This is a genomic window from Parageobacillus caldoxylosilyticus NBRC 107762, assembly GCF_000632715.1.
Taxonomy (GTDB): Bacteria; Bacillota; Bacilli; order Bacillales; family Anoxybacillaceae; genus Saccharococcus; species Saccharococcus caldoxylosilyticus.
This window is the reverse complement of record NZ_BAWO01000055.1, coordinates 1-43,920: the sequence shown is the minus strand read 5'-3', so window position 1 is coordinate 43,920 and position 43,920 is coordinate 1. Positions and strand designations below refer to the sequence as shown.

Sequence of the window (43,920 nt, the reverse complement as noted above, 5' to 3'; positions counted from 1 at the left end):
TAATAGAAAGAGGGTGTAATATTAGTGAAACGGCGGTTGCTGAAAAACGCAGTTATCTATGCGGAAACAGGGAAAATCGAGCAAGGGTATGTGCTGACAGAAGGGGACAAAATTGTAGAAGTAGGCCCGATGTCATCATGCCCGGCTTCGAGTGAAGCGGAGGTGGTGGAGCTCGACCCAAGCTTCTCCGTTGTGCCGGGATTTATTGATGTCCATATCCATGGCGCATCTGGAGCTGATGTAATGGATGCGACAGACGAAGCGTTGCGCACAATGGCAAAAACATTGCCAAAGGAAGGAACAACAAGTTTTTTAGCGACGACGATGACCGCACCTATTGAGCAGATTGAACGTGCTTTACAAAATGTTGCGCAATATATAGATAGAAGCAATCCATCTGGGGAAGCAGAGGTACTTGGCATTCATTTAGAAGGTCCATTTATTTCCCCAAAACGTGCAGGGGCGCAACATCCAAAAAATATCATCGAACCGAATATCGAACTATTTCAAAATTGGCAGAACATCGCAAATGGACATATTCGCCTTGTCACGCTGGCGCCGGAAGAAAAGAATGGCTTGGCGCTCACCGCTTACTTAAAAGAACATGGTGTTGTCGCCTCAATCGGCCATTCTGATGCGGTGTACAAACAAGTAAAAGCAGCGATTGACGCAGGGGTAAAGCATGCGACTCACCTATTTAACGGCATGCGCGGCATTCACCACCGTGAGCCGGGAGTTGCCGGGGCGGTGCTGATGCACGAGGAAGTAATATGTGAACTAATCGCTGATGGCGTTCATGTGGCGCCGGAGATGATTCGCTTCGCTTATCAGAATAAAGGAAGCACTGGGCTCATATTAATTACAGACGCAATGCGCGCCAAATGTCTTGGAGCGGGAACATATGAGCTCGGCGGACAGGAAGTGACGGTGCAAGGGGAAAAGGCGACATTGCGTGACGGCACGTTGGCGGGAAGCATTTTAAAATTAGGAGATGCGGTGAAAAATGCGATGGTGTATACCGGCTGCACTTTAGAAGATATCATCCGCATGACGAGCTGGAATCCAGCAAAGCAATTAGGCGTCTTAGACAGAAAAGGAAGCATCCGCGCCGGCAAAGATGCTGATCTCGTCGTATTAAATGAGCAGCATGATGTCGTAATGACGATATGCCGTGGTAAACTTGCCTATTCCAAATAAAAAGAGGGGGTCGGACGATGAAACTGATCGAAGCAGCCAACTATGAGGAGATGAGTCAAAAAGCGGCTGAAATCATCATTGCCCAAGTAAAGGAAAAACCCGATGCCGTTCTTGGCCTTGCCACGGGATCGACAATGCTCGGCACATATAAACAATTAGTCGAGGATCATCGCCAAAATGGAACATCTTATCGAAACGTTCGCACGGTTAATTTAGATGAATATATTGGTTTGTCGCCCGATCATCCGAACAGCTATCGTTACTATATGAATCAACATTTATTTTCCCATATCGATATTCCGCTTTCGCAAACCTATCTTCCAAATGGGGTGAGCGATGATGTGGAAGCGGAATGTCAGCGCTACGAACAGCTCATTGAAAACTTGGGAGGAATTGATTTACAGCTATTAGGAATTGGAAGAAACGGGCATATCGGTTTTAACGAACCGGGGACATCGTTTTCGACACCAACACATGTCGTCGAGCTGGCGCCATCAACACGGCAAGCGAACGCCCGCTTTTTCCCATCCTTAGAAGATGTACCTCACCAGGCGATTACGATGGGCATTGCAACGATTTTAAAAAGCCGGCATATATTGCTATTAGCGGCCGGAACGGCGAAGGCGCCAATTATGGCGAAGTTGTTCGAAGGAACCGTGACTATAGATATGCCGGCATCGGTGCTTCACACCCACCCGAACGTTACGGTGATTGCCGATCAAGAAGCATTGTCGCTTGTGCCAGATGAAAAACGAAAGGTGCATGCAAAATGATTAACAAAAGCTCGCCACTTCCGATCTATTACCAGTTGGAACAAGGAATTAAAGAAATGATCGAAAAAGGGCAGCTCAAGCCGGGGGAAATGATTCCATCCGAGCGCGAGCTGGCAGAAACCTACGACATTAGCCGAATGACCGTCCGCCAAGCGATCAATAACTTAGTGAATGATGGATATTTAGTAAGAAAACGGGGCAAAGGAACGTTTGTCGCCGCGATGAAAATCGAACAGCCGCTGAAAGGGTTGACGAGCTTTTCCGAAGATATGCGCGCACGCGGCATGGAACCGGGAACAACCGTGTTGGCTTTCAACATTGTTCCTGCCAGCACGTCGTTAGCACAGCTGCTCGATGTTCGCGAAGGAGCGAACCTTTACGAAATTCGCCGCATCCGTCTTGCTGATCAGCTGCCAATGGCGCTCGAAACATTATATATTCCATGTATGCTCGTTCCACATTTAACCCGCGAAATTGTGAGTGGTTCCGTTTATGATTTTATTGAAAAAGAATTGGGGTTAACCATTCAATCGGGCGTGCAAGTAATTGAGGCTTCTGTCGCCCGCAAGATGGAGGCGGAGCTGTTGCAAGTGAAAGAAGGAGCGCCGGTGCTTCTTATGCAGCGCAGAAGTTATTTAAATAACGGCCGGCCGCTAGAAGTCGTCAAATCGGTTTACCGCGGTGACCGCTACAAATTGACGATTGAGATGGAACGTTCAAAATAAAAGAGGGGGAATTTCAATGTTGGGATTTTTACAGAGGCTTGGAAAAGCGTTTATGCTTCCGGTTGCCGTCCTGCCGGCAGCGGGGTTATTGCTTCGTTTAGGACAGCCGGATTTATTCAATATTCCGTTTATCGCCGCGACGGGGGATGCTGTTTTTTCGAACTTGCCTCTCATTTTTGCGATCGGGGTTGCCGTTGGCTTTGCCAGAGACGGAAACGGCGCGGCGGCGCTGGCCGGGGCGATCGGCTACTTTGTGTTGACAAAAGGGGCCACTGCCATTGATAAAGATATTAACATGTCCGTACTAGGCGGAATCATTTCCGGGGTGATTGCCGGACTGCTGTATAACCGCTACCATAATATTAAGTTACCGGATTGGCTTGGGTTTTTTGGGGGCAAGCGGTTCGTCCCGATTGTGACCTCGTTTGTCATGCTTATATTGGCACTTGTCTTTGGATATGTATGGCCGCCGATTCAGGACGGCATTAACGCGATCGGCAAATGGATCGTCGGTGCCGGAGCGCTTGGGGTAGGCGTTTTCGGCTTCTTGAATCGATTGCTTATTCCAGTTGGCTTGCATCACGTCTTAAATAGCTTCGTATGGTTTGTGTTTGGCGAGTACAATGGAAAAACAGGGGATTTATGGCGGTTCTTCGCGGGGGATCCAGATGCCGGAATTTTCATGGCGGGATTTTTCCCGATTATGATGTTTGGTCTTCCAGCCGCAGCATTCGCAATGATTGCCGCAGCAAAAAAAGAGCGGCGCAAAGAAGTATCCGGTGCGCTCATCAGCGTGGCGCTGACTGCCTTTTTAACGGGAATTACCGAACCGATTGAGTTTTTGTTTATGTTTTTATCGCCATTGCTTTATGTCGTTCACGCTGTATTAACAGGTCTTTCGTTGGCGATCGCGACGATGCTGGGCGTCCACCACGGATTTACGTTTTCTGCCGGTGCGATTGACTTTTTCTTAAACTATGGAATTGCGCAAAAACCGTATCTATTAATCGTGCAAGGAATTATCTATGCCGTTGTTTATTTCGTTGTGTTCTATTTCTTGATTGTCAAATTAGATTTAAAAACGCCTGGCCGTGAAGAAATCGAAGGCGAATTTACGGAAAGCGACGCAGCGACATGGGGCGGCTACAAAGATGTCGCGGTGAAGTATATGGAAGCGCTGGGCGGTAAAGATAACCTCATCCAGATCGACAACTGTGTGACCCGCCTGCGCTTAAAAGTAAAAGACATGTCGAAAGTCAATGAGGACGAACTGAAACGTTTAGGAGCAAAAGGCGTCATCCGCCTCAATCAAACGGATGTGCAGGTCGTTGTCGGCACGGATGTCGAGTTTGTCGCCAGCGAGCTGAAAAAGCTATAACCGAGAGGAAAGCGTTCCAGCTCTTTTCGTTAGCGGAGGAGGGCTGGAATGTCTATTTTTATAGATATATATAGATCAAGGAGGAGTTTGCTAATGAAGCGGTTGCTAGACTGCAGCGCCTCGGATTTTTGCCGTATGAACGGAAAAGAGCTGAAACAATCGATTCAGGCAGCGGAAGGAAGAACGATCGTCGCGGAAGTAATCGGCTCCGTTGCCCCGCTTTATCCGGCGGTGACGAATGCGGAATTGGCCGCGGCGTTTAGCGCGGATTTAATTCTATTGAACATGTTTGATGTGTTCCAGCCGCTGGTAAACGGGTTGGATACGAAGGAGCCGCATCAAATGGTGAAGCGTCTGAAGCAGTTAACGGGGCGTCCAATTGGCGTCAATTTGGAGCCTGTTGACCCGAACGCGAAGCAGCTAGAGAGTCTTGCTTCTCTTCCAAAAGGAAGGATGGCAACAGAAGAATCACTGCAAGAAGCAAAACGTCTAGGTTTTGATTTTATCTGCCTAACCGGAAATCCGAAAACAGGCGTGACAAACGATGAAATTATCCGCGCGATCGAAACAGCCCGTGCTGTTTTTGGCGAAGACGGTCTCATTATCGCCGGGAAAATGCACGCAGCTGGCGTGGCCGGCGAAACAGGAAGCGGCATTATATCGGAAGACGTGGTGCTGCGATTCGTTCAAGCGGGGGCCGATGTTGTCCTTATGCCGGCGCCGGGCACCGTGCCTGGTGTAACGCTCGAAAAAATAGCGCGCCTCGTCCGCGCTGCCCATGAACATGGGGCGTTGGCGATGCTGACGATCGGCACAAGCCAGGAAGGGGCTGACGAGGATACAATCCGCCAAATCGCGCTCGCAAGCAAAATGGCCGGCGCTGATCTGTACCATATCGGCGACGCTGGCTACCACGGTATCGCCATTCCGGAAAACATTATGACGTATTCGATTGCCATCCGCGGCAAGCGTCATACATATATTCGTATGGCGAGATCGCCGCTGCGATAAAGAGATAATGTGAAAGCCTCACTGTGTAAATGAAGAAGGAGCGTTATTCCTTCTTCTTTTTTTCTAAACAGATTGTTCCTTCTCGCTAGAAAATTGATTCCTAAAAGTGAACATATCTACGTATTGCGTAAGCGAGAAGTAGTTAGAAGGATTAGAACAGGATCGATACGATATTGCTTACGGAATCCCTTGGGAAGACTTCCGATGATAAAGCCATCGAGCGGAAGGAGGCCCCCTTCTTCTATGCAGAAGCTTCTTCGATGGAGATGGCAAGAAACTCCCGCCTCTAATAGAATGAAGGTGGGAGAGGTTTATTTTCTACCATTCCTCTGTACTCAGGATAGCCCATATAAACATAAATTGGTTCATTATTTTGCAACCGCTTTGCCACAAACGGAACAAGATGGAGTGTTGGCAAACAACATTCTCATTATTATTTCCAAAATAGCTATAATTTCCTTTTTATTGAATATGTCGAAATATTTGATATTTTATATAAAATGGTGTACGTTGTTATCAAACCATTGTGCAGCGAAAAGGGAGGAAAGGAGGAAGGGGATGATTACCGAAGAATGGTTTCGTATTTTGATTTTTGTTAGTGTATTATTGCCACTTACCTCTCTTATCATGCTCTCATTGTTGAGTGTGGGAGAAAAAGAAATCGACTATTTGCAGTTGGAAAATGCGCGTGTGCGCCTCGAGAAAGAGTTGCAGCAAAGTAAGTACATGCAACTGCATCAGCAAATTCAGCCGCATTTTTTATTTAACACGCTAAATGCGTTTATTTCATTGGCTAGGTTAGGAAAAAATGAAGAAATGGTCAAAGGGATGGAACATTTGTCACTATTTTTGCGATATAGCTATCAATCGAAAGAAGCGCTTATCCCCGTAAAAGAAGAATTAGCCTATACGAAAAACTACTTAGCGATACAGAAACTACGGTTTGGTCGGAAATTAACAGCATTGGTGCGTGTCGATAAAGAGGCGGAAAGAGCACTAATTCCTCCATATACATTGCAAACGTTGGTAGAAAATGCGTTTAAACATGGACTAGAGAAGAAAATAGGAGAAAAATATATAGAAATTACATTATCCCGCGAGGGAAATTGGCTTTATTTGCGGGTTTGCGACAATGGAAACGAGGGACAAGCTGTATCTGTAGAGAAAGGTGGGATAGGATTGGACAATCTAAGGAAGCGGTTCAATCTTCTATTTGATATGCCAACAAGAATATCATTGCAAAAAAATAAGCGCGACTTGACAGAGGCGCTTATCGTTTGGCCTTACGTGCCAGGTGAAGAAAGATGAAAGTACTGGTCGTCGATGATGAATATTTGGAGCTGGAACAGTTAACGTATTTAGTGAAACGGAAGTATCCATATTGGGAAGTGTATGCCGCTGAAGATGCAGCGCAGGCAAAAAAATTAGCTGCGGTGCATCCATTTAAACTGGCATTCATTGATATTCATCTTCCAGGACAATCCGGGCTAGATTTGGTCCATACGTTAAAACAGCTCCATCCAATGATGACGTTTATTATTATTACTGCTTATCAAGATTTCGAATACGCAAAGCGGGCCATTCAGTTAGAAGTGTTGGATTATTTAGTCAAGCCGCTTATTGAGAGTGAACTAGATAGCGCCCTGCAAAAATTTATTCAAAAACACCCAGAGGCGTTAGTAAAATCCTCGATCATCCAGGAAGCAATCGAGTATATTCACGCAAATTATGGACAAAAAATTAGTTTATACGATATAGCAGAAGCAATTCATGTCAATCCAGCTTATTTAAGCAAACGGTTTACGGAAGAAACAGGAATGCATTTCAAAGACTATGTCATCCATTACCGGATTGAAAAGGCGAAAGAGCTACTTATCAAAAGGCAGGATTGGTCAGTGGCACGGATAGCGGAAGAAACTGGGTTTGCCAGCCAGCATCATTTTAGTAACTCCTTTCGAAAATACGTGGGCATGACACCAACCCAATACAAGGAGAAGTATGTATGATAGATTGGTACTCTCTTTTATTTCTCGCCTTTTGTTTATTGCTTACCGTGATCCATTATATCGGGGAACATTCGTCTGAATCTGTTTTGCATTTTTATCCAGAAAAGATAGGACTAAGCAAAGGGACGAATTTTCTGCTGATTCGTTTTGTTACAGGTGAGGTGTTGTTGTTTTCTTGTTACGCTTCTGTACAGTATGGGGCAGTTTCGGGATTTGTTATCGGAGCTGCCGGTGTTTTCTCGATCTACTGGCTGAAAAAGATAATGATGTATGTTACCATCAAGAAAAATCCACAAGAGTCAATGATGCATATATTTGCCGATCTGATGACTTCTCGTGCGTTTTCGTTTATGTATATATGGATTGTCCTTTTTTATGTGAACCGGCTCGTACTAGCTACAGCGCTATCTTCATTTCTCTTTAGGCATGTATTCCATCTCCCTAATTACGCGTTATTCCTTTTGCTATTATACGTTTATGTTTTTGCTGTTCTTGCCGGTACACGGGGAATTCAGAAGATCGGCACCATTCAATTATATTTGATTTATATAGCCGTTTGCATCGTTCCACTGTCCTATTATTTAGCGAGCGGAATTATGAAGAATTACTCTGTTCTTGTAGACAAGTTTCCTTCTTTCCTGCAGGCCAACTCAACTCAGTTGGTTTCACTGTTTTTCGCCGTACTAGAAGTGATGATGGGGCAGCTTATTGTAGATGAATATATGTGGCGCATTGGTTTAGCTATGAAAAAGGAACGGATGAATATGATCTTTCATGTAGCCGCTTTTTGTTGGATGGCAGTTCCGCTTGCGGTCACCGCGTTGTTTATTCCTTTTGCAGTCCAGCTAGGCGAAGGAAGAAGTATAGCAGGAATGCTTCATAATCTGTTTAAAGCCCCTTCCGCTTTTTTTGTATTTTGCCTGACAGTTGCTTTTCTCGCCTCTTTCTCCTCCAGTATTGCCATATCCCTGCAGTCTCTCCTTCGGCTAATGGAGATGCAGGCTGTTTCATGGTTTAATAGGAAAGTCTTGGATCAAAGCAAATATTGTATCGGTTTTTGTATCGTTATCATTGTTTTTTGGGTGCATCATTGTTTTTCTATGAAGCAGGTGATGCTCTTTTTTGTCATGCTTGCCTCTTCTTTTTATGGATTGCTTGCCTTGTTTTATTTACAAAGAAAGGTAAGACTGGCAATGTTAATCCCAATTGTCGTTTTCTTTTTTATCAATTGGCAATGGATGATGTCGCGTGGGGAAGTGATGATTGTTGTAACCAACGGAATGGAATGTTTTTTCAGTTTGTTTATTTATCGTATAATTCAAAACATAAAGAAATTATAAAAATTAGTGAAGAAAATGCAAAAGGACGCGGATCAACCCCTTTATAATAAGAAATAACAAATGGAAAAGGGGGAAGGAGATATGACGCTCATTCCATGTGAAACATCGATTTATGCGTTTAGTAAACATCACCAGCCTGTCAAAAAGGTGAAATCCGGAGGAACAGTGGTGATTGAAACGTATGATTGCTTTCAAAATCAAATTGCTTCCAACCATACGCCGTTTGACTCCATTGACTGGAACCATATTAATCCGGCGACAGGGCCAATTTATATTGAAGGAGCAGAGCCGGGAGATATTTTATCCGTCAAAATTGAAGCAATTCATTTAAAAGGACAAGGAGTAATGGCGGTTGGGCCGGGACTCGGCGTATTGGGCGAACGGATTCCACAGTTTGAAGCGAAAATCATCCCGATTCAAGGGAATAAAGCGATTTTTAACGAAAAAATTGCCATTCCATTAAATCCGATGATCGGCGTTATTGGAGTTGCCCCTAGCGGTGAGGATGTTTCCTGCGGAACACCAGGACCGCATGGCGGCAATATGGATACAAAGCTCATTACAACAGGAGCTACCGTATATTTTCCTGTTTTTGTCGAAGGTGCCCTTTTTGCGTTAGGGGATTTGCATGCAGCGATGGGGGACGGAGAAATCGGTGTGTCCGGCATCGAAATTCCAGGGGAAGTGACAGTTACGTTTCACGTTATTAAAGGTCATTCCTTAAAACACCCTCTTTTGCAAAACGAGGAAGGCATCGCGACGATCGTATCTGCCAAAACATTAGATGAAGCAGTGAAGCAGTCGGTGGAAGAGATGGTGGATTTGCTTCTTCCCCATACCGATTTAACATTAAATCATTTAACAATGCTGATGAGCGCGGTTGGACAGACGCAAATCAGCCAGGTGGTAGATCCGCTGGTTACGGCCCGATTCTTCGTGCCACGCTGGGTGCTCGAGGCATATCAAATTGAATTATTCCAATTGTAAAGGGGTGAAGGGCAATGGCACAGATGGAAGCAAAGCAGACGGGGCAGATAACTATTGAACAGCTTGGATATAAGCAGGAATTAAAGCGTTCATTAAGCTTTTTGGATTTGCTTATTTATGGACTTGTATTTATGGTGCCAATTGCTCCTTTTGGTATTTATGGATATGTAGCGGAAGGCTCCAAAGGCATGGTTGCCCTTGCCTACCTTATCGGAATGATAGGAATGATTTTTACAGCACTTAGTTATGCGCGCATGTCCGAAGCGTTCCCCATTGCCGGATCCGTCTACTCCTATGCACAGCGAGGGATTAACGAGCATGTAGGTTTTATTGCCGGCTGGGTGATATTATTAGACTATATTTTTGTTCCAGCCTTGCTATATCTCGTCAGTGCGGCGGCTTTGGCTGATATTGTTCCGCAAATTCCAATCTATGTATGGTTAGTGCTGTTCATTGGGATTAATACGGTGATCAATATTCTTGGCATTGAAATAACGGCGAGAGCGAATAAGATCATCGTCATTTTAGAGTTAATCGTTTTGGCGATTTTTGTGGTAACTGGCATTATTGCCGTCGCGAAAGGGGTAAACGGAGCGCAGTTCAGTTTTAAGCCGTTATACGACCCGCATCATTTTAGCATGGGAATGGTAATGGGGGCCGTTTCGATCGCCGTGTTAAGTTTTCTTGGCTTTGACGCCATTTCGACGCTGGCCGAGGAAACGAAAGGCGGAAAAAAATCGATTGGCAAGGCTATTGTATTTTCTTTATTAACGGTAGGGGTGCTTTTCATCATTCAAACGTGGGTAGCCGCTCTCATTTGGCCCGACTATACAACGTTTAAAAATGCGGATGTTGCTTTTTACCAAATTGCTGAAATCGCCGGCGGTTCATGGCTGAAGTGGACAACGATTTTGGCGACGGCATTTTCATGGGGGATTGCCAATGCGCTCGTAGCACAAGCTGCTATTTCGCGAATCCTGTATAGCATGGGAAGGGACAGAAAACTGCCAAAAATATTGTCAAAAGTACACCCAGAATTTCAAACGCCATATGTCAGTACCATTATTGTCGCTGTCATTTCCCTGATTGTCACTACCGTTTTTGCCTCGCAAATTGATAAGCTTGCTTCGCTTGTCAACTTTGGGGCATTAACAGCATTTCTGTTCTTGCACGTTTCCGTGATCAACTATTTTCTGCGCAAACAAGGAAGCAAAGATTATTTGAACCACCTTCTTTTTCCGCTTATCGGTCTAGTGATTATTGGCTATGTATGGTATAGCCTTGATCCGTTAAGCAAAAAACTTGGATTGATTTGGCTCGCTATTGGCCTTGTATATTTGCTCTTCTTAAAATTCACAAACAAAGACTCTAGTTTCGGAGATGAACTGCAATAACGTGATAAAATCCAACGTGTTTTCCGAGCGCGTTGGATTTTATTTTTGCCTAAAGATTCGGGAATGGAAACCCATATGATATAATAAACATAAATAGGTACCTTTAAAGAGAGGGGCTGTATGATGTTTGGAAAAGTCGCCGCTGATGTGCTTGGATTAAGTGATATCGGCTCGGTCATTAAGCCGGAAAACTACGATAAAGTTGATGCCGATGATTACGTAATGCATGAAGATGGGGAAAAGATTTATTTCTTAATTAAATCGAAATCAGATGAGTATTGTTTTACGAATAAAGCGCTTATTCATTTGGATGGCACGAGCGCAACCAGCAAGAAACGCGTATTGCGCCGCTATGATTATTACAAGCATCCGATTTCCGACGTGTCGCTCGAAACAGCGGGAACCGTTGATCTAGACGTGGAGATTAAATTTAAAATCGGTGCCCATGTCTATTCGATTGACGTTCATAAAAAGTATTTAGAAGAACTAAAAGATTTATATAAATCGCTGCTCGCCATCGCCGAGCTTTGTCATGAAAACGAAACGAAGCTGGAGTACGCGCACAAAAGTTTGGAATTGACCGCGAATGTATTCGGGCGCGTAAAAAGTGACACAAATAATTTCTTGGCTGATTTCAAAGCAGTGAATGAACTCGCGTTTCAATGGCTCGTTGACGCGAAGACAAAATATACGGTAAAAGACTTCGGTTTTGTGTTTGAACGCTATATTAATCATTGAATGGTTCCTTTGTCCCCCGCCATCGGGGGATTTTTACATACCTTGAATTCCATGAAACTTTCATTTTTTTATTGCCAAAGTTTTTCTTATCCTTTAATATTATAACTGTCAATTGTTCGACAATTTTATACATTCGCAGCAAGGTGCCAATGGAGCGATTCGCTCCGCACGGCTTAATAGGGAATCTGGTGAAAGTCCAGAACTGTCCCCGCAACTGTAAATGCGGACGAAATGAAATCGCCACTGTACGGTACGATGGCATGCGCCGTTTGCCGTATGGGAAGGTTCAGAGTAGGATGAAGCATGAGTCAGTAGACCTGCCTTGCCTGCTTATGCGTTTCCTAATCTTCGGGGGGTGAGAGTAGGAAACGGCAACGGTGGCTGCCTTTATGCATACATATTGCCGTTTCTTGCTCATTCCCATTCGGAATGAGTTTTTTTATTTCTGTAAAAAGGGGGAACAGCAATGAGAAAGTGGAAACAGTACATCGCGCTGCTTGTCGTCGTCCTGACATTCGGCCTATTGTTCGGATGCAGCGGGGCGAACGAAAGCAAAGCGCCTGCGAACAAAGAAGCAACAAAAACGGAACAATCGCAAGCCGCGTTTCCGGTAACGGTGAAAGATGGATTAGGGGAAGAAGTGACGATTAAGTCAGAACCGAAAAAAATCGTTTCCTTAATTCCAAGCAACACGGAAATTGCCTATGCGTTGGGATTAGGCGACAAAATCGTTGGCGTCAGCGATTTTGACAACTATCCGGAAGATGTGAAAAAGAAAGAAAAAATCGGCGGCATGGATTTCAACATTGAAAAAATTATTTCGTTGAAACCGGATTTAGTTCTCGCTCATGCGTCAGGCGCGCACAACTCAAAAGACGGGCTCAAGCAGCTGAAAGATGCAGGCATTACGGTGCTAGTAGTCAATGATGCGAAATCGTTTGCTGATGTATACCATTCGATCGAATTGATTGGCAAGGCAACTGGAACTGCCGGCAAAGCGCAAGAAATTATCAACAATATGAAAACGAAACTGGAAGAAATAAAAGAAAAGGCAAAACAAATTAAACCGGAAGAGCAAATGAAAGTATGGGTGGAAGTATCGCCGCCGCCGCAAATTTATACGGCCGGAAAAGGAACGTTTATAGATGAGATGATTCAGGCCATTTCGGCGAAAAACGTTGCCGGCGGCCTGGAAGGATGGCCGATGGTGACGGAAGAAAAAGCGGTGGCATACAAACCGGATGTGATTGTTACTACCTACGGCGGAGCGAAACAGGTGTTAGAACGCGCGGCGTGGAAAGATGTTCCAGCGGTGAAAAACAAGCGGGTATATGATGTCAATACCGATTTAGTCAGCCGTCCGGGCCCGCGTCTTGTTGAAGGAGTAGAGGAACTTGCAAAAGTTATTTACCCGGAAATCTTTAAGTAATGCATCGATGTATATCATTGCCGCAACGGTTGCGGCGGTCTCGCTTTTATTAGGGATATCGATAGGTTCGTTATCGATTCCCTTTTCTACTATTATCAAGATTCTTTTTTCGGCCTGGCTTGGATTGCCGCTGTCCGGCGGCGATGCTCCCGATGATCTTGTGCAAATCGTGATGATGATCCGCCTTCCGCGCGTGGTGCTCGCGTTTCTCGTTGGTGCGTCGTTGGCGGTCGCGGGCGCGGCGTTTCAAGGGCTGTTAAAAAATGCGCTTGCCGATCCGTATACGCTCGGCGTGTCATCCGGCGCTTCCGTCGGTGCGGTGCTCGTCATTTTTTTCGGTATTCAACTGCCGCTCTTTGGCACGTTTACTTTGCCGATCGTCAGCATTTTATTTGGGCTGGCGACGCTCGCGCTTGTGCTTTTATTTACAAGGGCCGTGGAACGGCAAATGTCGGTGGAGACGATCATTTTGGCCGGGATTATATTTGGAGCGTTTTTCAGCGCCCTTATCTCTTTGATGATTGCGCTGACCGGGGAAGAATTGCGGCAAATTATTGCCTGGCTGATGGGAAGCGTCGCGATGCGGGGCTGGAAATATACGGTGCTTCTCCTTCCGTTTTTTCTGCTCGGAGTCGTCTTGCTTCTTCTGAATGCGCGCGAGCTTAATGCGTTTGCCTTTGGCGAAGCGGCGGCGCTCCATGTCGGGGTGAACGTGATGCGCCGCAAAATCATGATTTTAACGGGGGCTTCGTTATTGACAGGGGCGGCCGTATCGGTGTCGGGGACGATCGGATTTGTCGGGCTCGTCGTTCCCCATATGGTCCGCCTTGTCTGCGGTCCGAACCACCGTTTGTTGTTGCCGTTGTCTTTGCTCTATGGTGGGGCATTTCTCGTGCTTGCCGATTTGCTGGCGCGCACGATCATTTCGCCGCGCGAATTGCCGATTGGTGTCATTACTTCCTTGATTGGCGCCCCGCTGTTTGCGTTATTATTTTTCCGAAGAATGAAAAGAAAGATGTGATCGATGTGCTGGAAGTAAACAACGTGTCTTACCGCTATCAGCGTAAACAAGTGCTTTATGATATTACCTTTACGGTGGAAAAAGGGGAAATATTTGGCATTTTAGGGCCAAATGGCAGCGGGAAAACGACATTGTTGAAGCTATTAAGCAAAGAGCTGTCTGTGCAAAGCGGCAGTATCACCGTGAACGGACGGCCGCTCCCTTCTTTTTCGCATAAAGAGTGGGCTCGTTTTGCCGCAGTGCTTCCGCAAACGATCGATGCGGCGTTTGGCTATACGGTCAAAGAAACGGTGGAGCTCGGACGGTACGCCCATCAGCATCGTTTATTGCCGATGTGGACGGAGGAAGATGAGCAGGCGGTCGATGCGGCGATTCATGAAGTCGGCCTCACCGAAAAAGCGGGAGAGAGCATCGAGCGCTTAAGCGGAGGAGAGCGCCAGCGCGCCTATTTGGCTCGGGCGCTGGCGCAAAATCCCGAACTGCTGCTGCTTGATGAGCCGACGAATCATATGGATATTACCCAACAGCTCCATCTATTAAATCAGCTTGTTCGTTCGGCAAAAGAGAAAAAACTGACCGTGATTGCCATTTTTCATGATATGAATATCGCCAGTTTATATTGCGACAGGCTTTTAATGCTAAAAGAGGGGAAGGCGGTTGCGCTTGGCACGCCGGAAGAGCTGATGGAGCCGGCGCTTCTCCATTCCGTGTTTCAATCTCCGGTAAACAAACAGGCACATCCGACCGTTTCCAAGCCACTGCTGGCCTTTTTGCCAGAAAGAGGATTGTCGGCCATCGAACAGCGGGGGCTGCCTGAACTCCTTACATGGACAACGATGGACGACTGCATCGCCATCACTGCGGCGGAGCCGCTCAAAGTGCTGTCTTCCGCACTTGTTGGCTCGGGGTTTCAATGGGCGACCCATTTTGTCAACCGGCAAGTTTCCAAAGACTATAACCGTGAAGATGCAGAATTAGAGATGAAGCAATATTTACGGAAACGAGGGCTTCCTGTTTCCAGTACGATTGGAATGATGACGGCAGTCGACATACATGATGCCGTTTGCATATATGAAAAACAAGACGCGTTTTCGCTCTGGGCGGTGGTGACGGCGGGAGTAGGAAATGCCGTCGATGCCGCGCATGCGTGGAAACGGAAGCAATTCGAACAAAAAATCGGAACCATTAATATGATGATTTTTATCGATGGAACGTTAACCGATGCTGCCTATGTGCAAGCGGTGATGACGGCGACAGAAGCAAAGGTGAAGGCATTGTATGAAGAAAACGTCCTTGATCCCGAGACGAACACGTATGCGACGGGTACTTCGACCGATTGCATCGTCATTGCCGCGACGCAGACGGGCACCGCTTTTTCGTATGCGGGAACGATCACCCCGATTGGCCAAGTGATCGGGCGCGTCGTTTATGAAGCAACAAAGGAAGCGCTGCGCCGATATCGAAAGCGAAGGGATTTTTCATGAGCCATCTGCTGGCGATTGCGCTGGCATTGATGCTTGATTTTTGGCTCGGTGATCCGCGTTGGCTGCCGCATCCGGTGCGGGGCATGGGAGCGCTTATCGCTTTTTTTGACCGGCGGTTAAACAAAGGAGCATATCGGCGCGTAAAAGGAATGGTGACGGTAACGGCAGTAACAGGAACGGTGTATATCATTTCGTTGCTTGCCGTCAAAATTAGTTATTCGCTTTCTTGGCTCTTTGGGGTTGTCGTAGAAGCGATCCTGATTTTTACCACGATTGCAACGAAAAGCCTACAAGAGGCGGCATGGAATGTGCTGCTGCCGCTCGAGCGGGGAGATATGGAGCAGGCGCGCCGCGAGTTAAGCATGATTGTCGGACGCGATACGGAAAACTTGGATGAACCGGAAATCGTGCGTGCCTGCGTGGAAACGGTGGCGGAAAATACAAGCGACGGCATTACCGCGCCGCTGTTTTACGCATGGATCGGCGGCGCGCCATTGGCGCTTTTTTATCGCGCTGTCAATACGTGCGATTCGATGCTCGGCTATAAAAATGATACGTACCGCGCGTTCGGCTGGGCGTCGGCAAGACTGGATGATGTCATGAATTATATACCAGCGCGTCTGACAGCGGCCGTCATGGTGTTCGCTCATAGCGGCAAGCGGTTCCGCTACTGCTGGCGCGTGCTGCTTCGCGATGCCCGCAAGCATCCAAGCCCAAACAGCGGCTGGCCGGAAGCGGCGATGGCGGCGCTTTTAGGCGTGCGGCTTGGCGGAACGAATACGTATCACGGCGTCGTTTCCAGGCGGCCGACAATCGGTGACCCGCTCGTTCCTTTGCAAACCAATCATATTCGCCGAGCGCTCCGAATTATGGTGGTGACCGTTTTGTCGTTTGTGCTGCTATTGTTGATAGGAGGGATGATCGTTGCGTTTACCGGCGCATGGGGCGAATCCTCGCAAGCTATATGAATACTGCAATATTCCGCTTCCGGAAAGGTACATCGATTTTAGCGTCAATACGAACCCGTATATGCTTCCGCCATCGCTTTGGCCTTCGCAAACGGAGTTTTGCCAATGGGCGATGGAGTATCCCGATCCCGAGGCGCGGCAGTTGGCGGAGCTGCTTGCTGAAACAGAAGGGGTATCGCCAGCAAAATTGCTTATCGCCAACGGTGCTTCCGAGTGCATTTATTTGCTCGCCAAACTGTTTGCCAATAAGCGGGCAGGCATTCTCGAACCGACGTTTTCCGAGTATCGCCGCGCCTGTCAGGCGCACGGCTGTAACATTGTCCTGCTTGTTGCAACGGAAGAACGAAATTGGAAATATGAGCAACAGGAGTTAATGAAATTAATAGAGGAGGTCGATGTTCTCTTTTTATGCCATCCAAACAATCCAACGGGAACGGTGATGAAAGAAGATGAGCTCTATGCGTTGCTTGCCGCGGCGGAGGAAGCAAGGACGTTTACGGTGATTGACGAGGCGTTTTACCCTTTTTGGTTTGGCGGCTTTACGGCAATGCAGTGGATGAATGACTTTTCCCGCTTAATCGTGTTGCGCTCCTTAACGAAAATCCATCATTTAGCAGGAGCGCGTATTGGCTATATGGCTGCAAATGAAGCGGTCATTGAAAAAGTAAAGGCGTTGCAGCCTCCATGGAGTGTAAGCCGGATTGCCCAGCAGCTTGCGCTCCGTTTTTTGCCGCTCGAGGAGTTTGCCGCGCAAACGAAGCAAATGATTGCCCAAGAAAGGGAAAGAATCACGGGCATATTGCGCGCATATGGCTATTCTGTTTCTTCGTCTGTCGCTAACTTTTATTTATTGCGGCGGCCGGGGTGTCCAACAGAAGAACTGTTTTTTTCTTTATTAAAGGAAGGGATCGTGCCGCGCCATACCGTCAATTTTCCTGGTCTTGACGGCCGTTATTTGCGCTTTGCCGTGAAAACGAAAGAAGAAAATGACGAATTATTGCATGTGTTAAAGCGGTGGGGAACATGATGGTGTTTATTAGCGGCGGCGTCCGCAGCGGAAAAAGCAAAGTGGCCGAAGGGTACGCGCGAAAGCTAGCGATCCCGGAATTCTCCTTGCACTATATTGCGACGGCAAGCGCTGATGACGACGAAATGAAGCAACGCATCATCCATCACCAAAAGCGGCGGGAGAAACAGCCGATTCAATGGGCAACGTGGGAGCAACCTGTTTGTCTTGACCAGCTGGTCGGATCGTTTACGAAAGAAGATGTCGTGCTGCTCGATTGTTTGACTAATTGGCTCGCCAATGAGCTGTTTCGTGATGACAGCTGGAAAGAGGAAAAATTATGTTTCCGTAAAGCGGCGTACATGTGGGAAACGCTAGAGCGGCTGGCGGGAGCGTGCAAAGCGTTGATTATTGTTTCCAATGAATTATTTTGCGGGGGAGTACCCGCTGATATCGGGACCTATCACTATATGAAAATGCTCGGCTGGCTTCACCAGCAAATTGTCGCGGAAGCGGAGGTCGCTGTTTTAGTCCAGCACGGGTTGGCAACGGTCAAAAAAGGAGAGTTGTTCTGATGAAAGCAGCTTGGAGCGGGTTATTATTATCGTTGCAATTTTTAACGGTGATTCCGGTTCGGAGGCAAATCGAGTGGAACGGTGACGTAGCGCGCTGGTCTGTCCGTCTTTTCCCGCTTATCGGCGCCATCATCGGAGCTGTCGCGGCCGTGATGTACTACCTGTTTTCTGCTTTTTCTTCCTTTTCTCCGCTGTTTCTGGCGCTGTTTCTTATGTGGCTGTCGGTTTGGCTTGCCGGCGGTTTGCACGCCGATGGTTGGATGGATGTCAGCGATGCGTTTTTTTCGTATCGGGATGTAAAGCGACGCCAAGAAATTATGAGCGATTCGCGCGTTGGAGCGTTTGCGGTATTATCTATTTTGTTTTTGCTTTCATTTCGCTTTTTATTTATGTTTGAAACAATATGTTCCGATTTTGATATATTTCTTATTGCTGTTATTCCGGTGTTTTCGAGAACAGCGATGGCATGGCTGCTTATTTGCGGAAAACCAGCGAAGCAAACCGGCATGGCTGCTGCTTTTCGGGAACATGCCGATCGTTACGATGCGCATGCCGCAATGACAATTGGCAGCTGTTTGCTCGCATGTTTATGCGCTACCCATCTTTCTGTTTTTAACACTATTATTTTTCTAGCATGCGGGACCATATTTGCTGCTTTCGCTGCACGTTTATTTTTTGAAAGACAATTTGGCGGCATTACCGGCGATACGCTTGGGGCGTTTGTGGAAGGGATGGAGACGTGGCTATGGTTTATTATTTGGCTATTACGTTCATACGTCACGGTATGACGCCGGAAAATGAAGCAAGGCGATATATTGGGCATACGGATGTGCCGCTTGCAGGGCAGGAAAAAACACGGCTTCTCCAAGCAGACTTGCAGTTTTTCAAGCCTGTTGATTTGCTTGTATCAAGCGATTTGCTGCGCTGCCGGCAAACGTGCGAGAGGTTGTTTAGAAACTATTGCGGCGCGAAATGCGAAATGGAGCAATGGCGGGAAATAAATTTTGGCGATTGGGAAGGAAAAACTTTTCCAGAGTTGAAAGAAATAAAAGAGTATCAGCAATGGCTGCATTCTCCGTTTTCCGTAGCGCCGCCCAATGGGGAAAGCTACAAAGCTTTTTGCCGGCGGGTGGAAGAAGCGCTTGAACAAACCATACTGCTTGCCGAACAAACAAACGCGAGGCATGTCGCCGTCGTCACGCATGGCGGCCCGATTCGTTACGTATTGGAACGCTACGCTCCGGTAGAACGGCCGTTTTGGGAATGGGCAGTGCCATTTGGCGGCGGGTTTACACTGCAATCGACGCTTGAGAGGTGGAAGGAGAAAAAACGATGCATTTCATTGTCGGAGGTGCTTTTCAAGGAAAACGAAAATGGGCGTGCACTTACTACCGAATAACAGAACGGAAGGATGTCGTTTGGTATAACGGATATGAATGCGAATATGGCGAGCCGGATGTGAATATACTCGAACGAATCGTTGTAATGGAAGGATTGGAAGCAGCGATTCGGCGTATTCCAGATTTAACTTATTGGAAACGTATGTTTCAAATGTGGCATGAGTGGGAACGACAAGATTCTGGACGAACGGTTGTGTGGATTGGTTCAGACATTACGCAGGGGGTTGTCCCGGTGGAAAAAGAGGAACGATTATGGCGCGATGTAACCGGTTGGTGTTACCAGCAATTGGCGCAGCTTTGCGACCGCATTGATCGTGTTTGGTGTGGATTAGCAGAACGAATGAAATAAGGGGGAGAAACGATATGAGGCTATATACGAGAACAGGTGACAAAGGGAAAACGAGTTTAATCGGCGGACGTGTCGATAAAGACCATCTGCGCGTGGAGGCGTACGGTACGTTAGATGAAGTAAATTCATTTGTCGGGCAGGCGATGACACTGTTAGATGAGGAGAAATTTCAAGATATTTACGCTGAATTGCAAAAAATTCAACATGAATTATTTGATTGCGGCGGCGACTTGTCCATCGTGAATGGAAAGCTTCCGTATAAAGTAACGGCGGATATGGTAGCCTTTTTGGAAACGCGTATCGATGAATATGTGAAAGAAGCTCCGCCGCTTGAAAAATTTATTTTACCTGGCGGCTCCCCGGCTGCAGCGGCGCTCCATGTTGCCCGTACGGTAACAAGAAGAGCGGAACGGTGCATCGTGTCTTTGAGCAAAGCGGAGCCGGTTAATGAAATTGTATTGCAATATGTGAATCGTCTATCTGATTACTTTTTTGCTGTTGCCCGTGTCATTAACGCGCGTTTGGGAGTAAAAGACGTCGAATATGAGCGGAGCGCCATCGTGTTTCGCGATAAGGAGGAGAAAAAATGATAGGAAGCCGGAAACGATTTGCCGCGACAATCGTGTTGATTAGTTTATCGGTGATCGGTTCGTTATTGAAGCTGCCAACTTCGCTTGGCAGCATTGCATTGGATAGCGCTCCAGCACTTGTTGCGGCAGCGATTCTTGGAGCGAACAGCGGCGCTCTCGTTGCCGCGTTTGGTCATTTCATATCAGCGTTTTTTGCAGGGTTTCCGTTAGGAGCGTTTCATTTGCTAGTCGCTGTGGAAATGGCAGCGCTTGTATATGGATTTGCTTGGCTATATCAACATAAATGGAAAAAGGCTGCTTTTTTCTTTTTCTTTGTTGGCAACGCCTTTTTAGCGCCGCTTCCATTTGCTTTATGGATGGGAAAAGCGTTTGTTTTGGCGATTATTCCTTCTTTGACGGCTGCGACGGCTGCGAACATCATCGTTTCATCTCTCGTTATTCCGGTGCTTTGGAAATTGACAATCATGGAATCGGAGAAGATGCCACGTGCGTGATGTATTGTTTGTACCTTTTTACGATGGCACAGAGTTAGTGGTTGCGACGGATGGTTCGGCAGCTATTGGAGAGAAAGAGAAGGATATTGTACACGCTCCATATGATGTCGTTGCGTATTTCGCTGCGCGCGTTGCATTCATGGAAGTATTGAGTGTTGGAGCAAAGCTGCATGCCGTGGTACTGCAAAATTTTGTGCATGATGAAGCGTGGGAAACACTTTGCAATGGCATTCGCAGGACGTGTCAAGAATTACATATAGACATTCCGGTCATCGGGAGCAGTGAAACGAATTTTCCAACGCTTCAGTCCGCTGTTGGCATAACGGTTGTTGGTACGGTGCAAACAGAGCGGAAACGGGTCGGAATAACACCAAAAGACGCAAAATTTGCGGTAATCGGCGAGCCTCTTGTCGGTGATGAAGTGTTGAAGCGCAATGAACGAGTTCTCTCTCTTTCGTTATTTCAAGCATTATTGAGACAAACGTGTATTTATGAAATTGTCCCGATTGGTTCAAAAGGAATTTATTACGAACTGCAGCAATTGCTACAGGCAAACGGCCTTGCTTTCTCATCATGTTCCTGCAAGCTGCCCCTTTTTGCTTCTGCCGGTCCGTCTACCGCTATATTAATTAGTTACCATCCTTGTGTGGAAGAGGAAGTCAAAAAGATTGCCAAAAGTTTATTTTTTCCGCTCTTCATAGATTAGTAAAATGGAAGAGAAAAGAAGGAAGAATATTTTGCAATATTCTTCCTTTTTTCACGTGGAAATTTTATCATGATTGTAACGAAACGATTTGTCGCGGCGACAAATGAAGTAGAATGGGAGGAGAAAGGATGGACTCCGTCTTTGAGGAGTTGTACGAAAAGTATCATGATGATATTTTTAATTTTTTATTTTATATGGTACGAAATCGAGAGCAGACAGAAGATCTCGTTCAGGAAGTATACATAAAAGTACTGCGTTCTTATAAGCGGTTTAAAGGGGAAAGCAGTGAAAAAACATGGTTGCTGTCGATTGCGCGCCATGTGGCGATCGATTTTTTCCGCAAACAAAAAAGCCGACAGCAGAAATTAGGAAAATTAGATTGGAGTGAAGAACAGCTTGGTGATGGACAGCCGCTGCCGGAGGAAATCGCGATTCAAAAAGAGGAGATTCAGCTAATGTACCGCTGTTTAGAACGTTGTACGATCGATCAGCAGCTTGTTATCGTGCTTCGCTTTATCCAATCGCTGTCGATTACGGAGACAGCGGAGGCGTTAGGATGGACGGAGAGCAAAGTCAAAACGACGCAGCACCGGGCGTTGAAAGTGTTGAAAAAGTATATGGAAGAAGAAATGGAGAAAGGAAGAGGACAGCGTGAAAAAGTTTCGGTGGAATGACGAATGCCTTGAGCATACGCTACAGCAGATGCCGATGATTAAAGATCATCGTTCGAAGGAAGAAATATATCAACAATTAATCAAAGCAAGAAAAACGGCACGCTGGAAAGCCTGGTTTCTTCCATCACTGATTTCCGTCGTTGCGGCGGTGTCTGTGGTGGCGATCTATGCACCTAGCCTTCCATTCACACAACGTCCGGAAAAAAGCTCTGAGAAGTTAGATCGGCATATGATAACGCTACAGGCGGAACAGCCGGCAAAGGAGAGCCAAACGCTTTTGTCTGCTAGGGAGCACGATTCGTTTTTATCGCGCATTGTGACCAAAGATGCATTGAATGATCAAGATATTGTCGTAGTAGGAATCCCTGATCAACAGTCGCAAATCATCATTCCCATTAGCGTTCCGGTAAAAAAATATGAACAAGCGGCTGAGCAGCTCAAAATGGCCAAATCACAAATTGATGAACAAAAATGGGGGTTATCAAAGCGGCTGCTTAATGGTGTCACGATTGTCCCTTCTCGTGAAAGCAATCGAGTCTGGCTGGTCCGGGTGTCAAAACAACATCCAGTTTTTTCCGAAGGATCGATGGGTGAATCATTGTTTCTTGCCAGCGTTGAAGAAACGATTCGCTGGATGGGTGGAAAGAAAGTCCGTTTTTTTACCGAAAAGAAGGAAGGAATGGCGTTTCATCATAAAGGATATATAAAGGAAGTGGAAATTCCGAATAAGAAGCGGGCGTATTATTTATATTGGTCCGGTTCGACGCATTCTGTGTTTCTTGTTCCGTCGCCGCAGCATGTTTCGACGTTTTTAGAAGCATTAAAACAGATGAAAAAAGATGGAGGTGGGCCGTTGCGCTCCACTGTCCCAAAAGGAGTTCGCATTAAGAAGGTGAGCGTGCAGAATGATCATGTCGTGATCCAGTTTACGGAAGATTCCAAGCTAAACGGACTGCCATCGATTCAATGGATGATGGAGGCGATTTTGCTTACGGCGAAAGAGTTCGGCTTTCGCACCGTTACATTTAAAGGCGGGGGAGTCAAGCAAATTGGCCCGTATATGTTTGGGAAAAAAATCGCCGTACCCGTTGGTCCAAATCCGATTACAGTATATGCATCTGCCCAATAAAAAGGAAGCGTTTTTTGTTACAATTTTGTTAATGTAGCAATGGCAACGTTCTATTTGCCGCTTTTCTCACATAATACAATATATGGCGGAATGATAACGAAAGGGAGGAACGGATGATGGGAGATGTGATGAGACGTTTGCTTGTCGTGGCAGGCATGGCTGCCTGCATTCGTTTGCTATTTATGGTTGGTATGGCGGGGTGAATGTGCGAAAATTCGCAAAACCGTTGTCCTCCTCATCTCTATGCGATATAATGATAGAAACGTAGAGGGAGGAGAGAGAAACATGTTAACCGATTATCACAATCATCTTGAGCGGGGAACGCTGACCCTCGAATATTTGCGGCAATTTACGGATGAAGCAGCAAGAAAGGGAATTCAGCATTTTGGCATATCGGAACATGCCTACCATTTTTACCAAACAAAAAATATTTTATCCAATCCATGGGTCGACGCGCGCCGTTACTATGATATGGATGACTATGTCCGGCTGTTCCATGAAGCGTGGGATGCCGGAATTGACGTAAAAATGTCCATTGAAATGGATTATACGCCGGGAAAACATGAAGAAATGGCGCAATTTATCCAATCTTATGAGTTTGATTATGTGATCGGTTCAATTCATTGGGTTGATGATTTTGGCATTGATTTGGCAGAGTACCGTCAAGAATGGGAACGCAGGGATCTATACGATACATACCGCAAATATTTTGACCAAGTTGTCACCTTGGCTGAGTCCAATTTATTCGATATTATCGGTCATCTGGATTTGGTCAAAATATTTAAATACGTTCCAGAAGATGAAGAATTTTTGCTCGAGCAATACGATCGCGCGACAACCGCGCTGGCAAACTCGAAAACATGCGTCGAAATCAGCACAGCAGGGCTGCGGAAACCGGTTGGCGAGCTATACCCGGATAAACGGCTATTGCAAATGTGCTACGATAAAGGCATCCCAATTGTGCTTTCCTCCGATGCGCATGTCCCTGAGCATGTAGGGGCAGATTACGACAAAGCGATTGCGCTTGCGAGAAGTGTCGGTTATACGGAGTTGATGACGTTTCATAAGGGGGAACGGAAGGCGGTGCCGCTAGGATAAAAGCGGTGATCACACAAAAAAGGAATGGGGTCGTGCCCATTCCTTTTTTGTTTTACACTTCTAATCTTTTTACGGTGTCAATATCTTCGATTTCGGTTAATTTTTGCATAACAGCATCATCAATTGGCTTATCTAGCGAAAGCAACATAATCGCTCTGCCGCCCGCTTCTTGTCGTCCGACTTGCATCGTGGCGATGTTTACTTGATGTTCGCCAAGCACGTTTCCGACTTTTCCGATCATCCCCGGGCGGTCTTGGTGTTGAATGTAAAGGAGATGTCCTTCCGGCGCAAAATCAATCGTAAATCCGTCAAAGTGGACGATGCGGTCGCCGTAGTTTGGAATGTGCGTGCCTTTGATCGTAAATGTTCTATTTTCGCCATGAACGGTAAGGGAGATGCAGTTGGCATAGCCGTGTGTTTCGTCAGAAAACTTTTCGCCGTACGTAATTCCCCGTTCCTTTGCGATCATGGCGGCGTTCACTTCGTTGACCGTCGAAGCGACACGCGGCCGTAAAAATCCAGCGAGCAGACTGCGCGTGATATAAGTCGTTTCTAAATCGGCGACGGTTCCTGCATACGTAACGGACAGTTCTTGAACCGGAATATTCATATATTGTGAGGCAATCATGCCCATCTTCTTCGCTAAATGGTAGAATGCTTGAATTTTCTCGTATACGTCTTTGGACAAGGCTGGCAGATTAATAGAAGATGTAACCGGTTTTCCTTCTAAAAACTGTAATATTTCCTCGGCAACTTGAGTAGCGACATTTAATTGCGCTTCGACAGTGGAAGCGCCAAGATGCGGAGTGACGATCACATTATCAAACGACAATAATGGATGGTCTCCCGGCGGTTCTTGTTCAAAGACATCGAGGGCGACCCCTGCCACATGGCCATTTTGCAAAAACGGAATGAGAGCCTTTTCGTCAATAATGCCGCCGCGGGCACAGTTGATGAGATACACGCCTTTTTTCGTTTTTGCCAAATTTTTCTCGCCGAGAAGTCCTTTTGTTTCTTTTGTCAGCGGAGTGTGCACGGTAATAATGTCGGCGCAAGCGAGCACCTCATCGAGCGTATGAATCGACACACCGAGTTTTTCGGCGCGTTCTTTCGTTAAAAACGGATCGTACACGTGCACGGTCATGCCAAAGGCGCGTGCACGTTTCGCTACTTCAGAGCCGATGCGGCCGAATCCGATGATGCCTAAATGTTTTCCTTTCAGCTCCATGCCAACAAACGCGGAGCGATTCCATTCCCGCGATTTGACCGAAATATGCGCCTGCGGAATGTGGCGTACGAGCGCGGCCATCATTGCAAAAGTGTGTTCGGCGGCGGAAATCGTATTTCCATTTGGCGCGTTAATGACGACAATCCCGCGCTTTGTCGCCGCTTCTACATCAATATTGTCAACCCCGACGCCGGCGCGGCCGATAATTTTTAAGTTCGGCATTTTTGAAAGCAGTTCTTCTGTCACTTTTGTCGCGCTGCGAACGAGCAAGGCATCAAATTCATGCAGTTCGTTTTCTGCTTCACTGACATTTTTTTGCACGATTTCAATTTGTTCGGATTTTCGTAGTGGGGCTAATCCTTCTTCGTTAATTGCGTCGGAAACTAAAATGCGAAACACGTCGATGTGCTCCTTTCTTATTCAAGAATTTTAAATTTCTGATAATTTACCATACTAAAGCGCTTTCTGTCAATGATATGAAAAGAAGTCATACCAATGTAAACGTTTTTATCATCGAATGTTCGGATTTTGCTTAATAAAATGCGCCCAAGCCGTTATGGAGACTTGGGCGCTGTGTTGTTTATTTATTTTTTTGTTCGTTGTAGCGGGCGATGCATTCTTCAATTAATTTGGCAGCAGCTTCCGGACCTTCCCATGTGCCGATTTCCGTCCGTTTTCCTTGCAAATCTTTATAACGCTCAAAGAAATGGGCGATTTCTTTTAATTTGTGCTGCGGAAGATCTTCAATGCTGCGGATTTCGTCGAAACGCGGATCTTCAACCGGAACGCCGATCAGCTTTGCATCTTCTTCGCCGCTGTCAACCATGTTTAAATAACCGATGACACGTGTGTCAATCACGCAGCCAGGGAACGTTGGGTTGGTGGTGATGACTAAAATATCGAGCGGGTCGCCGTCTAAAGCGAGCGTGTTTTGCAAATATCCGTATTCTGCTGGATAAAACATCGGTGAGTACAGGACGCGGTCTAGTTTGAAAATGCCCCGTTCTTTGTCGAATTCGTACTTGTTTTGGCTTCCTGCCGGAATTTCGATAAATGCTTCAACCACTTTATTTTCGAATGCCACAACACGTTCCTCCTTTAAATTATGTATGCGTTTCTATTATAGAATAGATGGTAAAGGGTAGCAACTACAGAAATAGGCCGTTCGCAAACACGTGAATGTGGATGATCCATTGCTTGCAAATATTTCATGTTGCGATGGAAAGCAGTTCAGACGATTCACGCTTTTCTGTCGTAACAGATGGACGAGAATGCCGGCCGGCAAATGCATTTGCCCGCGGAAAAGCAGCTTTTGCATCCATTTCGCTTGATTTTATTGACCAATCAACACTCTCGGCGAAACATAAATAAACCCCTCTTGCATTGTTGGCAAGAGGGTGTATGTTTATCAATCAAATTTATTTGGGTCTCCGTCAAACGGCTCGTCGGCGACTTTAATCGACTCGGTTGGGCAGCCTTCGTAGGCGTCCATCATGTCGTCGATCAGAATTTCCGGAACTTCTACGATGCCTTGATTATCATCTAAAGTAACGTAGGCGATGCCGTCTTCATCGTAGTCGTAAATGTCTGGAGCCGCCGCGCCGCACGCTCCGCAGGCGATACATGTTTCCTTATCCACAATCGTATATTTTGGCATGATAAAAACCTCCCCAAGTTCTATTCGAAACGGACGATTCATCTCCGTGTTCTATACTCGGAAATGAACTTTCAATTTTATAATAAGGCTGTTTCAGCAACTTTTCAACATAAAAATGTCACATCTGCGTTTTTAATATATAAACGGTGTCTACTTGCCTATTATGCATTCTTTCTAAACAGAAAAACTTTATGAGCGAAACAAGGCAGGTAATTCTGTTACAATATAATGTAGATTTGCATAAAGGAGCAGCTGACATGAAAGACGGATATGCTGCGTTTTTGCTGTCGTTTTGTCTGCACCGCTTCAACGGCGAAAGGTCGTTGGCGGCGGTCTATCACTTATTTTCCGGAAAAAAATCAGCGCAAACGCTGCAGGACAGTAAATGGTTTCAGCTTGCGCCGTTTTTTGGCGTATGGAAAGATATTACGTTCAGCGAGATCGAGGCAGCAGCACAGTCGTTGTTCGAAAACGGCTTGATTGTCCCTGTGCAAAATCGCGCTTATATATTGACAGAAAAAGGAAAAAGATGGCTGGATGAACAGCTGCAGCGGACATTTTTTCCGACGCATCTCAATGGATGGCGCTATCACGACTTGGAAAAATGGTTTTGGTACCGTTTGTCCCTGCTTGTGCAAACATTATCGAACCTCCTTCACCACACCAGTTTTGAGCCGATTCACCGCCATGAAAAAACATTGATGTGGGTGAAGCGCTATTTACTATCACAGCGAAGAACGGTGCGAACATTAGCAGAAACGCTTTATGGGGAGCTATACCGTCTTCTCGATGACGTTTCCGAGGAAGAGGCGACGGTGTTTACCTTGCGTTTGACGAGTTATGCGCGAATCGGCTGGACGAACGAACAAATTGCATCGTATTTGCAAAAAGATCGCGTATGCGTTCAGTTTCAATTTCAAAATGTGCTTCATTACATGATGGCGTCAGCAGAAGCGGACCGCTCCTCTATTTTATATGAATTAATGCACGGATTGTCATTGCCTATACCACTGACGCTGTCCGCACAAAAAACGTATGAATGGCTGTTGCGCGGGAAACCGCTCGGCGAAATTGCGCGGCTGCGCCGTTTAAAAAGAAGCACGATTGAAGATCATGTCGTGGAAATTGCCGCCAATATTCCACAGTTTTCAATCGCGCCGTTTGTGCATGAAAAAAAGGCGGCGAAAATTATCGAGACGGCGCGAAAGCTCAAGACCCGCAAATTAAAGCGGATTCGCGATGCGATCGGTGACGACGTCAGCTATTTTGAAATCCGCCTCGTATTGGCAAAGGAAGGGGAAATGTGGTGACGTTAACGCAACTGCTTCAGAAAAAGTTCGGCTATTCTTCGTTCCGCAAAGGACAGCAGGAGATTATCGAAGACCTTTTGCGCGGATATGATGTGTTGGCGATGCTGCCGACGGGCGGAGGAAAATCGCTTTGCTATCAGCTTCCGGCCTATTTATTGCCAGGCAGCGTCTTGATCATTTCCCCGCTTGTTTCCCTCATGGAAGATCAAGTACGGCAGCTGCGGGAGCGTGGGGAAAAGCGGGCCATTGCCTTTAATAGTTTTTTAGAAACAAGGGAAAAGTGGCGGGCGCTTGAGCAGCTCGACCAGTTTCGCTTTATTTATGTCTCTCCAGAAATGCTGCAGTCGGAGCGGCTGCTTATTGCCTTAACGAATACTCCTATTTCTTTATTTGTCGTCGATGAAGCTCACTGCATTTCTCAGTGGGGATATGATTTCCGTCCTGATTTTTTAAAGTTAGGGGAGATCCGGCGCCAGCTTGGGTCGCCGCCGTGCCTCGCATTGACAGCTACGGCGCCTCCGGAAGTGATGAATGATATTATCGATATTTTGCAGCTTTCTCCGCTGCGCTGCCATATTCATTCCGTCGACCGTCCGAATATCGCAATCAAGGTAGAAAAGCTGAGCTCACTTTCCGAAAAAGTGGACCGCTTGCTCGACTATGTCAAGCGTCTTCAAGGCCCTGGAATCATTTATTTTTCGAGCCGGCAATGGACAGAAACGATGGCGCGCCAACTGCAGCAGGAAGGAATCGAGCGGGTGGCGTATTATCATGCAGGCATGGATGCCGAACAACGGATGCTGGTGCAGCAGCAGTTTTTACGCGGTCAGTTAGACATCGTATGCTGCACGGCTGCGTTTGGCATGGGAGTCAATAAAGAAAATATCCGTTTTGTTCTTCATTTTCATATGCCCGGCCAAATGGAAGCATATCTTCAAGAAATCGGCAGGGCGGGGCGCGACGGAGAAAAGAGCATTGCGATTTTACTATATACCAATGGGGACGATGGCATGATACAATCGCTAATGGAAGCGGAACTGCCGGACGACGCGCAGGTGAAACAGCTGTGTGAAAATTTATTATATGGCGCTTCCCGAGATGATGTCGAGCAATACATGGATATGTGTCTGTTTACGGATGTCCAGAAGCGGATTTTTACGTACTTTTTGGAAAAAGAAGGGGTTTTTTCTTCCAACCGGCCGCTTGCCAAGCAAGAAATTGACCGCCTATATGGAAAAGTAACAAAGAACATCGAACTACGCCGGCAATGGAAGCGGAAAAAGTTAAAGGAAATGGAAAAATGGATTTTTCGCCGTTCCTGCCGGCGGGAGGCGATTGTCCAGGCCTTTGGGCAGACCCTGACGGACAAGCCGGAGCAGTGCTGTGATTGTTGCGGGCTGTCATTAGACGGCTACTTGCGTACGAACGAGGAAAAACACCCTACCCGTTTCCTTGGTTGGCGGGTCGAATTGCAGCGTATTTTCTTTTAAAGCGAGGCGTAGTGAAACATGAAGCGGCAAAGTGAACAAATCCAAATGATGAGCGATCGCGAAGTACTGCTCCATTTATATTTGACGCAATTATTGCTAATTGTCGCGTCCGTCGTGATCGCATTTTTTCTTTTTGATCTTTCGACGTTGCGGCGAATTTGGCAGTTTGATTTGGCTGCGGTGATTGCCTATGGCGGGGGAAGCGCCGCCCTCGTGTTAGCGCTTGATTTTTTGGCGATGCGCTATTTGCCGAAACAATGGCAGGATGACGGGGGAATTAATGAAAAAATTTTCCGTAGCCGCTCGATTCCGCATATCTTTTTTTTATGTTTATTGATCGCTTTCAGCGAAGAGTGGCTGTTTCGCGGCGTCATCCAGACATATTTCGGCCTGTTTGTCGCCAGCACGGTGTTCGCCTTGTTGCACATCCGCTATTTAGAAAAATGGTTTTTGTTTGTGATGGTAGTGCTGTTAAGCTTTTTTCTCGGATGTATTTATGAGTGGACTAAAAGCCTGTGGGCAACGATTTTTGCCCATTTTCTGATCGATTTTATTTTAGCGGTAGATATTCGTCTCCATTATGTGCGCGAAAGGAAACAAAACGGGGGTAATCGTGAGTGAGTGAGCAGCGTATCGAAGATCAAGCGGAAGTATTGCGGGAATTGGCGCAGCCAAAAAATAAGCCGGCAAAAGAAGACGGGCTGCCGCTTCCATCGCGCAGCGAGGTGCGTCGACAGAAGAAGACAAGAAAGCGGGAAAAGAAAAAGAAGTGGAAGCTGAAATATCCGCTCATACGTTTGTTAGTACTGTTTTTCATTTTGCTGCCGATTTCGATGTTAAGCATTTATTATGCGAATCAAGACTCAAAAACGGTGACGGTTGTCACCCGCAGCGAAACAGGCAGTTATGAATTAGTTGATATTGATCCAGTGAAGAAGGGAACGACCGAGTCGAGCAGTTCAACAACAAGGGCACAAAATCAGCCTGCATTAAAGAAAAACAAAAAAGAAACAAGAAAAAAAGTAATCACACATATCGTGCAGGAAAATGAAACGCTATACAGTATTGCGATGAAATATTATCAGAGCGATCGCGGAATGGAAATCATAAAAAAATGGAATCATTTGCAAAATGCAAAGCTCCATCAAGGACAAGTATTGCAAATTCCGGTGACAGATGTGGAAAAATAGAGAGATAGACAAACGGTCGTTTTTTCGTTCTAACGAAGCAGGCTCGTACATACGTTTATAATAAGAAAGGGTGGAGGAAAAATCGAGGGGATGGAATGATGGGAAATTTTCTCGAGCATGTGCCGATAGATGAAGTGACAAGGCAAATGCTGATTGGAGTGATTGAAAAAAAACAAAAATGGGAACGGCTGAAGAAAAAAGTTTTTTCCTTGCAGCTCGTTACTTTCGGCGGGTTCGCGCTGTTTTCCATCTACATTTTATTTTATTTAATTTTTCCAAGCGGCACATGGACGGAGCTGATCAACGGATTTTTGGGAAAAACGGTGCATTTATATATATTGTTACTGCTGTTTACCTCGTATTGGGCCGTTTTATATTACAAAGGAAAATGTGATAAAGCGGAAGAGGAATTTCATTCCCTTCGTTGCGAAATCATTCAAAAAAGCATCGATTTATGGAAAGATGAACAGCAATGGAAAGAGCGGCATAAACTGTTTGAAATGATGAAAAAGGAGTACGATATTAATTTGTATTATGAAAATAGCTGAATGGTACTCCCATTCAGCTATTTTCCGATTAGAAAAATTTCTTCCGGTCACGCTCTTCTTTTAAAATTTCGACTGCTTCGCGAAAACGTTGAGCGTGAATGATTTCACGTTCGCGTAAAAAACGAAGCCCATCGTTTAAATCTGGATCATCGCTCATATTAATAATCCATTGATAGGTTGCCCGCGCTTTTTCTTCGGCAGCGATATCTTCATACAAATCGGTAATCGGATCTCCCTTCGCTTGAATGTATGTCGCCGTAAACGGAACGCCGGCGGCATTATGATAAAATAAAGCGCGGTCATGATCGACATAGTGTGCGTCGAGACCTGCTTCTTTCAGCTGTTCTAGAGTGGCGTCTTTTGTTAATTTGTATACCATTGTTGCAATCATTTCTAAATGAGCCAATTCCTCTGTTCCAATATCTGTGAGTAAACCCATTACTTTATCAGGAATGGTGTAGCGTTGATTTAAATAACGAAGCGCGGCAGCGAGTTCTCCATCCGCCCCTCCATACTGTTCAATTAAATATTTCGCCAGTTTTGGGTTGCACGTGCTGACACGAACGGGATATTGCAATTTTTTTTCATAAATCCACATTATTATTTCCTCCTTTTACAGCGAGTGGCGTTGCTATACTTGCCAAGGCCAAGGAGAATCATTCCAATTCCACGGATAGTTGGAATAGCTGTTTCCATATTGTTGCAGTGGACCATAACAGGACTCAAACTGTTTCTTTAGCTGTTTCCGTTTTTGCGCAAGCTGGTTAAATTGCTGGATCGCTTGGTAGTCGGTAGGATGGGTGTCGAGGTATAACGTTAAGTCGACGAGGGCAAAATCAACTGCTTGGAGCTGCTCTAAAAGTTCATAGTATTCTTGTGGCACCTGCTTCATTGTCCATCACCTTTAGTTTTCATTTCGTAAGGACCGTAATATGGATCATAAAAAATTTTCCAGAGGGTACCTTTTTTCAATGCTTCATGCAAAGGGAATTGCGGCAAGTTAGGCGGTTGAAATCCGACATATTGGTTCGGCGCGGTGACATATGTTTTGACGCGAATTGGCGGACAAGGATCAAATGGGCTTACATAGGGTTCATATTGCTTTCGTGTGGTGAACATAAAAAACCTCCTTTTTATAAAACTTCAGTCTATATTTATGACTGCAACATTTTACTCATGCCTCCCTTTTTCGTGAATACATGTAGAAGAGGGAGGGGGGAAATGGTATGTGGGTTCGTCTGTTGTGTGTGATGGTTGGATTTTTATGCGGATATTTGCTGATTCATTGGATGCCGCCATTGACTCCGTTTGATTTCACCCTTTTTATCACCGAGCTTATTTTTAATCCTTTGCGGACGTTTTTGGCGCTGACCTGCTTTTTTATTGGTTTTTTGGCAAATGCGGTAGTGATTCGCACCGTCATTGAAGGAATTGTGTTATGTCTGCTGGGAAAGCGGGTACGCTGGATGGAATGGTTTGTTTGCTGTGGAGGGATAGCGACCTTTTATTGGTTATTTCAATGGGAAAGAAAGCTGGCTGTTTTATTTTTTATTTTCTCCTTTATTTATGGTATGATATCGATGGATTTGGATCGTTCTCGGCAATATCATCGAAATTTATAGGGGGCATTATACTTGGTTTGGATCGTCTTTTTTTCTTTTTTCTGTATATTGGCTTATATGTGGTGGGAAGCGCATCGAAACCGCGTTGTTCACATTGAGTTGACCTTTCCTCAGTTTCCAAGTAGTTTTCGGGCGTTTTCCATTTTTTTTATTTCCGACCTTCATCGGCGGATATTGGCGAAAAAAATTGTGGAGGAGATCAAAGGAAAGGCGGATATTGTTTTAGTCGGCGGGGACCTTACGGAAAAAGGGGTGCCCGCTGCGCGTGTCAAGGAAAATATTCGCCGCTTAAAAATGATTGGACCGGTTTATTTTATTTGGGGGAATAATGATTATGAAGCGGAATATGATTTGCACTCGCTTTTGCTCGAGGAAGGAGTGCATATATTGGAAAATAGTGCTGTGATGCTGCAATCCCGGGATGGGGAGAAGCTTGCCCTCATTGGAGTGGAGGATATGAGCAAACGGCGCGCAAGATTAGACAAAGCGCTTCAAGGGGTGGATGAGAATGCCTTCCGCATCCTTGCTTCGCATAATCCGAAAATTGTCGGGCGTCTTCGTCCCGAACATCGTATTTCGCTTGTGATCAGCGGTCATACGCATGGAGGGCAAATTCGTTTCTTTTCGTTTGGGCTCTATGAAAAAGGTGGTTTAAAAAGTGTGAACGGCACTGCCGTTTTTGTCAGTAACGGATACGGGACGACAACCATTCCGCTTCGCCTTGGAGCGCCTGCGGAAACGAATTTGATCACCATTCGTTCATGGAAAGAAGAAGATAAAGAAAAAATGCTTGTCTAAATGACGGAAAACGATGTAAACTCATTAATAATAACAACGAACCATTTATGAATTATTTCATACAATAAACATAAGAGATGGCTGTGTAGGTAAGGAGGGGTGTTGATGCGTCTTGAACGCTTAACCCACAATAAAATTAAAATTTTCCTTACGTTTGATGATTTGATGGATCGCGGTTTAACGAAAGACGATTTATGGAAAGATACGTTTAAAGTTCATCAATTGTTTCGCGATATGATTGAGGAGGCAAGCGAAGAGCTTGGCTTTGAAGTAAACGGATCGATCGCTGTGGAAGTATACTCTTTACCGGCACAGGGAATGGTTGTTATCGTAACAAGCGAGGGCGAATACGATGAAATGGAGGAAGAATTTGCCGACGATTACATTGAAATGCAAGTAACGCTCGATGAGAGCGATGACATATTTTACGAATTTCAAACGTTTGAAGATGTCATTCAGCTTGCTCATCGTCTCTATGCGATCGGTTGTTTAGACGGAACGCTTTATTCTTACCAAGACCGATTTTACTTGCATGTTGCGGAAGAACCTCCTATTCCGATCGATAATTTTGTCGCTTTGCTGGCGGAGTTCGGCAGCCCTTCGACGATAACGATACATCGTGTGCAGGAATATGGCAAAAAACTAATCGAGCATCGAGCGATTGAACAACTCGTTCATTATTTTCCGGCACGTTAACGCATGACCAGACTCCTTCATGTGGACAAGGAGTCTGGTTTTTTTTACCTCGGCTCTGTTGTTCAAGGGCAAGAAAAGCCGCCATATAATAAGGAAAAAACAGCATATAAACATAATAAAGATGGAAATAGTTATAAATAGTCATAAATCGTTTGCCATTTTATTTTTTTTTCTTTGCATAAATAGCAAGAAGGTGTATACTATGACATGAAAGGCGACAATATCAATATCATAGCGAGCTTATAGGAGGTTTACGTATGGTAGCCGACAAGCATACCAGCGAGGAAAAAGAACAAAATGAAAAAGAATATGACGTATTAGCAGCAACGCAAATCGTTATACATAGAGCTCTGGAAAAGCTGGGATATCCGGAAGAAGTATACGAGTTGCTTAAAGAACCGATTCGCATGCTGACAGTGAGAATTCCGGTGCGTATGGATGACGGTACGGTGAAAATTTTTACCGGCTACCGTGCCCAGCATAATGATGCGGTTGGTCCAACTAAAGGAGGAGTCCGTTTCCATCCAAACGTCACGGAGCGTGAAGTGAAAGCGCTATCTATTTGGATGAGCCTAAAATGTGGCATTGTCGATTTGCCGTATGGCGGTGGAAAAGGTGGAATTGTCTGTGATCCGCGTACGATGTCATTCCGTGAATTAGAACGGTTAAGCCGCGGTTATGTTCGTGCGATTAGCCAAATCGTTGGTCCGACAAAAGACATTCCTGCACCAGATGTCTTTACGAACTCGCAAATTATGGCATGGATGATGGACGAATATAGCCGCATTGACGAATTTAATTCGCCTGGATTTATTACAGGGAAGCCGCTAGTGCTGGGAGGTTCGCATGGACGCGAAACCGCTACGGCAAAAGGGGTTACGATCTGTATCCGCGAAGCGGCGAAAAAACGCGGCATTGATTTAAAAGGCGCCCGCGTTGTCATCCAAGGCTTTGGAAATGCGGGCAGCTTTTTGGCGAAATTTATGCATGATGCCGGCGCGAAAGTTATCGGTATTTCCGATGTATACGGAGCGCTTTATGATCCGAACGGTTTAGATATCGATTATTTATTGGAGCGCCGCGACAGTTTTGGCACGGTAACGAAATTATTTAAAAATACGATTACGAATAAAGAGCTGTTGGAGCTCGACTGCGATATTTTAGTGCCGGCAGCGATTGAAAATCAAATTACGGAAGAGAATGCACCGAATATTAAAGCGAGCATCGTCGTGGAGGCGGCAAACGGCCCGACGACGCTAGAGGCAACGGAAATTTTAACAAAACGAGGCATTTTGCTTGTCCCGGACGTATTGGCGAGCGCGGGTGGCGTAACGGTTTCGTATTTCGAATGGGTGCAAAACAATCAAGGATATTATTGGACGGAAGAAGAAGTGGAAGAGCGGTTAGAAAAAGTCATGGTGAAAGCGTTCAATAACGTATACGAAATGGCGCAAACACGCCGTGTCGATATGCGTTTGGCCGCTTATATGGTCGGCGTCCGCAAAATGGCGGAAGCGTGCCGTTTCCGTGGCTGGGTATAATAAAGATGAATTAACTTATTTGCAACATGCCAAAAAATCCCCTATCATATGATAGGGGATTTTTTGATGCTATAAGGAGTGAAGGGCATGGTGAAAGAAGAAAAGATCATTATTGTCGGCGGGGGGCCTTGCGGGCTTGCTGCAGCGATTGCTTTACAAGATGTCGGTTATCGTCCGTTAGTGATAGAAAAAGGAAATATTGTCCATTCCATTTATCGATTTCCAACTCATCAAACCTTTTTTAGCACGAGCGACCGCCTCGAAATCGGCGGCGTGCCGTTTATTACGGAAAATCGGAAGCCAAAGCGCAATCAAGCGCTTGCCTATTACCGCGAAGTAGTCGCGCGAAAGCAAGTGCGCGTGCAAACGTTTGAGGAAGTGAAGCAAGTAGAAAAACAAAAAGATGGAACGTTCCTTGTAAGCACGACAAAAGGACTATACCGTGCTGAATATGTCATTGTGGCGACAGGATATTATGACCACCCAAACTATATGAACGTGCCGGGGGAAGATTTGCCGAAAGTGACACACTATTTTAAAGAAGCGCATCCATATTTCAATACCGACTGCGTGGTCATCGGCGGAAAAAACTCGAGTGTTGATGCAGCGCTTGAGCTTGTCAAAGCGGGGGCGCGCGTCACGGTTTTGTACCGGGGAAGCGGCTATTCGCCAAGCATTAAACCTTGGGTTTTGCCGGAGTTCGATTCTCTCGTGCGCAAAGGTATCATTAAAATGGAGTTTAACGCTCATGTAAAGGAAATTACTGAAGATGCTGTCATTTACGAAGTAGAAGGAGAAACGAAAAAAATCAAAAACGATTTTGTCTTTGCGATGACGGGATATCATCCTGACCATGAATTTTTAAAGAAAATGGGAGTGGAAGTCGACCCTGAAACGGGGCGGCCGCTTTATAATCCCGAAACGATGGAAACGAACGTCCCTGGCATTTTCATTGCCGGCGTCATCGCCGCCGGCAATGATGCCAATGAGATTTTTATTGAAAACGGCCGCTTTCACGGCGGGCAAATTGCCGCTTGCATTGTCAAACGGGAGCGGGAGAAGCAGCAATAACGGGAGGAGGCTGGAACAAGCCAGCCTCCCTTGATTATTCCATAAACATTTCTTGCAGTTTTTGCGGGTTGTTTGTGATTTCTAGGGCGACAAGCAGTTTGATGCGTGCTTTTTGCCCGTTTAGCCCGTTGGAAAAAATGACGCCCATTTCTTTCAGCTGCTTTCCGCCTCCTTCATATCCGTAGATATCTTGTACAATTCCGTTAAAGCAGCGGGATACAAGAACGACCGGAATGCCGGCGTCAAGCAAAGAGCGCACCCCTTTAGCGGCGCGCGGCGGCAGGTTTCCCTGCCCTAACGCTTCAATGACAACTCCATCAAGCGGAAGCGTTTGAATGGCATGAAAAATTGCTTCATCCATACCTGCATATGCTTTTAATAAAATCACGTTTTTCGATATCGTTTGAACCGGATATGTCGTGCGTTTCGTCGGCGCGTGGTGAAAAAACACCCCCCGCTTTGTGACGATTCCAATCGGTCCGTACTGCGGGCTTTGGAATGTCGCAATGTTGGATGTATGGGTTTTCGTCACGTTTTTAGCCGTGTGGATTTCGTCATTGAGTACGACCAATACTCCTTTTCCGCGCGCTTCGTCACTTATCGCCACTTTTACTGACGAAATTAAGTTGTACAGCCCATCCGCGCCGATTTCATTGCTGGAGCGCATCGCGCCGGTAACGACAATCGGCACATCGGTCCGTGCGGTTAAATCTAAAAAATATGCCGTCTCTTCAAGGGTGTCTGTTCCATGTGTAACAACAATGCCTTCTATTTGTTCATTGGCAATTTTTTCTTCGATGCGATTGCGCAATTGCAGCATTTCCTGCGGCGTCATATGCGGCGATGGCAAGTGGAACAGCTCTTCTACATAAATATCGGCAAGGCTTGCCAATGGCGGCGCCACATCATGCAACGGATGTGTTTCATCAGGACGTACGGCTCCTGTTTCTTCATCCTCTTTCATGGAAATGGTGCCGCCTGTATGAATAATTAAGATTTTTTTCATTATTTTCCCTCCATTCGAAAGTTCGATGATGCAATAATAGAAGAAGGTCATTTTCAAATATTCCATTCTCATGTTACCATAAAGAAAACGAATGGAAACGGGGATTTGTATGTTCACATTAATTTCCGCTGGCGTTGCTCCAGGAATTGCACTGCTTAGCTATTTTTATTTGAAAGATGAATACGAAACAGAACCGTTATCTTTTGTATTGCGAATATTTATCATCGGAGCGCTGCTGGTGTTTCCGATTATGTTTATTCAATATGTGTTTCATGCTGAAGGAATGGCGACTTCTAAAGTCGCCCGCGCCTTTTTTTTGTCAGGATTGTTGGAGGAGTTCGTCAAGTGGTTTATCGTTTATTTTTTTGTTTATGACCATTATGAATTTGACGAGCCGTACGACGGCATTGTGTATAGCGCCAGTGTGTCGCTCGGGTTTGCGACGATGGAAAATATTTTGTATTTATTGGCGAACGGTGTGGAGTTTGCTGTGACAAGGGCGCTTTTGCCGGTTTCCAGCCACGCTTTATTTGCAGTCATCATGGGTTTTTATTTTGGCAAAGCAAAATTTACGAGAAAGAAACGGCGTTACTTATTTTTGGCGTTTTTGTTGTCCTTTCTTCTGCACGGAATGTACGATTTCATTTTGTTAACGCAGGAGAAATGGAGTTATTACATGGTTCCCTTCATGTTGTTATTATGGTGGTTTGCGCTTCGCAAGATAAAACAGGCAAAAGCATTACATGGTTACGAAAAAATTTTTTCTGCAAAAAGTCAAGCATAATAAGCTTGGCTTTTTGCTTTTTTTGCATAAAAAGGCAAATTCGAAAGAAAATAGGGATAAAACAATAGTTGCAATACGGGAGGGTTTGCGCATGGTTAGTAAAATGCAGAGATATCTATGGTTTAGTATTCTTATTGCTTGTCTGTTTATTTGTATAAAACCGGCTGAAGAGGCAAAAGCATTTTCGAACCAGGTGATTCAGCGCGGGGCAGTTGGGGATGACGTCATCGAATTGCAGGCGCGGCTGCAGTATATCGGATTTTACAATGGAAAAATTGACGGCGTTTTCGGCTGGAGAACGTACTGGGCAGTGCGCAATTTTCAATATGAATATGGGCTTCCAGTGGATGGCCTCGTCGGTAATAGCACAAAAGCAAAACTAGTAAAGGTATCGAAATATCATGAGCAATTTGTGAAGGAGCAAATTCGCAAAGGAAATGAGTTTACCCATTATGGAGGCAAGCCGTTAAGCCAGCAAGTAAAGAAAAATAATAGAGGCGGCAACGGAAACAGATCGGTAAAAGCGACAGCAGCCAATGTACCAAAAGGTTTTTCGCAAAACGATATTCAACTGATGGCAAACGCGGTACATGGGGAGGCGCGCGGGGAGCCTTATATCGGTAAAGTCGCGGTGGCGGCCGTCATTTTAAACCGTCTTGAGCATCCTTCGTTCCCGGATACAGTGGCGGGCGTAATTTTTCAACCTGGGGCATTTACCGCGGTAGCCGATGGACAAATTTGGCTGACGCCGGATGAAACATCGAAAAAAGCGGTACTCGATGCGATTAACGGCTGGGATCCTACCGATGGAGCCATTTATTATTTCAACCCGGCCACCGCAACGAGTTCATGGATTTGGAACCGACCGCAAATTAAAAGAATTGGTAAACATATCTTTTGTAAATAATGCAGGAGGTGAGTGAAATGATACGGAATTTATTAATCGGCGCACTGTCACTTGCTGTGGTAGGAACAGCGTATTGGGGATACCGGGAGCATCAGGAGAAAAATGCCATCTTAATTCATGCGGAAAATAACTATCAGCGTGCTTTCCATGACTTAACGTACCAAATCGATTTGCTGCATGATAAAATCGGAAACACGCTTGCCATGAATTCTCCCACTTCCTTGTCTCCAGCTTTAGCGGAAGTATGGAAAATTGCTGCGGAAGCCCACTCCGATGTCGGGCAGCTGCCGCTTTCCCTGCTACCGTTTAACAAAACACAGGAGTTTCTCGCTAAAATAGGGGAGTTCAGCTACCGGACAGCGATTCGCGATCTAGAAAAAGAGCCGCTTACGAAAGAAGAATACCGTACGCTGCAAGCACTATATAAAAATGCGGCAACCATTCAGCAAGAACTGCGCAACGTCCAGCATTTAGTTTTAAAAAATAACTTGCGCTGGATGGATGTCGAATTGGCGCTCGCCACTAACGATCGTTCCGGAGATAACGTCATTATTGACGGGTTTAAAGCAGTAGAAAAAAATGTAGATACCTTCTCGAAGTCGTCTGAATTTGGACCGACTTTTATTGGCCTCGAAAATACGGAAAAAGGTTTTGTCCGCGCAAAAGGAAAACCGATTTCCAAACATGAAGCAAAGCGCATAGCCCGTTCTTTTCTTGGGTTAAAGGGTACGGAAAGCATTAAAGTAACGGCGAGCGGAAAAGGAGCAGATGAGCGCTTTTACAGTCTGACGATTCATGATCCGAAAACAAAAGGCGATATTTATATGGATATTACAGCAAAAGGCGGTTACCCAATTTGGGTGATCAATAGCCGTCCAATTGCCAAACAAGCAATTAGTTTACATGAAGCGGCAAATAGAGGAATGAAGTTTTTGCAGCAACATCAGTTTAAAAACTTGGAGCTTTATGACAGCACCCAATATGATAACGTTGCGGTATTAACATTTGTGACAAATGAAAACGGAATTCGCATCTATCCGGAAGCAATTAAAATGAAAGTAGCTCTTGACAATGGAACGATTGTCGGCTTTTCTGCGCGTGATTATTTGTCTTCTTCCATCCAGCGTCCGCTCCCGAAACCGAAATTGACGGTGGAACAAGCAAAGAAAAAAATCAATCCGAATTTAAAGATTATGGAACAGCGCCAGGCCGTCATTATGAACGACATGAACGAACCAGTGCTCTGCTATGAATTTTTAGGGACGCTCGGAGAAGACACCTATCAAATTTTTATTAACGCAAACAGTGGAATGGAGGAACAAGTGGAAAGACTGCAAAGCACAGAACCAAGTTATAGTTAAGGTCATTGTTTAGGGAAAAGCTTGATGAAAGCTTTTCCTTTTTGTTTTAATAAAAATATTAAGGGGAAAACGAAAGGGAGAGACCATGTTGAAAATAGGGGACATGTTAACGTTAGAGCCATTGGATGGCGGGAAAGAAAAATATAAAGGCAAAGTAATGGAAATAGGAGATCACTATATCCACATAGGTTATCCGGTTGATGAAAAGGCAGGGAAAACGGTGTTTTTCCTAAACGGAATGCGATTGAAAGCAAGTTTTGTCGGGCAAGATGGCTGCCTTTATTTATTTGAGACAGAAGTGACCGGAAAGCTGCGGCGGCCGGTGCCGATGATCGTCCTTGCTTATCCTAGTGCAGACAAGCTCGTGCGCATTCAGCGCCGCCGCTATGTGAGAGTAAAAGTCAATGCCGATGTGGCGATTCACCCGTTTCATCAGGAGTTTGCGCCATTTGCGACGATGACGACCGATATTAGTGCTGGCGGAGCGGCGGTCGTATTGCCGCCGTCATACCATCAGCAGCTGCTCCCTGGAATGGTTGTCGAAACATGGCTAGTGCTTGCAATGAGGTCAGGCGAATATCACTATTTAAAATTAAAGGCAAAAATTATCCGTATATTTCAAGGTGCAAATGGCGTCTATAAAGCATCGCTGCAATTTTTAGACGTAGCTCCCCAGGACCGCGTGCGATTAATTCGCTATAGTTTTGAACGGCAATTAGAAGCAAAAAAGGCAGAGAACATAGTGAATAAATGGGAGGAAAGCGTGGAATAATGGCCTATAAAAAATGAAAGGCAGGCCGATATCGCAATGAAACGGTTTGAATCCCTTTTATGGAAGCTTGTCATTATTCAATTTATTTTTTTAATCATAGCGCAATGGCTTATTTTATATACTCCGCTTCATCTTTATTTGGGAAAAGTTTATGAATATGAAGGGGTTAGCAAGCAGGAAAAAACAAAAACGATCGAAACAACCGTCGACCATTGACGGTCTATATGATAAAATGACATCGAAGCATGCAGGGATTTCCTGCTTTTTTCTTTGATAAAAAATATTAAGTGAGCAGGAGGTATAAGCAGTTTGTTAAACTTTATAAAATCATGTAATATCTCCTGTTATTGAACGTAAAGAGATGGATGTTCTTCATCTTTTCCATCGTCCCCTGTCTTTTGATAAAAAATCCTCTCCCCCTTTTGCATGTAAAAAGGAAATAAAGAAGATTTAGCGAATATATGTTCTTAAGGATCCAAACAAGGGGGAAGGCAAGGGGATGAAAACGGTTCGGGGGATGAAAATCGTTTCTCATGATGCATCACAACTTCGTTCATTGGATGAGTTGATGCGCGTCTTTGGTTCCGCGAAGCGATACGCGTTCAACCGCTTGCTGGAGGGAAGGAACGCCAAAGACATCATCAAGCACCTTCCGCACCAATTTCGGCTCAACAAACGGTTTGCCGAAGATGCGGTCCTGCTTGTTCAATCACTGATTTCTTCCCAACGTGAGTTGCTTCCCATGCGCTTGGAGGATGTGCAAGCGAAAATCGAAAAAACCGAAAAGAAAATCGATGACTACCACCATGGAAGAAAAACACCGAAAAAAGTCGATCTTCCAACATGTCTTGGTGGATTGCACCAACGGTTAGAAAAGCTCAAAGCGAAAGAAGCCGAGCTAACGCATCATCTGGAACAAGGGACGATTCCACGTGTGATTTTTGGTGGAAAAGAGAACTTTTACAAGCGTTTGAAAGGAAAAATCACGAACGAAGAATGGAAAGATTTACGCTCGAATCAGTTGTACGCCAGAGGCGATAAAAGCAAAAAAGGAAATTTAAATATTCGCCTCCTGTATGACGATAAAACTTATGAATGTTATGTAGAAATTGCGAATCCACTTGGACAACAAGAAGGGAAACACGCTCCACGCTTGAGGCTGCCTGTGTCTGTTCCTGAAAAATATGAAGAGGAAATCATCGATCTCGTCATGGGAGAACCAGTCGGAGTGAATGCAAAAGGCAAACCGATCATCGAATATCAACCATATACCGTCGAAATCAAACGCAAAAACGGGGAATATTATGTCCATCTCGTCTATGAAGAAGAGGTATATGGCAGGGAACTTACCTACGATGAGCCGATTCAAGCGGAACGAATCGCTAGGATTGATATCAATATCGACCGCATCGCCGTAAGCATCGTTTCGAAACAAGGAAACTTTCTTCAATCAAAGGTGTTTTACTG

Annotated in this window: 49 protein-coding genes, 1 pseudogene and 1 riboswitch; of the genes and pseudogenes, 43 read left to right on the top strand and 7 right to left on the bottom strand. The window is 45.5% G+C overall.

All coding sequences use genetic code 11. The features are described from left to right. The first annotated feature begins 24 nt into the window (after positions 1 to 24). The 26 genes from nagA to GCA01S_RS14625 all read left to right on the top strand — a co-directional run bounded on the left by nagA (position 25) and on the right by GCA01S_RS14625 (position 24,472). Positions 25 to 1,197, top strand: a complete 1,173-nt coding sequence (gene nagA / locus GCA01S_RS14750; RefSeq protein WP_042410990.1) for an N-acetylglucosamine-6-phosphate deacetylase — start codon at positions 25 to 27, stop codon at positions 1,195 to 1,197. Between the two features lie 17 nt (positions 1,198 to 1,214). Beyond that, entirely contained in the window at positions 1,215 to 1,970 is a 756-nt protein-coding gene (gene nagB / locus GCA01S_RS14745; protein WP_042410988.1) for a glucosamine-6-phosphate deaminase, read from the top strand. Continuing rightward, positions 1,967 to 2,695: a GntR family transcriptional regulator gene (locus GCA01S_RS14740; RefSeq protein ID WP_042410986.1), complete on the top strand. Its 729-nt coding sequence runs from the start codon at positions 1,967 to 1,969 to the stop codon at positions 2,693 to 2,695. Before nagB ends, GCA01S_RS14740 begins: the two co-directional genes overlap by 4 nt. Positions 2,696 to 2,711: 16 nt before the next feature. Beyond that, complete coding sequence (gene nagE / locus GCA01S_RS14735) at positions 2,712 to 4,073, top strand: N-acetylglucosamine-specific PTS transporter subunit IIBC (RefSeq protein ID WP_042410984.1); 1,362 nt, start codon at positions 2,712 to 2,714, stop codon at positions 4,071 to 4,073. 93 nt (positions 4,074 to 4,166) lie between these two features. Further along, complete coding sequence (locus GCA01S_RS14730; RefSeq protein WP_042410982.1) at positions 4,167 to 5,084, top strand: DUF7916 family protein; 918 nt, start codon at positions 4,167 to 4,169, stop codon at positions 5,082 to 5,084. A 558-nt stretch (positions 5,085 to 5,642) separates the two neighbouring features. Beyond that, the gene (locus tag GCA01S_RS14725) at positions 5,643 to 6,392 is read left to right on the top strand and encodes a sensor histidine kinase (protein ID WP_017435320.1); all 750 of its coding nucleotides are present in this window, start codon (positions 5,643 to 5,645) and stop codon (positions 6,390 to 6,392) included. Next, positions 6,389 to 7,090 (top strand): response regulator transcription factor, encoded by a 702-nt coding sequence (locus GCA01S_RS14720; RefSeq protein WP_017435321.1) that lies wholly within the window; start codon positions 6,389 to 6,391, stop codon positions 7,088 to 7,090. The genes GCA01S_RS14725 and GCA01S_RS14720 overlap by 4 nt, the downstream gene beginning before the upstream one ends. Beyond that, on the top strand, positions 7,087 to 8,430 hold the full coding sequence (locus GCA01S_RS14715; RefSeq protein WP_042410979.1) for a hypothetical protein: 1,344 nt from the start codon (positions 7,087 to 7,089) through the stop codon (positions 8,428 to 8,430). The genes GCA01S_RS14720 and GCA01S_RS14715 overlap by 4 nt, the downstream gene beginning before the upstream one ends. Before the next feature lie 81 nt (positions 8,431 to 8,511). After that, on the top strand, positions 8,512 to 9,417 hold the full coding sequence (locus GCA01S_RS14710) for an acetamidase/formamidase family protein (RefSeq protein WP_042410978.1): 906 nt from the start codon (positions 8,512 to 8,514) through the stop codon (positions 9,415 to 9,417). Between the two features lie 14 nt (positions 9,418 to 9,431). Then, positions 9,432 to 10,811: an APC family permease gene (locus GCA01S_RS14705; protein ID WP_042410977.1), complete on the top strand. Its 1,380-nt coding sequence runs from the start codon at positions 9,432 to 9,434 to the stop codon at positions 10,809 to 10,811. A gap of 123 nt (positions 10,812 to 10,934) precedes the next feature. Further along, a complete protein-coding gene (locus tag GCA01S_RS14700) occupies positions 10,935 to 11,549 on the top strand; it encodes a PH domain-containing protein (RefSeq protein WP_042410975.1) in 615 nt (204 codons plus the stop codon). 125 nt (positions 11,550 to 11,674) lie between these two features. Beyond that, a riboswitch (cobalamin riboswitch) is annotated at positions 11,675 to 11,888 on the top strand. 127 nt (positions 11,889 to 12,015) lie between these two features. Beyond that, positions 12,016 to 12,978: an ABC transporter substrate-binding protein gene (locus GCA01S_RS14695; RefSeq protein ID WP_042410973.1), complete on the top strand. Its 963-nt coding sequence runs from the start codon at positions 12,016 to 12,018 to the stop codon at positions 12,976 to 12,978. Continuing rightward, positions 12,944 to 13,999 carry a FecCD family ABC transporter permease gene (locus GCA01S_RS14690; RefSeq protein ID WP_042410971.1) on the top strand — a complete coding sequence of 352 codons (1,056 nt, stop codon included), beginning with the start codon at positions 12,944 to 12,946 and terminating at the stop codon, positions 13,997 to 13,999. The genes GCA01S_RS14695 and GCA01S_RS14690 overlap by 35 nt, the downstream gene beginning before the upstream one ends. Continuing rightward, positions 13,999 to 15,483 carry an adenosylcobinamide amidohydrolase gene (locus tag GCA01S_RS14685; protein WP_042410995.1) on the top strand — a complete coding sequence of 495 codons (1,485 nt, stop codon included), beginning with the start codon at positions 13,999 to 14,001 and terminating at the stop codon, positions 15,481 to 15,483. Before GCA01S_RS14690 ends, GCA01S_RS14685 begins: the two co-directional genes overlap by 1 nt. Continuing rightward, positions 15,480 to 16,451: an adenosylcobinamide-phosphate synthase CbiB gene (cbiB, locus tag GCA01S_RS14680; protein ID WP_042410969.1), complete on the top strand. Its 972-nt coding sequence runs from the start codon at positions 15,480 to 15,482 to the stop codon at positions 16,449 to 16,451. The genes GCA01S_RS14685 and cbiB overlap by 4 nt, the downstream gene beginning before the upstream one ends. Next, complete coding sequence (gene cobD, locus GCA01S_RS14675) at positions 16,408 to 17,478, top strand: threonine-phosphate decarboxylase CobD (protein ID WP_042410968.1); 1,071 nt, start codon at positions 16,408 to 16,410, stop codon at positions 17,476 to 17,478. The genes cbiB and cobD overlap by 44 nt, the downstream gene beginning before the upstream one ends. After that, the gene (locus tag GCA01S_RS14670) at positions 17,475 to 18,032 is read left to right on the top strand and encodes a bifunctional adenosylcobinamide kinase/adenosylcobinamide-phosphate guanylyltransferase (protein WP_042410966.1); all 558 of its coding nucleotides are present in this window, start codon (positions 17,475 to 17,477) and stop codon (positions 18,030 to 18,032) included. Before cobD ends, GCA01S_RS14670 begins: the two co-directional genes overlap by 4 nt. Then, positions 18,032 to 18,820: an adenosylcobinamide-GDP ribazoletransferase gene (gene cobS, locus GCA01S_RS14665; protein WP_042410964.1), complete on the top strand. Its 789-nt coding sequence runs from the start codon at positions 18,032 to 18,034 to the stop codon at positions 18,818 to 18,820. Before GCA01S_RS14670 ends, cobS begins: the two co-directional genes overlap by 1 nt. After that, positions 18,778 to 19,431: a histidine phosphatase family protein gene (locus GCA01S_RS14660; protein WP_042410962.1), complete on the top strand. Its 654-nt coding sequence runs from the start codon at positions 18,778 to 18,780 to the stop codon at positions 19,429 to 19,431. Before cobS ends, GCA01S_RS14660 begins: the two co-directional genes overlap by 43 nt. Continuing rightward, positions 19,365 to 19,781 (top strand): bifunctional adenosylcobinamide kinase/adenosylcobinamide-phosphate guanylyltransferase, encoded by a 417-nt coding sequence (locus tag GCA01S_RS14655; protein WP_042410959.1) that lies wholly within the window; start codon positions 19,365 to 19,367, stop codon positions 19,779 to 19,781. The genes GCA01S_RS14660 and GCA01S_RS14655 overlap by 67 nt, the downstream gene beginning before the upstream one ends. A gap of 14 nt (positions 19,782 to 19,795) precedes the next feature. Beyond that, positions 19,796 to 20,371 carry a cob(I)yrinic acid a,c-diamide adenosyltransferase gene (locus GCA01S_RS14650; protein ID WP_017435335.1) on the top strand — a complete coding sequence of 192 codons (576 nt, stop codon included), beginning with the start codon at positions 19,796 to 19,798 and terminating at the stop codon, positions 20,369 to 20,371. Then, complete coding sequence (locus GCA01S_RS14645) at positions 20,368 to 20,865, top strand: ECF transporter S component (RefSeq protein ID WP_017435336.1); 498 nt, start codon at positions 20,368 to 20,370, stop codon at positions 20,863 to 20,865. The genes GCA01S_RS14650 and GCA01S_RS14645 overlap by 4 nt, the downstream gene beginning before the upstream one ends. Next, on the top strand, positions 20,858 to 21,571 hold the full coding sequence (locus tag GCA01S_RS14640) for an AIR synthase related protein (protein WP_042410957.1): 714 nt from the start codon (positions 20,858 to 20,860) through the stop codon (positions 21,569 to 21,571). The genes GCA01S_RS14645 and GCA01S_RS14640 overlap by 8 nt, the downstream gene beginning before the upstream one ends. Before the next feature lie 128 nt (positions 21,572 to 21,699). Then, positions 21,700 to 22,245, top strand: a complete 546-nt coding sequence (gene sigX, locus GCA01S_RS14635; protein WP_042410950.1) for an RNA polymerase sigma factor SigX — start codon at positions 21,700 to 21,702, stop codon at positions 22,243 to 22,245. Then, complete coding sequence (locus GCA01S_RS14630; protein ID WP_042410948.1) at positions 22,223 to 23,374, top strand: GerMN domain-containing protein; 1,152 nt, start codon at positions 22,223 to 22,225, stop codon at positions 23,372 to 23,374. The genes sigX and GCA01S_RS14630 overlap by 23 nt, the downstream gene beginning before the upstream one ends. Before the next feature lie 285 nt (positions 23,375 to 23,659). Beyond that, positions 23,660 to 24,472, top strand: a complete 813-nt coding sequence (locus tag GCA01S_RS14625; RefSeq protein WP_017435341.1) for a histidinol-phosphatase — start codon at positions 23,660 to 23,662, stop codon at positions 24,470 to 24,472. Between the two features lie 52 nt (positions 24,473 to 24,524). Here the strand turns inward: GCA01S_RS14625 and serA are convergent, their stop codons facing one another. Both serA and GCA01S_RS14615 read right to left on the bottom strand, forming a co-directional pair. Next, positions 24,525 to 26,099 (bottom strand): phosphoglycerate dehydrogenase, encoded by a 1,575-nt coding sequence (gene serA / locus GCA01S_RS14620; RefSeq protein WP_042410946.1) that lies wholly within the window; start codon positions 26,097 to 26,099, stop codon positions 24,525 to 24,527. 181 nt (positions 26,100 to 26,280) lie between these two features. Then, positions 26,281 to 26,784 (bottom strand): inorganic diphosphatase, encoded by a 504-nt coding sequence (locus GCA01S_RS14615; RefSeq protein WP_017435343.1) that lies wholly within the window; start codon positions 26,782 to 26,784, stop codon positions 26,281 to 26,283. A 113-nt stretch (positions 26,785 to 26,897) separates the two neighbouring features. Here GCA01S_RS14615 and GCA01S_RS20200 point away from each other — a divergent pair, with 113 nt between their 5' ends. Then, positions 26,898 to 27,071, top strand: a complete 174-nt coding sequence (locus GCA01S_RS20200; RefSeq protein ID WP_155835581.1) for a hypothetical protein — start codon at positions 26,898 to 26,900, stop codon at positions 27,069 to 27,071. 37 nt (positions 27,072 to 27,108) lie between these two features. Here the strand turns inward: GCA01S_RS20200 and GCA01S_RS14610 are convergent, their stop codons facing one another. Further along, positions 27,109 to 27,357 (bottom strand): ferredoxin, encoded by a 249-nt coding sequence (locus tag GCA01S_RS14610; protein WP_003249499.1) that lies wholly within the window; start codon positions 27,355 to 27,357, stop codon positions 27,109 to 27,111. A 257-nt stretch (positions 27,358 to 27,614) separates the two neighbouring features. Here GCA01S_RS14610 and GCA01S_RS14605 point away from each other — a divergent pair, with 257 nt between their 5' ends. The 5 genes from GCA01S_RS14605 to GCA01S_RS14585 all read left to right on the top strand — a co-directional run bounded on the left by GCA01S_RS14605 (position 27,615) and on the right by GCA01S_RS14585 (position 31,895). Further along, positions 27,615 to 28,667, top strand: a complete 1,053-nt coding sequence (locus GCA01S_RS14605) for a YpbB family protein (RefSeq protein ID WP_042410944.1) — start codon at positions 27,615 to 27,617, stop codon at positions 28,665 to 28,667. Further along, complete coding sequence (locus GCA01S_RS14600) at positions 28,661 to 30,157, top strand: RecQ family ATP-dependent DNA helicase (RefSeq protein ID WP_033313725.1); 1,497 nt, start codon at positions 28,661 to 28,663, stop codon at positions 30,155 to 30,157. The genes GCA01S_RS14605 and GCA01S_RS14600 overlap by 7 nt, the downstream gene beginning before the upstream one ends. Positions 30,158 to 30,175: 18 nt before the next feature. After that, positions 30,176 to 30,778, top strand: coding sequence for a CPBP family intramembrane glutamic endopeptidase (locus GCA01S_RS14595; protein ID WP_017435347.1), 603 nt, complete (start codon positions 30,176 to 30,178; stop codon positions 30,776 to 30,778). Then, complete coding sequence (locus tag GCA01S_RS14590; RefSeq protein ID WP_081804206.1) at positions 30,775 to 31,347, top strand: LysM peptidoglycan-binding domain-containing protein; 573 nt, start codon at positions 30,775 to 30,777, stop codon at positions 31,345 to 31,347. Before GCA01S_RS14595 ends, GCA01S_RS14590 begins: the two co-directional genes overlap by 4 nt. Before the next feature lie 98 nt (positions 31,348 to 31,445). Then, positions 31,446 to 31,895: a YpbF family protein gene (locus GCA01S_RS14585; RefSeq protein WP_017435349.1), complete on the top strand. Its 450-nt coding sequence runs from the start codon at positions 31,446 to 31,448 to the stop codon at positions 31,893 to 31,895. Between the two features lie 28 nt (positions 31,896 to 31,923). Here the strand turns inward: GCA01S_RS14585 and GCA01S_RS14580 are convergent, their stop codons facing one another. Genes GCA01S_RS14580 through GCA01S_RS14570 form a run of 3 tightly spaced genes read right to left on the bottom strand, consistent with a single transcriptional unit; the run spans position 31,924 to position 33,014 of the window. Continuing rightward, positions 31,924 to 32,493, bottom strand: coding sequence for a manganese catalase family protein (locus GCA01S_RS14580; RefSeq protein WP_017435350.1), 570 nt, complete (start codon positions 32,491 to 32,493; stop codon positions 31,924 to 31,926). Between the two features lie 33 nt (positions 32,494 to 32,526). Further along, on the bottom strand, positions 32,527 to 32,787 hold the full coding sequence (locus tag GCA01S_RS14575; RefSeq protein WP_017435351.1) for a spore coat protein CotJB: 261 nt from the start codon (positions 32,785 to 32,787) through the stop codon (positions 32,527 to 32,529). After that, positions 32,784 to 33,014 carry a spore coat associated protein CotJA gene (locus tag GCA01S_RS14570; RefSeq protein WP_017435352.1) on the bottom strand — a complete coding sequence of 77 codons (231 nt, stop codon included), beginning with the start codon at positions 33,012 to 33,014 and terminating at the stop codon, positions 32,784 to 32,786. The genes GCA01S_RS14575 and GCA01S_RS14570 overlap by 4 nt, the downstream gene beginning before the upstream one ends. A 107-nt stretch (positions 33,015 to 33,121) precedes the next feature. Between GCA01S_RS14570 and GCA01S_RS14565 the strand changes: the two genes are divergently transcribed. The 5 genes from GCA01S_RS14565 (at position 33,122) to GCA01S_RS14545 (ending at position 37,623) form a co-directional block, all read left to right on the top strand. Further along, positions 33,122 to 33,517 (top strand): hypothetical protein, encoded by a 396-nt coding sequence (locus GCA01S_RS14565; RefSeq protein ID WP_017435353.1) that lies wholly within the window; start codon positions 33,122 to 33,124, stop codon positions 33,515 to 33,517. A 12-nt stretch (positions 33,518 to 33,529) separates the two neighbouring features. Then, positions 33,530 to 34,315: a metallophosphoesterase gene (locus tag GCA01S_RS14560; protein ID WP_017435354.1), complete on the top strand. Its 786-nt coding sequence runs from the start codon at positions 33,530 to 33,532 to the stop codon at positions 34,313 to 34,315. A gap of 105 nt (positions 34,316 to 34,420) precedes the next feature. After that, a complete protein-coding gene (locus GCA01S_RS14555; protein ID WP_042410941.1) occupies positions 34,421 to 35,011 on the top strand; it encodes a genetic competence negative regulator in 591 nt (196 codons plus the stop codon). A 257-nt stretch (positions 35,012 to 35,268) separates the two neighbouring features. Beyond that, positions 35,269 to 36,552, top strand: a complete 1,284-nt coding sequence (locus tag GCA01S_RS14550; protein ID WP_017435356.1) for a Glu/Leu/Phe/Val family dehydrogenase — start codon at positions 35,269 to 35,271, stop codon at positions 36,550 to 36,552. A 90-nt stretch (positions 36,553 to 36,642) separates the two neighbouring features. After that, the gene (locus GCA01S_RS14545) at positions 36,643 to 37,623 is read left to right on the top strand and encodes a YpdA family putative bacillithiol disulfide reductase (protein ID WP_026078478.1); all 981 of its coding nucleotides are present in this window, start codon (positions 36,643 to 36,645) and stop codon (positions 37,621 to 37,623) included. A 34-nt stretch (positions 37,624 to 37,657) separates the two neighbouring features. On the opposite strand, the gene GCA01S_RS14540 is transcribed toward GCA01S_RS14545, so the two are convergent. Next, entirely contained in the window at positions 37,658 to 38,629 is a 972-nt protein-coding gene (locus tag GCA01S_RS14540; protein WP_017435358.1) for an asparaginase, read from the bottom strand. Between the two features lie 109 nt (positions 38,630 to 38,738). On the opposite strand from GCA01S_RS14540, the gene prsW reads away from it, so the two are divergent. From prsW to GCA01S_RS14510, 6 genes and pseudogenes are all read left to right on the top strand, one after another. Further along, the gene (gene prsW, locus GCA01S_RS14535; protein ID WP_017435359.1) at positions 38,739 to 39,413 is read left to right on the top strand and encodes a glutamic-type intramembrane protease PrsW; all 675 of its coding nucleotides are present in this window, start codon (positions 38,739 to 38,741) and stop codon (positions 39,411 to 39,413) included. 91 nt (positions 39,414 to 39,504) lie between these two features. Beyond that, positions 39,505 to 40,320: a spore cortex-lytic enzyme gene (sleB, locus tag GCA01S_RS14530; RefSeq protein WP_100225071.1), complete on the top strand. Its 816-nt coding sequence runs from the start codon at positions 39,505 to 39,507 to the stop codon at positions 40,318 to 40,320. Between the two features lie 17 nt (positions 40,321 to 40,337). Beyond that, complete coding sequence (ypeB, locus tag GCA01S_RS14525) at positions 40,338 to 41,681, top strand: germination protein YpeB (protein WP_042410938.1); 1,344 nt, start codon at positions 40,338 to 40,340, stop codon at positions 41,679 to 41,681. Between the two features lie 85 nt (positions 41,682 to 41,766). After that, a complete protein-coding gene (locus tag GCA01S_RS14520; RefSeq protein WP_042410936.1) occupies positions 41,767 to 42,453 on the top strand; it encodes a flagellar brake protein in 687 nt (228 codons plus the stop codon). A gap of 36 nt (positions 42,454 to 42,489) precedes the next feature. Further along, positions 42,490 to 42,669 carry a YpfB family protein gene (locus GCA01S_RS14515; RefSeq protein WP_017435363.1) on the top strand — a complete coding sequence of 60 codons (180 nt, stop codon included), beginning with the start codon at positions 42,490 to 42,492 and terminating at the stop codon, positions 42,667 to 42,669. A 283-nt stretch (positions 42,670 to 42,952) separates the two neighbouring features. Continuing rightward, positions 42,953 to 43,920 (top strand): annotated as a pseudogene (locus tag GCA01S_RS14510) (IS200/IS605 family accessory protein TnpB-related protein); the annotation flags it as partial.

What these genes read in the sequence shown, in the direction of transcription:
- nagB (WP_042410988.1), top strand. Translation starts at nt 1,215, where the DNA reads ATGAAACTGATCGAAGCAGCCAACTATGAGGAGATGAGTCAAAAAGCG.
- GCA01S_RS14740 (WP_042410986.1), top strand. Translation starts at nt 1,967, where the DNA reads ATGATTAACAAAAGCTCGCCACTTCCGATCTATTACCAGTTGGAACAA.
- nagE (WP_042410984.1), top strand. Translation starts at nt 2,712, where the DNA reads ATGTTGGGATTTTTACAGAGGCTTGGAAAAGCGTTTATGCTTCCGGTT.
- GCA01S_RS14730 (WP_042410982.1), top strand. Translation starts at nt 4,167, where the DNA reads ATGAAGCGGTTGCTAGACTGCAGCGCCTCGGATTTTTGCCGTATGAAC.
- GCA01S_RS14725 (WP_017435320.1), top strand. Translation starts at nt 5,643, where the DNA reads ATGATTACCGAAGAATGGTTTCGTATTTTGATTTTTGTTAGTGTATTA.
- GCA01S_RS14720 (WP_017435321.1), top strand. Translation starts at nt 6,389, where the DNA reads ATGAAAGTACTGGTCGTCGATGATGAATATTTGGAGCTGGAACAGTTA.
- GCA01S_RS14715 (WP_042410979.1), top strand. Translation starts at nt 7,087, where the DNA reads ATGATAGATTGGTACTCTCTTTTATTTCTCGCCTTTTGTTTATTGCTT.
- GCA01S_RS14710 (WP_042410978.1), top strand. Translation starts at nt 8,512, where the DNA reads ATGACGCTCATTCCATGTGAAACATCGATTTATGCGTTTAGTAAACAT.
- GCA01S_RS14705 (WP_042410977.1), top strand. Translation starts at nt 9,432, where the DNA reads ATGGCACAGATGGAAGCAAAGCAGACGGGGCAGATAACTATTGAACAG.
- GCA01S_RS14700 (WP_042410975.1), top strand. Translation starts at nt 10,935, where the DNA reads ATGTTTGGAAAAGTCGCCGCTGATGTGCTTGGATTAAGTGATATCGGC.
- GCA01S_RS14695 (WP_042410973.1), top strand. Translation starts at nt 12,016, where the DNA reads ATGAGAAAGTGGAAACAGTACATCGCGCTGCTTGTCGTCGTCCTGACA.
- cbiB (WP_042410969.1), top strand. Translation starts at nt 15,480, where the DNA reads ATGAGCCATCTGCTGGCGATTGCGCTGGCATTGATGCTTGATTTTTGG.
- GCA01S_RS14670 (WP_042410966.1), top strand. Translation starts at nt 17,475, where the DNA reads ATGATGGTGTTTATTAGCGGCGGCGTCCGCAGCGGAAAAAGCAAAGTG.
- cobS (WP_042410964.1), top strand. Translation starts at nt 18,032, where the DNA reads ATGAAAGCAGCTTGGAGCGGGTTATTATTATCGTTGCAATTTTTAACG.
- GCA01S_RS14660 (WP_042410962.1), top strand. Translation starts at nt 18,778, where the DNA reads ATGGTTTATTATTTGGCTATTACGTTCATACGTCACGGTATGACGCCG.
- GCA01S_RS14655 (WP_042410959.1), top strand. Translation starts at nt 19,365, where the DNA reads ATGCATTTCATTGTCGGAGGTGCTTTTCAAGGAAAACGAAAATGGGCG.
- GCA01S_RS14650 (WP_017435335.1), top strand. Translation starts at nt 19,796, where the DNA reads ATGAGGCTATATACGAGAACAGGTGACAAAGGGAAAACGAGTTTAATC.
- GCA01S_RS14645 (WP_017435336.1), top strand. Translation starts at nt 20,368, where the DNA reads ATGATAGGAAGCCGGAAACGATTTGCCGCGACAATCGTGTTGATTAGT.
- sigX (WP_042410950.1), top strand. Translation starts at nt 21,700, where the DNA reads ATGGACTCCGTCTTTGAGGAGTTGTACGAAAAGTATCATGATGATATT.
- GCA01S_RS14625 (WP_017435341.1), top strand. Translation starts at nt 23,660, where the DNA reads ATGTTAACCGATTATCACAATCATCTTGAGCGGGGAACGCTGACCCTC.
- GCA01S_RS14610 (WP_003249499.1), bottom strand. Translation starts at nt 27,357, where the DNA reads ATGCCAAAATATACGATTGTGGATAAGGAAACATGTATCGCCTGCGGA.
- GCA01S_RS14605 (WP_042410944.1), top strand. Translation starts at nt 27,615, where the DNA reads ATGAAAGACGGATATGCTGCGTTTTTGCTGTCGTTTTGTCTGCACCGC.
- GCA01S_RS14595 (WP_017435347.1), top strand. Translation starts at nt 30,176, where the DNA reads ATGAAGCGGCAAAGTGAACAAATCCAAATGATGAGCGATCGCGAAGTA.
- GCA01S_RS14585 (WP_017435349.1), top strand. Translation starts at nt 31,446, where the DNA reads ATGGGAAATTTTCTCGAGCATGTGCCGATAGATGAAGTGACAAGGCAA.
- GCA01S_RS14580 (WP_017435350.1), bottom strand. Translation starts at nt 32,493, where the DNA reads ATGTGGATTTATGAAAAAAAATTGCAATATCCCGTTCGTGTCAGCACG.
- GCA01S_RS14575 (WP_017435351.1), bottom strand. Translation starts at nt 32,787, where the DNA reads ATGAAGCAGGTGCCACAAGAATACTATGAACTTTTAGAGCAGCTCCAA.
- GCA01S_RS14570 (WP_017435352.1), bottom strand. Translation starts at nt 33,014, where the DNA reads ATGTTCACCACACGAAAGCAATATGAACCCTATGTAAGCCCATTTGAT.
- GCA01S_RS14565 (WP_017435353.1), top strand. Translation starts at nt 33,122, where the DNA reads ATGTGGGTTCGTCTGTTGTGTGTGATGGTTGGATTTTTATGCGGATAT.
- GCA01S_RS14555 (WP_042410941.1), top strand. Translation starts at nt 34,421, where the DNA reads ATGCGTCTTGAACGCTTAACCCACAATAAAATTAAAATTTTCCTTACG.
- GCA01S_RS14550 (WP_017435356.1), top strand. Translation starts at nt 35,269, where the DNA reads ATGGTAGCCGACAAGCATACCAGCGAGGAAAAAGAACAAAATGAAAAA.
- GCA01S_RS14540 (WP_017435358.1), bottom strand. Translation starts at nt 38,629, where the DNA reads ATGAAAAAAATCTTAATTATTCATACAGGCGGCACCATTTCCATGAAA.
- prsW (WP_017435359.1), top strand. Translation starts at nt 38,739, where the DNA reads ATGTTCACATTAATTTCCGCTGGCGTTGCTCCAGGAATTGCACTGCTT.
- sleB (WP_100225071.1), top strand. Translation starts at nt 39,505, where the DNA reads ATGGTTAGTAAAATGCAGAGATATCTATGGTTTAGTATTCTTATTGCT.
- ypeB (WP_042410938.1), top strand. Translation starts at nt 40,338, where the DNA reads ATGATACGGAATTTATTAATCGGCGCACTGTCACTTGCTGTGGTAGGA.
- GCA01S_RS14520 (WP_042410936.1), top strand. Translation starts at nt 41,767, where the DNA reads ATGTTGAAAATAGGGGACATGTTAACGTTAGAGCCATTGGATGGCGGG.
- GCA01S_RS14515 (WP_017435363.1), top strand. Translation starts at nt 42,490, where the DNA reads ATGAAACGGTTTGAATCCCTTTTATGGAAGCTTGTCATTATTCAATTT.